At 72.2% G+C, this 56,995-nt stretch carries 52 protein-coding genes and 1 riboswitch; of the genes, 33 read left to right on the top strand and 19 right to left on the bottom strand.

Annotated features, from left to right (window positions below; translation table 11 throughout):
* Positions 1-274 precede the first annotated feature (274 nt).
* The 3 genes from ACFYOU_RS31095 to ACFYOU_RS31085 all read left to right on the top strand — a co-directional run bounded on the left by ACFYOU_RS31095 (position 275) and on the right by ACFYOU_RS31085 (position 2,658).
* Complete coding sequence (locus tag ACFYOU_RS31095; RefSeq protein WP_391310349.1) at positions 275-1,474, top strand: PQQ-binding-like beta-propeller repeat protein; 1,200 nt, start codon at positions 275-277, stop codon at positions 1,472-1,474.
* A 149-nt stretch (positions 1,475-1,623) separates the two neighbouring features.
* A complete protein-coding gene (locus tag ACFYOU_RS31090) occupies positions 1,624-1,836 on the top strand; it encodes an EF-hand domain-containing protein (protein WP_385496112.1) in 213 nt (70 codons plus the stop codon).
* Between the two features lie 147 nt (positions 1,837-1,983).
* Positions 1,984-2,658: an NADPH-dependent F420 reductase gene (locus ACFYOU_RS31085; protein ID WP_389773563.1), complete on the top strand. Its 675-nt coding sequence runs from the start codon at positions 1,984-1,986 to the stop codon at positions 2,656-2,658.
* Positions 2,659-2,791: 133 nt separating this feature from the next.
* Here the strand turns inward: ACFYOU_RS31085 and ACFYOU_RS31080 are convergent, their stop codons facing one another.
* The 3 genes from ACFYOU_RS31080 to ACFYOU_RS31070 form a co-directional block, all read right to left on the bottom strand.
* Positions 2,792-3,346 carry a GH25 family lysozyme gene (locus ACFYOU_RS31080; protein ID WP_389773513.1) on the bottom strand — a complete coding sequence of 185 codons (555 nt, stop codon included), beginning with the start codon at positions 3,344-3,346 and terminating at the stop codon, positions 2,792-2,794.
* Positions 3,347-3,524: 178 nt separating this feature from the next.
* Positions 3,525-4,247 (bottom strand): DUF998 domain-containing protein, encoded by a 723-nt coding sequence (locus ACFYOU_RS31075; RefSeq protein WP_391310346.1) that lies wholly within the window; start codon positions 4,245-4,247, stop codon positions 3,525-3,527.
* A gap of 156 nt (positions 4,248-4,403) precedes the next feature.
* The gene (locus ACFYOU_RS31070; protein ID WP_391310344.1) at positions 4,404-5,456 is read right to left on the bottom strand and encodes a nitroreductase; all 1,053 of its coding nucleotides are present in this window, start codon (positions 5,454-5,456) and stop codon (positions 4,404-4,406) included.
* A gap of 596 nt (positions 5,457-6,052) precedes the next feature.
* On the opposite strand from ACFYOU_RS31070, the gene ACFYOU_RS31065 reads away from it, so the two are divergent.
* Complete coding sequence (locus ACFYOU_RS31065) at positions 6,053-8,293, top strand: SpoIIE family protein phosphatase (RefSeq protein ID WP_391310342.1); 2,241 nt, start codon at positions 6,053-6,055, stop codon at positions 8,291-8,293.
* Here the strand turns inward: ACFYOU_RS31065 and ACFYOU_RS31060 are convergent.
* Both ACFYOU_RS31060 and ACFYOU_RS31055 read right to left on the bottom strand, forming a co-directional pair.
* The gene (locus ACFYOU_RS31060) at positions 8,271-9,314 is read right to left on the bottom strand and encodes an alpha/beta hydrolase-fold protein (protein ID WP_391310340.1); all 1,044 of its coding nucleotides are present in this window, start codon (positions 9,312-9,314) and stop codon (positions 8,271-8,273) included. The two genes, ACFYOU_RS31065 and ACFYOU_RS31060, sit on opposite strands and share 23 nt — an antisense overlap.
* 59 nt (positions 9,315-9,373) lie before the next feature.
* On the bottom strand, positions 9,374-10,786 hold the full coding sequence (locus ACFYOU_RS31055) for an FAD-dependent oxidoreductase (protein ID WP_391310338.1): 1,413 nt from the start codon (positions 10,784-10,786) through the stop codon (positions 9,374-9,376).
* A gap of 59 nt (positions 10,787-10,845) precedes the next feature.
* Between ACFYOU_RS31055 and ACFYOU_RS31050 the strand changes: the two genes are divergently transcribed.
* Positions 10,846-11,904, top strand: a complete 1,059-nt coding sequence (locus tag ACFYOU_RS31050) for an NAD(P)-binding domain-containing protein (RefSeq protein WP_391310376.1) — start codon at positions 10,846-10,848, stop codon at positions 11,902-11,904.
* 86 nt (positions 11,905-11,990) lie between these two features.
* The gene (locus tag ACFYOU_RS31045) at positions 11,991-12,368 is read left to right on the top strand and encodes an ArsR/SmtB family transcription factor (protein ID WP_389773531.1); all 378 of its coding nucleotides are present in this window, start codon (positions 11,991-11,993) and stop codon (positions 12,366-12,368) included.
* Between the two features lie 36 nt (positions 12,369-12,404).
* On the opposite strand, the gene arsB is transcribed toward ACFYOU_RS31045, so the two are convergent.
* On the bottom strand, positions 12,405-13,508 hold the full coding sequence (arsB, locus tag ACFYOU_RS31040) for an ACR3 family arsenite efflux transporter (protein WP_391310335.1): 1,104 nt from the start codon (positions 13,506-13,508) through the stop codon (positions 12,405-12,407).
* Complete coding sequence (locus ACFYOU_RS31035; RefSeq protein ID WP_391310332.1) at positions 13,505-13,813, bottom strand: metalloregulator ArsR/SmtB family transcription factor; 309 nt, start codon at positions 13,811-13,813, stop codon at positions 13,505-13,507. The genes arsB and ACFYOU_RS31035 overlap by 4 nt, the downstream gene beginning before the upstream one ends.
* A gap of 104 nt (positions 13,814-13,917) precedes the next feature.
* On the opposite strand from ACFYOU_RS31035, the gene ACFYOU_RS31030 reads away from it, so the two are divergent.
* Positions 13,918-14,337: an arsenate reductase ArsC gene (locus ACFYOU_RS31030; RefSeq protein ID WP_391310330.1), complete on the top strand. Its 420-nt coding sequence runs from the start codon at positions 13,918-13,920 to the stop codon at positions 14,335-14,337.
* A gap of 51 nt (positions 14,338-14,388) precedes the next feature.
* Here ACFYOU_RS31030 and ACFYOU_RS31025 read toward each other — a convergent pair whose 3' ends face one another.
* The 8 genes from ACFYOU_RS31025 to gcvT form a co-directional block, all read right to left on the bottom strand.
* Positions 14,389-14,715: a DUF1048 domain-containing protein gene (locus ACFYOU_RS31025; RefSeq protein WP_391310329.1), complete on the bottom strand. Its 327-nt coding sequence runs from the start codon at positions 14,713-14,715 to the stop codon at positions 14,389-14,391.
* 1 nt (position 14,716) lies between these two features.
* The gene (locus ACFYOU_RS31020; protein WP_391310327.1) at positions 14,717-15,073 is read right to left on the bottom strand and encodes a DUF1048 domain-containing protein; all 357 of its coding nucleotides are present in this window, start codon (positions 15,071-15,073) and stop codon (positions 14,717-14,719) included.
* Positions 15,070-15,396, bottom strand: coding sequence for a helix-turn-helix transcriptional regulator (locus tag ACFYOU_RS31015; RefSeq protein WP_391310325.1), 327 nt, complete (start codon positions 15,394-15,396; stop codon positions 15,070-15,072). The genes ACFYOU_RS31020 and ACFYOU_RS31015 overlap by 4 nt, the downstream gene beginning before the upstream one ends.
* A gap of 109 nt (positions 15,397-15,505) precedes the next feature.
* Positions 15,506-17,131 carry an MFS transporter gene (locus ACFYOU_RS31010; RefSeq protein ID WP_391310323.1) on the bottom strand — a complete coding sequence of 542 codons (1,626 nt, stop codon included), beginning with the start codon at positions 17,129-17,131 and terminating at the stop codon, positions 15,506-15,508.
* A 225-nt stretch (positions 17,132-17,356) separates the two neighbouring features.
* Complete coding sequence (locus tag ACFYOU_RS31005; RefSeq protein WP_391310321.1) at positions 17,357-18,724, bottom strand: L-serine ammonia-lyase; 1,368 nt, start codon at positions 18,722-18,724, stop codon at positions 17,357-17,359.
* A 288-nt stretch (positions 18,725-19,012) separates the two neighbouring features.
* Positions 19,013-20,281 (bottom strand): serine hydroxymethyltransferase, encoded by a 1,269-nt coding sequence (gene glyA / locus ACFYOU_RS31000; RefSeq protein ID WP_391310319.1) that lies wholly within the window; start codon positions 20,279-20,281, stop codon positions 19,013-19,015.
* Positions 20,282-20,302: 21 nt separating this feature from the next.
* On the bottom strand, positions 20,303-20,683 hold the full coding sequence (gcvH, locus tag ACFYOU_RS30995; RefSeq protein ID WP_389770082.1) for a glycine cleavage system protein GcvH: 381 nt from the start codon (positions 20,681-20,683) through the stop codon (positions 20,303-20,305).
* A 253-nt stretch (positions 20,684-20,936) separates the two neighbouring features.
* Positions 20,937-22,052 (bottom strand): glycine cleavage system aminomethyltransferase GcvT, encoded by a 1,116-nt coding sequence (gene gcvT / locus ACFYOU_RS30990; RefSeq protein ID WP_391310316.1) that lies wholly within the window; start codon positions 22,050-22,052, stop codon positions 20,937-20,939.
* Between the two features lie 156 nt (positions 22,053-22,208).
* A riboswitch (glycine riboswitch) is annotated at positions 22,209-22,302 on the bottom strand.
* Between the two features lie 266 nt (positions 22,303-22,568).
* Between gcvT and ACFYOU_RS30985 the strand changes: the two genes are divergently transcribed.
* The 11 genes from ACFYOU_RS30985 (at position 22,569) to ACFYOU_RS30935 (ending at position 34,888) form a co-directional block, all read left to right on the top strand.
* Positions 22,569-23,255, top strand: a complete 687-nt coding sequence (locus ACFYOU_RS30985) for an AAA family ATPase (protein ID WP_391310315.1) — start codon at positions 22,569-22,571, stop codon at positions 23,253-23,255.
* Positions 23,256-23,343: 88 nt separating this feature from the next.
* Complete coding sequence (locus tag ACFYOU_RS30980) at positions 23,344-24,165, top strand: enhanced serine sensitivity protein SseB C-terminal domain-containing protein (RefSeq protein ID WP_391310313.1); 822 nt, start codon at positions 23,344-23,346, stop codon at positions 24,163-24,165.
* Between the two features lie 188 nt (positions 24,166-24,353).
* Positions 24,354-25,136, top strand: a complete 783-nt coding sequence (locus ACFYOU_RS30975; protein ID WP_391310312.1) for an enhanced serine sensitivity protein SseB C-terminal domain-containing protein — start codon at positions 24,354-24,356, stop codon at positions 25,134-25,136.
* Positions 25,137-25,507: 371 nt separating this feature from the next.
* The gene (locus tag ACFYOU_RS30970) at positions 25,508-26,506 is read left to right on the top strand and encodes an ABC transporter permease (protein ID WP_387010367.1); all 999 of its coding nucleotides are present in this window, start codon (positions 25,508-25,510) and stop codon (positions 26,504-26,506) included.
* Between the two features lie 61 nt (positions 26,507-26,567).
* Positions 26,568-28,349 (top strand): ABC transporter substrate-binding protein, encoded by a 1,782-nt coding sequence (locus ACFYOU_RS30965; RefSeq protein ID WP_389770096.1) that lies wholly within the window; start codon positions 26,568-26,570, stop codon positions 28,347-28,349.
* Positions 28,350-28,469: 120 nt separating this feature from the next.
* Positions 28,470-29,468 (top strand): ABC transporter permease, encoded by a 999-nt coding sequence (locus ACFYOU_RS30960; RefSeq protein WP_385496230.1) that lies wholly within the window; start codon positions 28,470-28,472, stop codon positions 29,466-29,468.
* Entirely contained in the window at positions 29,465-30,562 is a 1,098-nt protein-coding gene (locus ACFYOU_RS30955) for an oligopeptide/dipeptide ABC transporter ATP-binding protein (RefSeq protein ID WP_391310310.1), read from the top strand. The genes ACFYOU_RS30960 and ACFYOU_RS30955 overlap by 4 nt, the downstream gene beginning before the upstream one ends.
* A gap of 104 nt (positions 30,563-30,666) precedes the next feature.
* Entirely contained in the window at positions 30,667-31,791 is a 1,125-nt protein-coding gene (locus ACFYOU_RS30950; protein WP_391310374.1) for a dipeptide ABC transporter ATP-binding protein, read from the top strand.
* Positions 31,792-31,950: 159 nt separating this feature from the next.
* Positions 31,951-32,613, top strand: a complete 663-nt coding sequence (locus ACFYOU_RS30945; protein WP_385496227.1) for a trimeric intracellular cation channel family protein — start codon at positions 31,951-31,953, stop codon at positions 32,611-32,613.
* A gap of 75 nt (positions 32,614-32,688) precedes the next feature.
* Positions 32,689-33,564 (top strand): acyl-CoA thioesterase domain-containing protein, encoded by an 876-nt coding sequence (locus ACFYOU_RS30940; protein ID WP_391310308.1) that lies wholly within the window; start codon positions 32,689-32,691, stop codon positions 33,562-33,564.
* Between the two features lie 160 nt (positions 33,565-33,724).
* Positions 33,725-34,888, top strand: coding sequence for an aminotransferase class V-fold PLP-dependent enzyme (locus ACFYOU_RS30935; protein ID WP_391310306.1), 1,164 nt, complete (start codon positions 33,725-33,727; stop codon positions 34,886-34,888).
* A 42-nt stretch (positions 34,889-34,930) separates the two neighbouring features.
* Here ACFYOU_RS30935 and ACFYOU_RS30930 read toward each other — a convergent pair whose 3' ends face one another.
* Complete coding sequence (locus ACFYOU_RS30930) at positions 34,931-35,653, bottom strand: N-acetylmuramoyl-L-alanine amidase (protein WP_391310304.1); 723 nt, start codon at positions 35,651-35,653, stop codon at positions 34,931-34,933.
* A gap of 60 nt (positions 35,654-35,713) precedes the next feature.
* Here ACFYOU_RS30930 and mnmA point away from each other — a divergent pair, with 60 nt between their 5' ends.
* The 8 genes from mnmA to ACFYOU_RS30890 all read left to right on the top strand — a co-directional run bounded on the left by mnmA (position 35,714) and on the right by ACFYOU_RS30890 (position 46,537).
* Complete coding sequence (gene mnmA, locus ACFYOU_RS30925) at positions 35,714-36,835, top strand: tRNA 2-thiouridine(34) synthase MnmA (RefSeq protein ID WP_391310303.1); 1,122 nt, start codon at positions 35,714-35,716, stop codon at positions 36,833-36,835.
* A 559-nt stretch (positions 36,836-37,394) separates the two neighbouring features.
* The gene (locus ACFYOU_RS30920) at positions 37,395-37,934 is read left to right on the top strand and encodes a TIGR00730 family Rossman fold protein (RefSeq protein ID WP_391310301.1); all 540 of its coding nucleotides are present in this window, start codon (positions 37,395-37,397) and stop codon (positions 37,932-37,934) included.
* Between the two features lie 55 nt (positions 37,935-37,989).
* Positions 37,990-38,682: an SDR family oxidoreductase gene (locus ACFYOU_RS30915; protein WP_385759429.1), complete on the top strand. Its 693-nt coding sequence runs from the start codon at positions 37,990-37,992 to the stop codon at positions 38,680-38,682.
* 81 nt (positions 38,683-38,763) lie between these two features.
* Entirely contained in the window at positions 38,764-39,783 is a 1,020-nt protein-coding gene (locus ACFYOU_RS30910; protein WP_391310299.1) for a methionine synthase, read from the top strand.
* A gap of 17 nt (positions 39,784-39,800) precedes the next feature.
* The gene (ligA, locus tag ACFYOU_RS30905; RefSeq protein WP_391310297.1) at positions 39,801-41,993 is read left to right on the top strand and encodes an NAD-dependent DNA ligase LigA; all 2,193 of its coding nucleotides are present in this window, start codon (positions 39,801-39,803) and stop codon (positions 41,991-41,993) included.
* A 248-nt stretch (positions 41,994-42,241) separates the two neighbouring features.
* Positions 42,242-44,425, top strand: a complete 2,184-nt coding sequence (locus ACFYOU_RS30900; protein ID WP_389770120.1) for a putative bifunctional diguanylate cyclase/phosphodiesterase — start codon at positions 42,242-42,244, stop codon at positions 44,423-44,425.
* Between the two features lie 305 nt (positions 44,426-44,730).
* On the top strand, positions 44,731-45,108 hold the full coding sequence (locus ACFYOU_RS30895) for a nuclear transport factor 2 family protein (protein ID WP_385496216.1): 378 nt from the start codon (positions 44,731-44,733) through the stop codon (positions 45,106-45,108).
* 178 nt (positions 45,109-45,286) lie between these two features.
* Positions 45,287-46,537 (top strand): cytochrome P450, encoded by a 1,251-nt coding sequence (locus ACFYOU_RS30890; RefSeq protein ID WP_391310294.1) that lies wholly within the window; start codon positions 45,287-45,289, stop codon positions 46,535-46,537.
* A gap of 184 nt (positions 46,538-46,721) precedes the next feature.
* Here the strand turns inward: ACFYOU_RS30890 and ACFYOU_RS30885 are convergent, their stop codons facing one another.
* Genes ACFYOU_RS30885 through ACFYOU_RS30875 form a run of 3 tightly spaced genes read right to left on the bottom strand, consistent with a single transcriptional unit; the run spans position 46,722 to position 48,870 of the window.
* A complete protein-coding gene (locus ACFYOU_RS30885; RefSeq protein WP_391310292.1) occupies positions 46,722-47,027 on the bottom strand; it encodes a hypothetical protein in 306 nt (101 codons plus the stop codon).
* Positions 47,024-48,409 carry a hypothetical protein gene (locus tag ACFYOU_RS30880; RefSeq protein WP_391310290.1) on the bottom strand — a complete coding sequence of 462 codons (1,386 nt, stop codon included), beginning with the start codon at positions 48,407-48,409 and terminating at the stop codon, positions 47,024-47,026. Before ACFYOU_RS30880 ends, ACFYOU_RS30885 begins: the two co-directional genes overlap by 4 nt.
* A 5-nt stretch (positions 48,410-48,414) precedes the next feature.
* Positions 48,415-48,870 carry a hypothetical protein gene (locus ACFYOU_RS30875; protein WP_391310289.1) on the bottom strand — a complete coding sequence of 152 codons (456 nt, stop codon included), beginning with the start codon at positions 48,868-48,870 and terminating at the stop codon, positions 48,415-48,417.
* 396 nt (positions 48,871-49,266) lie between these two features.
* Here ACFYOU_RS30875 and gatC point away from each other — a divergent pair, with 396 nt between their 5' ends.
* The 7 genes from gatC (at position 49,267) to ACFYOU_RS30840 (ending at position 56,816) form a co-directional block, all read left to right on the top strand.
* Positions 49,267-49,563 (top strand): Asp-tRNA(Asn)/Glu-tRNA(Gln) amidotransferase subunit GatC, encoded by a 297-nt coding sequence (gatC, locus tag ACFYOU_RS30870; protein ID WP_385496214.1) that lies wholly within the window; start codon positions 49,267-49,269, stop codon positions 49,561-49,563.
* Positions 49,564-49,568: 5 nt separating this feature from the next.
* Positions 49,569-51,071, top strand: coding sequence for an Asp-tRNA(Asn)/Glu-tRNA(Gln) amidotransferase subunit GatA (gene gatA, locus ACFYOU_RS30865; RefSeq protein ID WP_391310287.1), 1,503 nt, complete (start codon positions 49,569-49,571; stop codon positions 51,069-51,071).
* A gap of 56 nt (positions 51,072-51,127) precedes the next feature.
* On the top strand, positions 51,128-51,307 hold the full coding sequence (locus ACFYOU_RS30860; RefSeq protein ID WP_351239983.1) for a hypothetical protein: 180 nt from the start codon (positions 51,128-51,130) through the stop codon (positions 51,305-51,307).
* Positions 51,308-51,322: 15 nt separating this feature from the next.
* Positions 51,323-52,834, top strand: a complete 1,512-nt coding sequence (gene gatB / locus ACFYOU_RS30855; protein ID WP_391310284.1) for an Asp-tRNA(Asn)/Glu-tRNA(Gln) amidotransferase subunit GatB — start codon at positions 51,323-51,325, stop codon at positions 52,832-52,834.
* A 339-nt stretch (positions 52,835-53,173) separates the two neighbouring features.
* Complete coding sequence (locus ACFYOU_RS30850) at positions 53,174-55,474, top strand: MMPL family transporter (RefSeq protein WP_391310283.1); 2,301 nt, start codon at positions 53,174-53,176, stop codon at positions 55,472-55,474.
* A gap of 65 nt (positions 55,475-55,539) precedes the next feature.
* Positions 55,540-56,100: a GNAT family N-acetyltransferase gene (locus ACFYOU_RS30845; RefSeq protein WP_389770133.1), complete on the top strand. Its 561-nt coding sequence runs from the start codon at positions 55,540-55,542 to the stop codon at positions 56,098-56,100.
* 62 nt (positions 56,101-56,162) lie between these two features.
* Positions 56,163-56,816 carry a hypothetical protein gene (locus ACFYOU_RS30840; RefSeq protein ID WP_391310280.1) on the top strand — a complete coding sequence of 218 codons (654 nt, stop codon included), beginning with the start codon at positions 56,163-56,165 and terminating at the stop codon, positions 56,814-56,816.
* Positions 56,817-56,995: the final 179 nt, after the last annotated feature.

Below are 56,995 nucleotides of genomic sequence, written 5' to 3'. Positions count from 1 at the left end.
TCTGCAAATCCGGACAAGAGGGAAGTGAATCATTGGTGAGATGAGCCACTTGCCTGGTAAACGGTGGGTTGCGCGCCGATGAAGGGCTCATTCGGTAGGGGGGGTCCGGAGTGGCCTGAAGGGTGCCGAAGATCGCCGATGGGCTAATCGATGATCTTATCGGGTGAAGAGCGGCGCTCCGTCCCGGGCGGTCCTTGTGGTGCGGGCAGGAGTCAGGTAAGCCCGACCGCCGCGCACGGGTCGCGCGGCGCCGACCACGAAGGACGCTGCCCCGATGCCCGTACCCCTGAAGCTCACCCGCCGGGTGGCCACGGCCCTGCTCGGCCCGACCGCGCTGGTCGCCCTCGCGGGCTGCGGCGCCCAGGGCGACGGGCGCGCCGCCGAAGCCGAAGCCCGCAGAACCGAGCGCGGCGCCCCGCCCCCCGCGCCCACGCCCCGGGTCGAGGTGCTGCCCGGCATGCCGCCGGTCGTGGACCCGAACGACCTCTACTCCGAGGACCGCCCGAACCGGCTCTCCCCGGTGGTCAAGGACTTCCCGTCCCGGGTGTACGTGCCCAACACCGGCTCCGACACGGTCAGCGTGATCGACCCCGAGACCTACCGGGTCGTGGAGACCATCAAGGTCGGGGCCCAGCCCCAACACGTGGTGCCCTCCTGGGACCTGCGGACCCTGTGGGTCAACAACAACCGGGGGAACACCCTCACCCCCATCGACCCGAAGACCGGCAAGGCGGGCGAGCCGGTACCGGTCCACGACCCGTACAACCTCTACTTCACCCCCGACGGCAAGCACGCCGTCGTCATGGCCTCGCTCGACCGCCAGCTCGTCTTCCGCGATCCGCACTCCATGGAGATCAGGAAGACCGAACCGGTCAGCTGCTACGGCGTCAACCACGCCGACTTCTCCATCGACGGCCGCTACTTCATCGTGTCCTGCGAGTTCTCCGGCGAACTCCTCAAGGTCGACACCCTGCGCAAGAAGGTCGTCGCCCAGCGGAAACTGCCGCTGAAGGGTGCGATGCCCCAGGACGTGAAGGTCTCCCCGGACGGCAAGACCTTCTACATCGCGGACATGATGGCCCACGGCATGTGGGTCCTGGACGGGGACTCCTTCGCCGAGCCGACGTTGCTGCCCACCGGCAAGGGGTGCCACGGCCTGTACGTGGGCCGCGACTCGAAGGAGATGTACGTCTCCAACCGCGGGGAGGGCACCGTCTCCGTCTTCGACTTCGCCCGGGGCGAGGTCAGCAAGAAGTGGCGGCTGCCCGACGGCGGCAGCCCCGACATGGGCGGGGTCTCCGCCGACGGCAAGGTGCTGTGGCTCTCGGGACGGTACGACTCCGAGGTGTACGCCATCGACACCCGCACCGGCGCCCAACTCGCCCGCGTCAAGGTCGGCTCCGGTCCCCACGGGCTCGCCGTCTACCCCCAGCCGGGCCGCTACTCCCTCGGGCACACGGGCGTCTTCCGCTGAGGCGCACCCCGCACGCCCGCCCCCGCCCGCCCTCCGCCCCGGGCGAACCGCTGGTCTCGGGCCCGGCCCCGGGGTGCGGCGTACGGAGGGACGCGCACGGGCCGATAATCTGACCCCGTCAAGCAGGACGAAACTAAGGGGTGGACCCGGTGGCGGACATCGAGGCAGCGCGCAAGGCGTTCGAGCGGTTCGACGCGGACGGCGACGGCTTCATCACGGCGGCCGAGTACAAGACCGCCATGGCCCAGCTCGGTGACTGGAACGTCACGGAGTCCGTGGCCGAGGCGATCATCGGCGCGCAGGACACGAACAGCGACAAGCTGCTCTCCTTCGACGAGTTCTGGGCCCACCTCAGCAAGTAGGCCCGGCCGACGGCTTCCGGGGCCCATCGCGCGGTCCCGGAACCCGTCCCGCAGTCCGTCCTGAATTCTTCGGTGACCACGGAATACCCAACGGCCAAACGGAGGTTGCCTCCGTTGACTGCTCGCCACACCCGTTGGGGGTACCTCATGCAGATCGGCATCATCGGCGCCGGACAGATCGGCGGCGCCCTCGCCCGTCGGCTGGCCGCCGTGGGGCACAGCGTCTCCATCGTCAACTCCCGTGGGCCGCACACCCTGGGCGAACTCGTCGCCGAGACCGGGGTCACCGCCGCCGCCTCCGCCGCGGACGTGGTCCGCGGGGCCCGGGTGGTCGTGGTCACGGTCCCCCTGAAGGCGGTGCCGGACCTGCCGTCCGACCTGTTCGCCGGGGCCGATGACGACCTGGTCGTCATCGAGACCCACAACTACTACCCGCGGGAGCGCGACGGCCTGATATCCGAGATCGAGGACGGGCTGCCGGAGAGCCGTTGGGTCGAGCGCCACCTCGGCCGCCCGGTCGTCAAGGTCTTCAACGGCACGTACGCCGAGGACATCACGGCTCGTGCCCGACCCGCGGGCGCCCCCGACCGGCTCGCCGTGCCGGTGGCTGGCGACGACGAAGCTGCCAAGCGGGTGGTGCGGGACCTGGTCGACGAGATCGGCTTCGACACCGTTGACGCGGGCGGCCTCGACGACTCCTGGCGGCAGCAGCCCGACACTCCCGTGTACGGGCTGCGCGGCGGGGTGGACGCGGTGGTGAAGGCGCTGGCCGAGGCGGACCGGGAACGCCCGGCCGCCTTCCGTGCGCACCCCGCCGGCTAGGGCGGCCCGCTCCCTTTGGTCCCACGGCGGTTCAAGGCGTCACCCTGAGCGGCGCCTTGAACCGCGGCGACCAGCGAGCGCGGCGACCCGTCGGTCGCCCCGTCGGTTCAGCCGGTCACCGGGGCCGGTGTCCTCAGGCCTTTCTCGCCCAGCTCCGCAGGGCCGCCTCGGAGGAGAAGTCGCCGAGGTTCTTGTCGATCGGGTCGTCCGTGTACTGGTGGATCTTCCAGTCGGCCTTGATGCGGGGCCTGCCGGCGGAGGTGTAGTCGGCGATCCAGAGCCCGTCACCGGCGTACGACGTGTCGTCGTGGTTGAGCCAGAAGTCCCGGTTGCAGTAGAGCAGCACCCGGTGCGTCGGGCGCAGTCTCTTCACCTCCTTGATGAAGGCGTCCTTCTCGGCGTTGCTGGCCCGGGTGTTGTCGCCGGTCCACTCCCAGTCGGCGGCGAGCAGGTCGGAGCCCTGGGAAGCGCACTTCTCCACGAAGTACGCGGCTTGCGCCTTGATGTTGCCCGGCCACAGGAAGTGGTAGAAGCCCACCACGCAGCCCGCGTCCCGTGCCTGTTTGGCCTGGGCGGTCTGTCGGGGGTTGATGTAGGAACGGCCCTCGGTCGCCTTCACGATGACGAAGGACAGCCCGTCGGTGTCGAACGACGACTGATAGGCACTCACATCGATGCCGCGAATCATGTTCGTCCTTCCCGGGCCGGGGTCGATCGTGCCGGCCCGGCCCCCAGCGTGCCGTGCCCGCGGGGCGGGTGCGGGCGGTATCCGGGGTGCGCCACCCGAAGCGGTGAACCCGTGGGATCTGGCCACATTCGGGGCCTTCGTCGTACCCCCTCAGGGGTGCGGGAGGGGCCCGGTTCCGTCACGGGGTGCACCGGGGACGGCCGGAGCGGCGCAACACGTCACCCTCGTACGTGAGGTGACGGAGCATCAGGGCGGTCTGCCAAGTCAGGGCCGAGGTGAGCGCCAGCCGCTGGTACAGGCCCGCGTGGCGGGCGAGCGGCGAACCGGGCCGTTCGTGGCCCGTGATCGCGGCGCCCATCGCCACGGTGAACGTCACGGCCGTGGCCGCAGAGTACCCGGCCCGGCGGGGCTCCCAGCCCCGTCGCGGTCGGCTGGGCCGGGTCAGTGCCGCGCCGGTCACCGCGGCGAACGCGGCCAGTGAGGACGCGTCGTGCAGGGCCCCGCGCACGGTCCGCGGTGGTGCGGCCGGGGTCCGGGTCGGGGCGGGGTCGGTGGTGAACAGTCCCGCGCCGATCAGCCCGGCGCCCCAGAGCCCGAGCAGTCGCGGCCCCCAGGTGCCCGCCCCGGGTGCCGGGGTCCGGTGCCAGCCGTACGCGCCCGCCGCGGTGAGCGCGCCCGTGGCGAGGAAGCTCGCGGTCTGGACGGCTCCCCGGGGGCCGAGCGCCAAGGAGCTGACCGGGTCGCGGACCGGGTCGTGGTCCGGGCGCCGCACCCCCTCGACCAGGTGCACGGCGGTGAACAGCGGTCCGCCCAGGGCGCCCATCAGTAGCAGGGTCCGGGTGCGGCCCGGGCCGCACCCGGCGGTGCCGCGGGCTCGGGCGGTGCGTGATCGTCCTGGCATGCCGTCAATCATGGTTGACGGCATGACGTCTGTCAATCAAAGTTGACGTGTGGGGCTTCCTGGGGCTTCCCGGGGCTTCCCGGGGCTTCCCGGGACCTCCAGGGGCCGCCGCGCCCGCCGGGGGCTGTCGCGCCGCTCGGATGGCAGCCGTCCCGCTCACGCCGCGGGCGGCTCCCCGGCCGTTCCGGCGTACGTCAGCACCTCCGAGACGGTGCGCCGCGGGGCCGCCGGTCCTGGCTCCCCGTAGCCGAACCTGACGACCATCTGGGCGTGTCCCATCGGGGTCAGCGGGTCCCGGATCGCCCAGCGCAGTTCGTCCCACTCCAGGGCCTCGGACGCGAGCGAGGTGACGAGACCGTCGAGGGTCGCCTCCAGCAGCACCCGTTCCAGCGCCTGGCCCGCCCGGAGCCAGTCGACCGGCGTGTCACCGTGCGTGCCGAGCACGGCCAGCCGGGGCCCCTGCTCGAAGTCGGCCGTCGGCCGCGGCGCGGTGCCGTCCACGTCGAAGTCCCGCACCGGTCCGTTCCCCGCGCGGGAGCGGGGGCCGAAGGCCGCCGTCGGGACGCCGTCGCTGCGCGGCCCGCCGTCCGGGGCCTCGCCCGTCCAAGAGGCCAGCTCCGCGCGCAGCGCCTCGTCGGACAGCGTGCGCTGCTCGGCCTCCCGGCCCAACTGCAACACGGTCTCCCGATGGAACTCGTCGGCGAACGCGAGCCGTGCGCCCTCGATCAGTGCGGCCCGCCGCAGGGTGTCCAGCAACTGTTCGTCGATCGGCTCGTCGCTGAAGGGCGCCCGGGTGGTCCGGCGGCGGCGCAACGCGGGGTACAGGTCCGTCAGCTCGTCGTACGCGTCGGCGGTGCCGTCGTAGGGCTCGCCCGACTTCTGGTAGGTCTCCGTGGTCTTGCGGTACGGCTCCCGGGTCGCGTCGTACAGGGCCCGGCCGTCGTCCAGCCCGACCTCGGCCAGGGCGTAGGGGTCCGCCGGGTCGGGCAGCAGGGTGGTGACCGGTTTCCAGCCCGCGCGGGCGGCGGCCACCCGCAGGTTGAACAGCGCGGCGGCGCACCCCAGATGGGTGGCCCGGCCTTCGGGGTCGGACAGGGCGATCCGGCGCTCCGGGTCCGCCCGCACCTGGAAGACCCGGCGCTGCGGATCGAAGCGGAACAGCCACGGTTGCGCGTTGTGCATGGACGGTGCCGTGATCGCGTCGGCCACCAGGGCCTCGACGGCTTCCGGCGTGAGGGTGGTGTCCCACCCGTGCGGTGCTGGAGCAGCGTCTGTGTGTGGAGCGGCAGGAGTCTTCACCGGTACCGCGGCCTCCTCGGGGAACACCCGGTCCTGCGGGCTGGTCGGTCTGGAGCTTCGGTCGTCGGGGCGGTGCCGAGCGGCGGGCCGGCCCCGGGGCGTCCGGGACGGGCGGCACCGTCGTGCGGCACCAGGTCCTCACCTCCAGGGTCGACGCCCCCGCAACGGAGCGCGAGGGGCGAAGGTCCCGCACCGGATCCAACCCTTCCGGAAGGCAAAGAAAGGTAAAGGATTCGTCCCCGACAGGCCCCGACGGCCCCGGCGCCCCGGGTCGCTCCGGACGTCCCGGGTCCCGTCCGCCGCGCGACGTTTGGCGGCCCGTCCCGACTGTTCCTAGAGTGAGCAGCACGACGCAACCACCCGAACGGACACCACGTACAGCGGGACACCACGAGACCGTCACCGCACGACCGCGGTGCCGCCGGCGGGAACCGCCCCCTCCGGGGAGCGGCCTGACCGCACGCACGGCACGCACCGCGAGCGGGCCCTCGCGAGGAGCGGCGACCGTGATTCCAGAGCGCACCGACGAACGGCCGCACGGCGAAGCGGAGCCCCGCGTCCCGGCGGGCCCGCGAGCCGACGGTCCCGGACTGCGCGGTGCCGTCCTCGCCCTGCTGGCCGCCCGGGACACCGGGACCCTCCTGGTCACCGCCCTCGACGCGCTGCGCACAGGCAGCGGGAGCCACACGGGAGCGTTCTACCTCGCCGGCGACGACGGCTGGCTCCGGCTCACCGCCGAACACGGACTCGCCGGCGACCTCGTCGAGCGCTTCCCGGTCCTCGCCCCGGACGCGACCTTCGCCGTGTCCGTCGCCGCCCGGGAACGACGGCTCTTCCACGGGCTCGTCGACGACCCGGGCGACGGCGTCGCGCCCGGCACCGACGGGTCCCCGGAGCCGGGCGGCCGGCCGGTCGCGTTCGTCACGGCGCCGCTGCTGGTGGACGACCGGTGCCTCGGTGCGCTGCTCGTCATGCTCGACCCGCCCCGGCCGCTGAGCGCCGCCGACGACCGGCACCTGGCGATGGTCGCCACCCTGTGCGCCCACCGCATCGACCACCTGGTGGCCCTGGAACGGGCCGGGGTGCCGGCCGGAAGCCCGAAGCTCGACCCCGCCGAGCGCGCGGCGTTCCGGCGCAGTCGCCAGACCCGGCTGGAACTCGCGATGTCCAGCGGCTCCATCGGCTCCTGGGAGTGGCACGTCCCCTCCGGCGAGGTGGTCTGGGACGAGCGGCAGATGCGGCTGTTCGGCTTCGACCCGGCGGACTTCGACTCCCGGGTGGAGACGTTCCGCGCGGCCGTCCACCCCGACGACCGCGCGGCCCTCGACCGGGCGCTCGACGAGAGCCTGCGGACGGGCGCCTACTACGCCGCGTACCGGGTGGTGCTGCCCGACGGCACCCTGCGCTGGATCGAGGTCAAGGGCGCCCTCGAACGCGCCCCGGACGGCACGCCCGACCGCGTCATCGGCGTCTCCTGGGACGAGACCGAACAACACGAACGGATGCGCCGCAGGGAGGCCCGCCGCGACTTCGTCCTCCGGGTGACCAGGGCGTTCGCCGCCGCCCGCGCCACCCGCGACATCATCGACGTGATGGGCCGGATCGTGCTCCCGCAGGTCGGTGGACGCGCCCTGGCACTGCACATCGAACACGACGGGAGGCTGCTGCTCGAGGGCGCCATCGGCTACGAGGAACCGGCCCGGGAACGCCTGCGGCTGATGGGCACGGTCCGTGACAACCCCCTGGCGGTGGCCCTCGCGGAAGGGCACCCGCTGTTCCTGCCGTCGCGCGCCGCCTACCTCGAACGCTTCCCCGACCCCCGCTTCCGGCCGCCGCGGGAGCACCACGCGTTCGTCCTGCTCCCGCTCGCCTCGGCGGACGGCACCGTGGGCAGCTGTCTGATCTCGTACGCGCAGCCCCGGGAGTTCACCTCCGACGACCAGACCGTCGCCACCGCGATCTCCGGCATCCTCACCCAGTCCCTGGCCCGGACCCGGCTCGCGGACGTGTCCCGGCGCCGGATGACCGACCTCCAGCGGCTGATGATGCCCCGCTCGCTGCCCCGGCTGCCGGGCTACGCCATCGCCGCCCGCTACCGGCCGGCGGCCGGGGGGATGCAGGTGGGCGGCGACTGGTTCGACGTGCTGCCCCGCGACGACGGCGGCGCCTCGCTGGTGATCGGGGACGTCCAGGGACACAGTGCGCAGGCCGCCGGGGTGATGGGCCAACTCCGCACGGCCCTACGGGCGCACGCCTCCGACGGCTTCCGTGCGAGCGGGCTGATGTGCCGCGGCAACCAGACGCTGTGGGGGCTGGACACCGAACGGTTCGCCACCTGCTGCATCGTGGACATCGCCGTGGGCACCGGCGCGTACCGCATGGTCCGGGCCGGGCATCCGCACCCCCTCCAGACGGAGCCCGACGGGTCGGTCCACGAGGTCGTCGCGGAGGGCGGCCTCCCGCTGGGCTGTCTGCCCGACGACATCTACCCCGTGCACCAGGGCGTACTGGCCCCCGGAGCCACCCTGTTGCTGTACACGGACGGCCTGGTGGACACCCCGGACGGTCCCTACGACGCGGCCGTGGAACGGGTGCGGGACGCTCTCGCCCGGTGGGCGGTCGGCACCCGGGACGGTGATGCGCAGTCCCGGTTGGAGTTCCTGGCCGACACGCTGGTCTCCCGCGACTTCACCGACCCGGGCCACGACGACATCGCCCTGCTGCTCATCCGGCACCTCCCCGGCTGACGCCCCCGGCCGCGCCCCGGGGACCCAGGGCGTTCAACAGCATCGGCAGCGCGCGGCGCAGTTCGCGGTGCCCGTAGGTCCCGCCGTGGGTGCCGGGGTAGAGGTGGGTGGTGACGGGAGCCCCCAGGGACGCGAGGCGTGCCGCCAACAGCCGTGCCTCTTCGGCGCAGACGGCTTCGGTGAGGGAGACCACCCCGGGGTCGGCGAGGGCGGCCCACTTCTCGGTGCCGGGGATGTGCGGGTCGGGCTCCTCGCCGTCGAGGGGGCCGGGGGTCCCGTCCCCGCAGGCGAGGTGGACGGGCGTGCGCCGCAGCCCCTCGGCCCGGTGGTACGGGTCCCAGTCCAGCCAGACCTTCCACTGTTCCCACGGATCGCCGAAGACCGCGTACCCGTCCACGCCGAGGTACTTCGCGCCGGACAGCCACACCTCCGGGTGCCGGACCGGGTGCACCGGGGCCCCGAACGCGGCGACGGCGCCGAACAGTCCGGGGACCCGGGCGGCCATCCCCAGGGCGCCGAAGCCCCCCTGGGACTCCCCGGCCGCGGCCCGCTGCTGATCCGCCCCGTACTCGCCTTCCACCAGGCGGAGCACCTCACGGAGGAAGTAGGTCCGCACCCGGGGTGCGCCCCGTTCGCCGTGGTTCCACCAGTCCGTCCAGAACCCGAACAACGGCATGCCGGGCATCACCACCAGCACGTCCTGCAACTCGTCCAGGTCCTGTACCCGGAAGAGCGTCGTCCAGGTGGTGTGGTCGCCGTCGCCGCCCGCCAGCAGGTAGAGGGTCGGCCAGCGGTCCTCGGGTCGGCGCCGGTCCCAGCCGCGCGGGGTGAGCAGGGCCACGGTGCTGCGGTCGCCCAGCGCGGGGGAGTCGACGGTCAACTCCACCAGCCGTTCGTCCACCCTGCGTTCCCCGACGATCCGGGCGCTGCCGGCCGGGGCCGGCCGGGGCCGGGACGATCCGGTCGTACCGAGCGCCGCCGCACCGGCGAGCACCGCACGGCGTGTGTGTGCGTATGACATGTCGGCTACTTCGGCACACCGGCGTCACCTCTGTAGTGGTTGCGGGGTGGGGAAGGGGGTTACGTGTCGCAGCCGCCGGCCGGGGTGCCGCAGCAGCCGCCCCCGTCCTGCCGGACCGTGGGCCCGGCCGGGTCGAAGAGCCCGGGGCCGCCGCAGACACCGGTCCCGGGGAGGGTGAGTTCGACCCGGTCGGCCGCGGCGGGGTCGCCCGCGAGGGCGGCGGCCACCGAGCGGACCTGCTCGTACCCCGTCAGGGCGAGGAACGTGGGGGCGCGGCCGTAGGACTTCATGCCCACGAGGTGGAAGTCCCGCTCTGGGTGGGCCAGTTCGCGGTGGCCGTGGGGGCGGACGGTGCCGCAGGAGTGCTGGTTGGGGTCGATCAGCGGCGCCAGTCGGGCCGGTGCCTGCAAGCGTTCGTCCAGGTCGAGGCGGACCTCGGAGAGGAAGGACAGATCGGGCCGGAGACCGGTCAGGACGACGACCTCGTCCACCGGGTCGAGGCGGCGCCCGTCCTCGGCCACCAGGACGATCCGGTCGCCGTCCCGCTCGACCGATTCCGTGCGGAAACCGGTGACCGCGTCCGCGTGGCCCTGCTCGACGGCGGCCTTCGCCGCGAGGCCCAACGCGCCCCGGGCGGGCAGCTGGTCGGCGGTGCCGCCGCCGTAGGTGGAGCCGGTGAGGCCCCGGCGCAGGACCCACACGACCCGCGTCCCGCCGCCGTCCGTGGCATCCGTGGCATCCGCGGCGTCCATGGCTCGGGCGAGGTCGGCGAGGGCGGCGAGCGCCGTGAAGGCGGAGGCGCCGGTCCCGATGACGGCGGTGCGCTTCCCGGCGTACCGGGCGCGGACGGCGGGGTCGGTCAGGTCCGGCACCCGGTACGCGATGCGGTCGGCGGCCGCCTCCTCGCCGAGGGCGGGCAGGCCGCTGGCACCCGCCGGGGAAGGCGTGGACCAGGTGCCGGAGGCGTCGAGCACCGCGCGGGCGGACAGCCGCTCCTCCCGCCCGTCCGCGTGCGCGACCTGGACGACGAAGGGCTGGGCCTCGCGGTCGGCGTCCACGATCCGGTCCCGCCCGGCGCGCGAGACCCCGGTGACGCGCGCCCCGTAGCGGACCCGCTCGCCGAGGACGTCGGCCAGCGGCTGGAGGTACCGCTCCGCCCAGTCGCCGCCGGTGGGGTGGGCGCTCGGGTCGGGGGCGGTCCAGCCGGTGGGGGCGAGGAGCTTCTCGGCGGCGGGGTCGATCACCTCGCCCCAGGGGGAGAACAGCCGGACGTGCGCCCACGCGCGCACCGCGCTGCCGGCGGCCGGGCCCGCTTCGAGGACGAGCGGGGTGAGGCCCCGGGCGGTGAGGTGGGCGGCGGCGGCCAGCCCGACGGGGCCGGCCCCGATCACGATGACGGGCAGTGCGGCGGTGGACGACGCGGGCACGGTGACTCCCTGCTTGTTTCGATATCCATCGATGTCTTGTGTCATCACCCTCCCACCTGCTTCGATGAGCGTCAACATAGACATCTATCGAATTGAGGGTGCTCGTGGAACGCGTCGACGTCGTGGTGATCGGGGGCGGCCAGTCCGGACTGGCGTCCGCCGGCGCCCTGGTGCGACAGGGGCTGACGCCGGTGGTGCTGGAAGCCTCCGACCGGCCGGCGGGATCGTGGCCGCACTACTACGACAGCCTCACCCTGTTCTCCCCCGCCCGGTACAGCGCCCTGCCCGGCCGGCCGTTCCCCGGCGACCCGGACCGCTACCCGCACCGTGACGAGGTCGTCGCCTACCTCACCGACTGCGCCGCCCGTCTCGACGCCGACGTCCGCACCGGACGGCAGGTCGGTGCGGTGCGCCGGGCCGGTGACGGCTTCGAAGTGGAGGTGGCGGGAGGGGAACTGCTGACGGCGCGGGCCGTCGTCGCCGCCTCCGGCTCCTTCGGCCGCCCCCACCGCCCGGACCTGCCCGGACTCGACGCCTTCACCGGCACCGTGCTCCATGCCGCCGACTACCGCGACCCGGCCGCCCTCGCCGGACGGCGCGTGATCGTGGTCGGCGCGGGCAACTCCGCCGTCCAGATCGCCGCCGAACTCCACGACGTCGCCCGCACCACCCTGGCCAGCCGGAACCCGATCCGGTACGCCCCGCAGCGCGTCCTCGGCCGGGACCTCCACTTCTGGCTCACCCTCACCGGCATCGACCGCGCTCCGATCGGGCGCTTCCTGCGCACCCCGCCCTCGCCGCCGATCATCGACGACGGTCGCTACCGCGCCGCCCTCACCCGCGGCGCACCGGACCACCGGCCGCTGTTCACCGGGATCGACGGGGCGAAGGTCACCTGGTCGGACGGGATGCGGGAGGAAGTGGACGCGATCCTGCTCGCCACCGGGTACCGCCCCGACCTGCCCTACCTCGCCGGGATCGACGGCGCCCTCGATCCGGCCGGGCTGCCCCGCCACCGCGAAGGCCGCTCCCTCGTCCACCCCGGCCTCGTGTTCGCCGGTCTGGAGTGGCAGCGCAGCCTCACCTCGAACTCCCTGCGGGGCGCGGGCCGTGACGCCGCCCGCACCGCCCGCGAGCTGGCCGCCCTGCTCGGGCGGCGCTGACCTGCGCGGATCGCCCACTGCCGGGGAGCGGACCCGGGGGCGGCGAGACCCTCGCTCCTTGATTCGACATGTGTGAACATAGACGTATGTCGAACGTGAAGGCGCTCCCGCCGAGCGACACCGCCGAGCCGGGCGGTGTCGCGCCGTGCTGCCCGCCGCTGGCGGAACGCCCCATGACCGCCGGTGAGGCCGAGGTCGCCGCCCGGATGTTCAAGGCGCTCGGCGACCCGGTCCGGCTCCGACTGTTCTCCGCCGTGGCCTCCCACGCGGGCGGCGAGGCGTGCGTGTGCGACATCTCCGACGTCGGCGTCTCCCAGCCCACCGTCTCCCACCACCTGAAGAAGCTCAGGGAAGCCGGCTTGTTGTCCTCCGAGCGGCGCGGCACCTGGGTCTACTACCGGGTCGAGCCGTCCGTCCTCGCCGCCATGGGCAAGCTCCTGGTCGGCGCCCCGGCCGCCGCCTGACCCCGGAGCCCGCACAACGGCCGGGCCCCACCGCGTTCAGGCCCGGGTGAACCGGCGACGCCAGGCGAGGGCGACGTAGACGAGTCCGATCAGGACCGGAACCTCGATGAGGGGGCCGACCACGCCGGCGAGGGCCTGGCCGGAGGTGACCCCGAAGGTGGCGATGGCGACCGCGATGGCCAGTTCGAAGTTGTTGCCCGCCGCGGTGAACGCGAGCGTGGTCGTGCGTGCGTACGTCATCCCGAGCGCCTTGCCCAGGGCGAAGGTGCCGAAGAACATCACCGCGAAGTAGACGAGCAGCGGCAGCGCGATCCGGACGACGTCCAGCGGCCGGGAAGTGATCGTCTTCCCCTGGAGCGCGAAGAGGACCACGATCGTGAACAGCAGCCCGTACAGCGCCCACGGCCCGATCCGCGGCAGGAACCGCGACTCGTACGCCGCACGGCCCGCCTTCCTCTCGCCGAACCGGCGGGTCAGGAACCCGGCGAGGAGCGGGACGCCGAGGAAGATCACCACGTTCAGTGCGATCTCCCCCATGGAGACGTCGAGCCGCTCGCCGTCGCCGAGGCCGAGCCAGCCGGGCAGCAGATCCAGGTAGAACCAGCCCAGCAGCCCGAACGCGAGCACCTGGAACACCGAGTTCAGCGCGACGAGAACGGCGGCGGCCTCCCGGTCGCCGCACGCGAGGTCGTTCCAAATGATCACCATGGCGATGCAGCGCGCGAGGCCGACGACGATCAGCCCGGTCCGGTACTCGGGCAGGTCGGGGAGGAAGGTCCACGCCAGCGCGAACATGACGGCCGGGCCGACGATCCAGTTGACCACCAGCGAGGAGACCAGCAGCTTGCGGTCGCCGGTGACCGCGTCGAGCCGGTCGTAACGGACCTTCGCCAGCACCGGGTACATCATCACCAGCAGGCCGAGCGCGATCGGCAGCGAGATGCCACCGACCTCGATCCTCGCCAGTGCGTCGTTCAGCCCCGGGACCGCACGCCCCAGTCCCAGGCCGACGCCCATGGCGAGCAGGATCCACACCGCGAGGTAGCGGTCCAGGGTGGAGAGCGCGGCGACGACCGACGCGTTCCCCTCCGTGCCGGGACGGGCGGCGGGGGTCCCCGTGGCGGGTCCGGTCGCGGTCACGGGCAGGCCCGCTTGTTCCCGGCGGTGGTGCGGGCGGACTCGGCGAGCGCGGCGAACTGCCCGGACAGCCCGGCCAGGACCTCGGGGCGCAGCTTGTAGTACGTGAAGCGTCCGCAGGGTTCGGTGTCCACCAGACCGGCGTCCCGCAGGACCTTCAGATGGTTGGAGAGGTTGGTCTGCTTGGCTCCGGTCTCCTCGACCAGGTGCGTCGTGCACAGCGTCTCGCGGGCGAGCAGGGTCACGATCCTCAGGCGGAGCGGATCGCCCAGCGCCCGGATCACATCAGCATCGACTGGAGTCAGCATGGGCTGATACTTTCACATCACTACTTGCTGATGTCACTACTTGCTGATGTCAGTAGGTGCTGATGTCATCGGTGGCGGAGTCACCGCGAGACGAGAAGGCGCTCATGTCCCAGCCCCCCGGCCGCAAGCCGTCCGTCCTGTTCGTCTGCGTCCACAACGCCGGCCGCTCCCAGATGGCCGCCGCCTGGCTCGGTCACCTCGCGGGCGACCGCGTCGAGGTGCGCTCGGCCGGCTCGGCCCCGGGCGCCGCCGTCAACCCGGCCGCCGTCGCCGCGATGGCCGAGGTCGGCATCGACATCTCCGCCGAGGTCCCGAAGGTCCTCACCGCGGACGCCGTCCGGGAGTCGGACGTCTGCATCACCATGGGCTGCGGCGACACCTGCCCCGTCTTCCCCGGCAAGCGCTACCTCGACTGGACCCTCGAAGACCCCGCCGGCCAGGGCCTCGACGCCGTTCGCCCCATCCGCGACGAGATCGAGCACCGCGTACGGGGACTCCTGGCCGAACTGGAGGTCGCCCGCTGACCGGCACCCGACGAGTGCCCGAATCCGGGCCCGTCGGGCGGGCGGTCCGTCCTACGTCTCGGTCGTGCCGGACGTCCCGCGGGCGGACTCCTGGTAGAGGTCCGCGTAGGTGCGCGAGTCCTTGATCAGGTCGTCGCAGAACGCGGCGACGTCCTGGCCGATGAGTTGCAGGACGCCCTTGCCACTCGCTGCGCCCTCCTCGAAGAAGTCGACGATCCCCGAGAGCAGGTTCCCGTCGGGCAGGTCGACCGGCCCGACCTTGAAGAAGTACTTCTGCATCTCCTCGTAGACGATCCGGTAGTCCGGCGGTAGCGCCTTGACCCGCGCCGTGTGCGCCCGCCACTGCTTCTTGCCCTCGATGATGTCCTGGATGCCCACGTCAGCCTCCCAGCCGGCTCAGTTTCCTCGCGACGTTCCGGTTCAACTGCTCGCGCCACCGGTCACGATGACCGCGCGCTCCCTCTCCGCCGACCAGTGCCGCGCAGAAGCCCTCGACGTCGTCGCCCAACACCTCGTGGACGCCCTGCCCGTCCGCCGCCGTCTCTTCCAGCAGCCCCAGGGCGCTGTCGAGGATCGGCATCAGGTTGCGGCCGCTGAAGTCCCCGTGGGGGAAGAGGTGGCCCTTGATCTGTTCCCATGCCGCCCGGTGGTCGGCCGGCAGTGCGCCGGCCCGGGCTTCGAACCCCTTCCACTCCCTGGTGAGGTCGCTGCCGGTCATGGTCTCCCAGAAGCTCATCTCCCGCCCTCCTTCAGTTCGTTGATCCGTGACGCCAGGTACTCCCACTTCGCCCAGAACGTCCCGAGCCGTTCGCGCCCCGCGTCGTTGAGCGAGTAGAACTTGCGCGGTGGCCCCACCCCGGACGGCCTCTTCGTCACCTGGACGAGTCCGTTCCTCTCCAGGCGCAGCAGGATGGTGTAGACCGTGCCCTCGACCACGTCGGTGAAGCCGAGTTCGTTGAGCCGACGGGTGATGGCGTACCCGTAGGTCTCCTCGCTGCCGATGATTTCGAGCACGCAGCCCTCCAGCGTGCCCTTCAACATCTCCGTCAGGTCGTCCATCGCGGGTCTCCTCTTCCGTCCTCCCGATACGGTACTACGTAGCGCCGAGTACTGCTACACGGTATCACGTAGTAGTCGGGTGGTCGGCGAGCGCGGTGCGGCGGAGCCCTCAATCCGTGCGCGCCGCCGCCGACTTCGACTCCCGTTCCGGGTCCAGGTCCGGCTCCGGTCCCGGCTTCGACTCCGGAGAACCGGGCCCGTCCCCACCGTGGTCCACGAGCGAAACGCCGCGCAGCATCAGCGCGGCCAGCGCCGCGGTGGCGAGCAACAGCACCGCGGTGACGCCCGCCGCGGTGGCGAGCCCGTCGGTGAAGGCGGCGCGGGCCGCGTCGACCAGACCCGACCGGGCCGGCTCCGGCAGGTCCTCCGCGGCGCTGACGGCGCCGCCGATGGTGTGCTGGGCGTCGCTCAGCGCGGCGTCGTCCACGCCGGCGGGCGCGTGGTCGGCGAGTTGCTGCCGGTAGACGGCGAGGCCGAGGCTGCCGAGCAGCGCCATGCCCAGGGAGAGCCCCAGTTCGGCGCCGCTCTCCGAGAGGGCCGACGCCGCGCCGGCGCGCTCCGGCGGGGCGGAGCCGACGATGAGGTCGGTGGTCAGGGCGAGGATCGGCGTGGTGCCGACGTACAGCAGGGTGAAGCCGCCGACCGCCCAGGCCAGCCCGGACTGCGGCCCCGCGGGCACGATCAGGGCCGCACCGGCCGCGGCCAGCACCAGACAGACGCTGACCACGGTGGCCGGCCGGACCCGGGCGACCACGCGGGGGGCGAGCAGGGTGCCGCCGATGCCGATGACGACGGCGGGCAGCGTCCACAGGCCGGCCTGGAGCGGGGCGAGGCCGTGGACGGACTGGAGGTACTGCATCAACAGGAGTTGGGTGCCGGCGAGCCCGCAGTTCGCGAGCGTCTGGGTGCTCAGCGCGGCGCTGAATGCCGGGACGCGGAACAGGCCGAGGTCCACCAGCGGTTCGTCCAGTCGGTGCTGCCGCCGGACGAACGCCGCGCCCACGGCCAGGCCGACGAGGGCGAAGCCCAGCGGCGCCGGACCCGCGCCCGACTCGGAGAGCAGCTTGACGGCGTAGACCAGCGGGAGCACCGCCAGCAGGGACAGCGCGGCGCTGACGAAGTCGAAACGTCCGGTCGGCCGGGTCGCGCGGTGCTCCGGCAGCAGTTTGGGCCCGACGACCAGGAGCAGCAGCATCACGGGGACGGCGATGAGGAAGACCGAGCCCCACCAGAAGAACTCCAGCAGTGCACCGCCCACCAGGGGGCCGAGGGCCTCACCGCTGATGAAGGCGGTCATCCAGACGGCGACGGCGAAGGTGCGCTGGGCGGGGACCGTGAACATGGTGGCGATCAGGGCCAGCGTGGAGGGCATCAGCGTGGCCCCGGCGACACCCAGCAACGCCCGGGCCAGGATGAGCATTTCGGCGCTCTGGGCGTACGCCGCGAAGACCGAGGCGGCGCTGAAGGCGGTGGCGCCGATCAACAGCAGCCGTCGCCGTCCGACGCGGTCGCCGAGGGTGCCCATGGAGATCAGGAACCCGGAGATCAGGAACCCGTAGACGTCCAGGATCCACAGCAGTTCACTGCCACTGGGGGAGAGGTCCTCGCTGATGGTGGGCGCGGCGAGGTGCAGGACGGTCATGTCCATCGCCAGCATCGAGGTGGGGAGGGCCAGTACGGCCAGCCCCCACCACTCCCGTCGTCCCGCACGCAGCGGCGCGCTCTCGCTGGTCACCGGTGGTGCCTCCTCCGTCCGAGCGTCCCTCCGCTGCGGTCACCCGGCGAAGCGCCGGGCACAGCGAAGGTCCGGACCCGGCGAAGGTCCGGCCGGACGAACGGTAGACCTTCACATCCATGTCAAAGTCAAGCCCTGACCCGGCAGTTGAGGGGGTCCCGTGCGGGTGCCTCCCGCCGTGCAGGGGCGAGCGCACCGCGCAGGCGCACGGTCGGGGTCGGACGCTCAGCACTCGATGATGTTCACCGCGAGCCCGCCCCGCGCGGTCTCCTTGTACTTGACCGACATGTCGGCGCCGGTCTCCTTCATGGTCTTGATGACCTTGTCCAGCGAGACCAGATGGCTCCCGTCGCCCCGCATGGCCATCTTCGCCGCGGTCACCGCCTTCACGCCGGCCATGCCGTTGCGCTCGATGCAGGGGATCTGGACCAGCCCGCCCACGGGGTCGCAGGTCAGCCCGAGGTTGTGTTCCATGCCGATCTCGGCCGCGTTCTCGACCTGCTCCGGCGAGCCGCCCAGCACCTCGGCGAGGGCGCCCGCCGCCATCGAGCAGGCGGAGCCCACCTCGCCCTGGCAGCCGACCTCGGCCCCGGAGATGGAGGCGTTCTCCTTGAACAGCAGCCCGACCGCCCCGGCGGCCAACAGGAAGCGGACGACCCCCTCGTCGTCGGCCCCGGGCACGAAGTTCACGTAGTAGTGCAGGACCGCCGGGATGATGCCGGCGGCGCCGTTCGTCGGGGCGGTGACGACCCGCCCGCCCGCGGCGTTCTCCTCGTTCACCGCCATCGCGTAGAGGGTCACCCACTCCATCGCGTGGGCCAACGGGTCGCCCTCGGCCCGCAGCTGCCGTGCCGAACCGGGTGCGCGGCGGCGGACCTTCAGCCCGCCGGGCAGGATGCCCTCCCGGCTCATGCCCCGCGATACGCAGCTCTGCATGACCCGCCAGATCTCCAGCAGGCCCTCGCGGATCTCCTGCTCGCTGCGCCACGCCTTCTCGTTCTCCAGCATCATCGAGGAGATCGACAGCCCCGATGCGCGGGCCATCCGCAGCAGCTCGTCGCCGGTGCGGAAGGGGTACTTCAAGGGGGTGTCGTCGAGCTTGATGCGGTCGGCTCCGACGGCGTCCTCGTCGACGACGAACCCGCCGCCGACCGAGTAGTACGTCTTCTCCAGGACGGTGCCGCCCTCGGAGTCGTAGGCGAAGAGCGTCATGCCGTTGGCGTGGTAGGGCAGCGCCTTGCGGCGGTGCAGCACCAGGTCGTCGTCGAACGAGAAGGGGATCTCGTGCGCACCCAGCAGGCTGATCCGGCCCTCCGCCTTGATCCGCTCCACCCGCTCGTCGGCGTGTTCGACGTCCACCGTGCGCGGTGACTCGCCCTCCAGGCCCAGCAGCACCGCCTTGGGGGTGCCGTGCCCGTGGCCGGTGGCGCCCAGCGAGCCGTACAGCTCCGCGCGCAGGTGCGCGGTGTGGGCGAGCAGACCGTCGTTCTTGAGGCGGCGGGCGAACATCCGCGCCGCGCGCATGGGGCCGACCGTGTGGGAGCTGGACGGGCCGATGCCGATCGAGAACAGGTCGAAGACCGAGATGGCCACGGGAGAACTCCTAGCTGGTGTCTGGTAGACGCCGTTGTCTGCCAGGTGGTGCGGACCCTCCGCGCCCGGTGGGGAGCGGCACGGACCCGGTGGCTACCGGGGAGACCGGAGGCGGCCGGGGTGGCCGGCGCGTCCGGGACGGGTCGAGGGGTCGATCGTTCGATGGATCGTTTCTGCAAGTGTCCTGCGGTGCCGGGAAGGGTGTCCGGTACGCACGGAACAGGGTAGAACGTGCCCGAACGGGGCCGCGGGGTGCCGCGCACCGGTGTGCGCGGCACCCCGTCGGGACTACAGCCCCGGGTACAGCGGGTGCTTGTCGGCGAGGGCCGAGACCCGGGCCTTCAGGTCCGCCGCCACCGTCGCGTCGAACGACGGCTTCAGCGCCTCGGCGATCACGTCGGCGACCTCGCGGAAGTCCTCGGCGGTGAAGCCGCGGGTGGCGAGCGCCGGGGTGCCGATGCGCAGGCCCGAGGTGACCATCGGGGGCCGCGGGTCGTTCGGGACCGCGTTGCGGTTCACGGTGATGCCGACCTCGTGCAGCCGGTCCTCGGCCTGCTGGCCGTCCAGCTCGGACTCGCGCAGGTCGACCAGGACCAGGTGCACGTCGGTGCCGCCGGACAGGACGTTGACCCCGACCGCACGGGCGTCGTCCTGCACCAGGCGCTCGGCCAGGATGCGGGCGCCGTCCAGGGTGCGCTGCTGGCGCTCCTTGAACTCCTCGGAGGCGGCGACCTTGAAGGAGACCGCCTTGGCGGCGATCACGTGCTCCAGGGGACCGCCCTGCTGACCGGGGAAGACCGCCGAGTTGATCTTCTTCGCCAGTTCCTGCGTGGACAGGATGACGCCGCCGCGCGGGCCGCCGAGCGTCTTGTGCGTGGTGGTGGTGACGACATGGGCGTGCGGCACCGGGTTGGGGTGCAGCCCGGCCGCCACGAGGCCCGCGAAGTGGGCCATGTCCACCATCAGGTAGGCGCCGACCTCGTCCGCGATCCGGCGGAAGGCGGCGAAGTCGAGCTGACGCGGGTACGCGGACCAGCCCGCGACGATCAGCTTCGGCTTGGACTCCTTGGCGAGGCGCTCCACCTCGGCCATGTCGACCTGGCCGGTCGTCTCGTCCACGTGGTAGGCGACGACGTTGTAGAGCTTGCCGGAGAAGTTGATCTTCATGCCGTGGGTCAGGTGCCCGCCGTGCGCGAGGTTCAGACCCATGATGGTGTCGCCCGGCTTGAGCAGCGCGAACATCGCCGCCGCATTGGCCTGGGCCCCGGAGTGCGGCTGTACGTTGGCGTGCTCGGCGCCGAACAGTTCCTTGATCCGGTCGATGGCGATCTGCTCGACCACGTCGACGTGCTCACAGCCGCCGTAGTAGCGGCGGCCCGGGTAGCCCTCCGCGTACTTGTTGGTGAGCACCGAACCCTGGGCCTCCATGACGGCGACCGGGGCGAAGTTCTCCGACGCGATCATTTCCAGGGTCGACTGCTGGCGGCGCAGCTCGGCGTCGACGGCGGCGGCGACGTCCGGGTCCAGCTCGTGCAGGGGGGTGTTCAGAAGCGACATCAGATGATCCCTAGTCTCGGGTCAGCCCGCGGAGAAGGTGGTGTATTCATCGGCGGTGAGCAGGTCGTCCGGTTCGGCCGAGACGCGCACCTTGAACAACCAGCCGCCCTCGAAGGGCGCGGAGTTCACCAGGGAAGGGTCGTCCACGACGTCCTGGTTGGACTCCGTGACCTCGCCGCTCACGGGGGAGTACAGGTCGCTGACCGACTTCGTCGACTCCAGCTCACCGCAGGACTCGCCCGCGGTCACCTGCTGGCCCACCTCGGGCAACTGGGCGAAGACCACGTCACCGAGCGCGCCTGCCGCGAACTCGGTGATGCCGATCGTCGCCACGCCGTCGCCGTCGGGGGCCGACAGCCACTCGTGCTCCTTGCTGTAGCGAAGCTGCTGGGGGTTGCTCATGGTGGGAATTCTCCTGTACGCGGGGGAGTGCTGGGGAACGGGATGTCTTGGTATGCGAGACGGGCGCTGGACGAGCCCGCGGGAGGCCCGACCGGGCGGCGCCCGGCGGTGGCCCCGCCGGACGGGTCCGGCGACGGCGGAGCCCCTGTTTCTGGCGCCTCGTGGACGGTGCCACTACCGGCTGGCGTCCGATGCCGCTTGCGTCCGGTACCGCTGGCGCCCGGTACCGCTGGCGCGCGGCAGACGGCGCCGGCTACTTCTGGCGCTTGTAGAACGGCAGCGCCACGACCCGGTACGGCTCGTGGGTGCCCCGGATGTCGACGGCCACCCCCGCCGTGCCCGGCTCGGCGTGCGCGGCGTCGACGTACGCCATGGCGATCGGCCGGCCCAGGGTGGGGGAGGGGGCTCCCGAGGTGACCTCGCCGATCACCGCGCCGTCCGCGACCACCGCGAACCCGGCGCGCGGCACCCGCCGCCCCTCGGCGACCAGCCCGACCAGCTTGCGCGGCGGGTTCGCCGCGGCCTTCTCGGCGGCGGCCTCCAGAGCGGCGCGGCCGACGAAGTCGCCCTCCTTCTCGAACTTCACCACCCGGCCGAGCCCGGCGTCGAAGGGGGTCAGCGCCTCGGTCAGCTCGTGCCCGTACAGCGGCATGCCCGCCTCCAGGCGCAGCGTGTCCCGGCAGGACAGCCCGCAGGGCACCAGTCCGGCCGCCGCCCCCGCCTCGGTCAGCGCCCGCCAGATCCGCTCGGCGTGCTCCGGCGCCACGAACAGTTCGAAGCCGTCCTCGCCGGTGTATCCGGTACGGGCGATCAGTGCGGGAACGTCCGCGACGGTGCCCGGGAGGCCGGCGTAGTACTTCAGGCCGTCCAGGTCCGCATCGGTCACCGCCGCCAGGATGCCGGGCGACTCGGGGCCCTGCACGGCGATCAGCGCGTAGGCGTCCCGGTCGTCGCGGACCTCGGCGTCGAAGCCGGCGGCCCGCTCGCGCAGCGCGTCGAGGACGGTCTGCGCATTGCCCGCATTGGCGACGACCAGGTACTCGGTGGCCCCGGTGCGGTAGACGATCAGGTCGTCCAGGATGCCGCCGTCGGCGCGACAGATCATCGTGTAGCGGGCGCGGCCGGTGCCGACGGTGGCGATGTTGCCGACCAGCGCGTGGTTCAGCAGCTGGGCGGCCTGCGGCCCGGTGACGGTGATCTCGCCCATGTGGGAGAGGTCGAACAGGCCGGCCCGGGTGCGTACGGCCTGGTGCTCGTCGCGCTCGCTGCCGTAGCGCAGGGGCATGTCCCAGCCGGCGAAGTCGGTCATGGTCGCGCCTAGCGAACGGTGCAGCGCGTCGAGCGCGGTACGACGGGGGGCGGTGCTCATGGATAGTGCTCCCAGGGCATGACGGCGAGGTGATCCTCCCCATCTGTCATCGGACCTGAGAGGTTCGCCGGGAGCCACGCCGCGGACGGCGGCCCGGTTTGCACCTTGGGTGGGACCGCGCGCTCCACGGCGCTGCGATCCGCTTTTCAGATGTGCCTCGCCCGCGCGGTAACTGGGCCTGAGAGATTCAAGGGAGGGACTTGCTCCTTCGGCGCCCCGGTCGGACCGAGGGCTCTCCCGCGCGGATTCAAGCGGCCGGTATGCAGTTGGCGGCCACATCATTGCACGCATTCGCCGCCCTGGGCAGGGCGGCGGCCCCCTTTCGCCCCGGCACCGGCCACCCGCGGTGACCGTCGGGGCGCAGTCGCGCCCCCGCGGGGCGGAGGGTGTTCGCGCGGCCACGGGCCGTCATGCCGTCGTGACCGTATCCGGACGAAAATCACGAGCATCCGAAATTACCCGCTCTTTACACTCTACGGGGAAGGCTCACGTGACCGACTGGAGGGGACGATCACGGTGAACAGGACCAGGGGGTACGTGAGCGCTTCGGGCGTCGCGCTGCCCGAACAGTCGGGAGCACCTGCCGCCCAGGTGTGCGGGGGGCGGGCCACGGGGGTCGTCCGTGATCTGCGGGAGCGGGCGGGCCGGGGGCCGCACGCGCTGCGCTTCGCCCCCGGTGACCTCGTCGTGGTGTCCGGGCTCCCGGGCAGCGGCAAGTCCACCCTGATGTCCCGGACGGTCCGCGCGGACGACGTCCCCGCCGCCGTCCGCATCGACTCCCAGGACACCCGCGACCGCTGGACCCGTCGGATGCCCGGGGTGCTGCCCTACGGCCTGTACCGGCCGCTGGTGCGGCTCGCGCACTTCACGGCGCTGCGGCGGGCGCTGCGGTCCGGGGCGAGCGTGGTGGTCCACGACTGCGGGACCCAGGCGTGGGTGCGCCGGTGGCTCGCCCGCGAGGCCCGGGTCCGGGGGACGACGCTGCACCTGCTGCTGCTCGACGTCGCGCCGGACACCGCGCTCAGCGGGCAGCGCGAACGGGGCCGCGGAGTGTCGCGGTACGCCTTCGCGCGGCACCGGCGGGCGGTCGGGCGCCTGGTGCGGGACGCGGAGCGCGGGAGCCTGCCGTCCGGCTGCACCTCCGCGGTGCTGCTGGACCGTCCCGCGGGCGGCGCGCTGCGGTCCATCCGCTTCGACGGGTAGCGCGCCCCCGCCTCCGCGCCCCGGGCCCGCGGCTTCGCGTTAGGGTGCCTGGCGCAGACGCAGCGCGGTACCGATCAGGTGGTTGACGATGGAGATTCCGGCCCAGGCCCCCCACCCCTCGCCCTCCGGGGCGTACGACCCCCCGGCCCCCCTCACGACCGACGGCCCGTCCGGGGACGGATGGCCGGCCAACGAGTTGGAGGCGGTGCTCGCCGCGTCCGTCGGGGTGCCGTCCGCCGCCGCACGGATCGTGGAGGTGCTGGGCCGCAGCCCGATATGGGTGCCGCTGCCCAACGGCGGCGGGCCCGCCAGCGCCACCCTGGACCTGCCGACCCTGGAGATCGACGGCCAGGCGTACGTCCCGGTGTTCACCTCCGCCGCACAGTTCCGGCAGGTCGTCGGGGACCGGATGGACGGCACGGTCGCTCCGGCCGTCGAGTTCGCCCGGGGGCTGCCCCCGCAACTCGGCATCGTCCTCAACCCCGGCGGAGCGGTCGGCGTCCCGCTGCCGCCCCCGGCCGTCGCGGAGCTCTGCCGCGCCGGTCGCACCCCCCTGGACGGTCCCGGCAGCGGCGGACGGGTGCGGCTGCGCCAGCCCGACTGGAAGGAGGACCCGGTGGACTTCCTCACCGCCGCGGCCGCCGAGTTCGCATCGGTGGGCGTGGTCACCACCGCCCGCCGGGCGCTGGCCAACGTGGAGGACGGCGACCCCGCCCTGTTCATCGGCGTCGAACTCGACCAGGGGGAGGCGGCCGTGGCCGGCGAACTGCCGCTGGACGCCCTCGGTCGGGCCCTCGGCCGGGTCCCCGTCGTCTGGGGGGTCAACCTGATCCTCCTCGACGTCGCCCAGGACCCGGTGGCCGACTGGATGCGCGAGCAGGTGCGGCCGTTCTACGTCCGGGGCCAGTGATCCGCGGGCCGCACAGCGGTCGCCACCGGTGACGGACCCGGGACCGTCGGGTCAAATCGGTCCCGGCGACGGCGCTTAAGCTGGTTCCATGGTCCGGCCGGGCCGAAGCACCCGCCGGGCCGTGGCGGACGTGTCGGGTTCGGAACCGCGCTGCGCTGTTCCGATGTGTCGTGAAGGGGCGGTCAAGGGTGAGTGCGTCGGGCACGGCTGCGGCCGGGCAGATCGAGCACATGCTGCGCCAGGTGACCCCCGGGCGCTACGACGCGTACGAGGCGCTGCTGCGCGCCCTCGCCGACCCCGCCTCCGGCCGGGTCTGGATGCTGTTGTGGCACGGCAGACCGGGCTCGCCCGACGCCCAGTACGGCAACATGGAGTTGGACGGCCTCGGCTACGCGCCCTGTGTGACCTCCGCCCAGGAACTGTCCGCGAGCGGCTGGAACCGTTCGTACGAGGTGGTGCCGGTGGCCGAGGTGGCGCGCGCGCTCTACCCCGACCGGTACGGCCTCTGGCTCAATCCGCACACCCCGGGCGGCGGCGTCGGCATCCCCTGGCTCGACCTGCGACGGATCGCCACCGGTCTGGACCGCCAGCCCGCCGGGCCGCTCAGGATCTCCGAGCCGACCATCGAAATCCCCCAGTTCTACGCCGTGTTGGGGCAGAACGCGCACCGCACCCCGGTGGTGCGCACCCTGCGTCGCGCCTGGGTGCAGCCGGCTCTGGGCGCCCCGTACCTGGCGATCGGGCTGGACGTGTACGACAGCGGTCCGCAGTCCGTCGACGCGGTGCGGACGATGATGCAGCAGTCGATCGGCGCGGTGCCCGAGGGGCTCGCGGTGTCCACGGTCGCCCTCGCCGACGGGTACGACCCCGTCGCGATGTGGCTGAGGGCGAACGCCCGGCCGTTCTACGATCGCGAATCACACGTCGCTCCGGTCACTCCTACCACCGGGTACGGCTACCCGCCCCGCTGACGCACCCTCCCTCCCGGTCTGGCGCCTCCCGGGCGCTGTGGGCTGCTTGTTCCCTTTCGGTCTCCGTGGGGCATCTGTGGTCACCCGTCGCACACATCTACGCGCGTGCGCTCTTCAGCCCCAACGGTCTCCCGTCCGGGCTGCGTTATTGACCGTTCGGATAACGGAACCCCTCAACCCGGATCACGGTTGCGCATCCATTCAGGGCGAGGTCTGGCTACGGATCGCAACCGCGATGAAGACTCCCGCACCAGAGGTCACGCACCCCGTCGCACGGGGTGCCCAGCCCTCACGTACGACGTACCGCCGCACGTCGCCACCGGCAACCGTGGGTCGGTCGCCGCCGGTTGAGAAGAGGGGTCTCTGTCACGATGACGGCACCATTGCACGAGCCGACCGCCGAGGCGGCCGGGTCGGTCGCCACGGAGGTCGCGGCCCAGGGGGAGGCGGTGCAGGGGCGCTCGCTCGGGCGCATCGCCTGGGAGCGTCTGAAACGCGACAAACTCGCCCTGTTCGGGGGCGCCGTGGTGGTGATGCTGATCCTGGTCGCGGTGTTCGCCCCGCTGATCACCAAGCTCTACGGCGAGGACCCGAACGCCTACCACGAGGACCTGATCGACCCGCTGATGTCGACCCCGGTGGGTTCGTTCGGCGGCATGAGCGGTGACCACTGGTTCGGGGTCGAGCCCGTCAACGGTCGCGACATCTTCGCCCGGATCGTGCACGGGGCGCGGATCTCGCTGCTGGTCGGCTTCGCGTCCGCGCTGGTCGCAGTGGCGATCGGCACCGTCCTCGGGGTGCTCGCCGGGTACTTCGGCGGCTGGTTGGACGCACTGATCAGCCGGGCGATGGACCTGCTGCTGTCCTTCCCGCAACTGCTGTTCATCATCGCCCTGGTCTCCGTGATGCCGAACGAGATGCTGGGACTGACCGGCACCGGCGTCCGGGTGCTGGTGATGATCCTGGTGATCGGGTTCTTCGGCTGGCCCTACGTGGGCCGGGTGGTCCGCGGGCAGACCCTCTCGCTGCGCGAGCGCGAGTACGTGGAGGCCGCCCGCAGCCTCGGGGCCGGACGGTTCTACATCCTCTTCAAGGAGCTGCTGCCCAATCTGGTGGCTCCGATTATCGTGTACATGACGATGATGATCCCCACCAACATCCTCACGGAGGCGGCCCTCAGCTTCCTGGGTGTCGGCGTCAAGCCACCCACCTCCTCCTGGGGCGACATGCTCTCCCTGGCCGTGAACTACTACGAGTCCGACCCGATGTACATGGTCATTCCGGGCCTGGCGATCTTCATCACGGTCCTCGCGTTCAACCTCTTCGGCGACGGCGTGCGCGACGCGCTCGACCCCAAGGGTTCCCGCTGAACTGCCGTACCCCCAAGGGCCCGTCACCGGCGGGCCACGATCACACGGAGGAACCGACATCGTGACTACCCACAGCAGAGGACGGCGCAAGCAGGTCGCGGCGGCGACGGCCGTGGTCGCGGCACTGCTGGCCACGGCGGCGTGCGGCGGCGGCGGCAGCGACGACAACGATGGCAAGGGCGGCAAGGCCGCGGGCTTCGACGCGGCCAACAACAAGGTCGCCAGCGCCGCCACCAAGAAGGGCGGCACGCTCAAGTTCGCGGGCGCCCAGGACGCCGACTCGTGGGACACCACCCGGGCGTACTACGGCTTCGCGTGGAACTTCATGCGCTACTACAGCCGTCAGCTCGTCACCAGCAAGACCGAGCCCGGCAAGAACGGCTCCGACCTGACCCCGGACCTCGCGACCGCGCGCGCCGAGATCAGCGACGACGGCAAGACGTACAAGTACACGCTGCGGGACGGGATCACCTGGGAGGACGGCAAGCCGATCACCTCCAAGGACGTCAAGTACGGCATCGAGCGCGTGTGGGCGCAGGACGTGCTGGCCGGCGGTCCGATCTACCTGAAGGACGTCCTCGACCCCAAGGGCGAGTACCCGGGCCCGTACAAGGACAAGTCCGCGGACAAGCTCGGCCTGAAGGCGATCGAGACGCCCGACGACAAGACCATCATCTTCAAACTCCCCACGGCCAACAGTGACTTCGAGGAGATGCTCGCGCTCACCTCGGCCTCGCCGGTCCGCCAGGACAAGGACACCAAGTCCAAGTACGGCCTCAAGCCGTTCTCCTCCGGCCCGTACAAGTTCGCCTCGTACACGCCGAAGAAGGAGGTCACCCTCGTCCGCAACACCGAGTGGAAGCAGTCCTCCGACCCGGTGCGCAAGGCACTGCCGGACAAGATCACGGTGAACTTCTTCTCGAACGCCAACGAGATGGACAACCGCATCCTCGCCGGTGACTACCACCTGGACATCAACCAGACCGGTCTGTCCCCGCAGGGCCGCATCAAGGCGCTCAAGAGCCACAAGGGCAACCTCGACAACCCGGTCTCCGGATTCATCCGGTACGCGGCGTTCCCGCAGTCGGTCGCCCCGTTCGACAACATCGAGTGCCGCAAGGCCGTCATCTACGGCGCCGACCACAAGTCGCTCCAGACCGCGCGCGGCGGCCCGATGGCCGGTGGCGACATCGGCACCAACATGCTCCCGCCGTCCGTCCCCGGCTCCGAGGGCCAGAAGTACGACCCCTACGGCCTCGCCCAGAACGACGGCAAGCCGGACGTGGCGAAGGCCAAGGAAGCACTCAAGAAGTGCGGCAAGCCGAACGGCTTCGACACCACCATCGCGGTCCGCAACAACAAGCCGGTCGAGGTGGCCACCGCCGAGTCGCTCCAGACCTCGCTGAAGGCGATCGGCGTCAACGTCGAGATCGACAAGTACGACGGTTCGCAGACCTCCGGCATCATCGGCAACCCGAAGCTCGTCAAGGACAAGAACTACGGGATCATCATCATGGGCTGGGGCCCCGACTTCCCGTCGGTGCAGGGCTACGGCCAGCCGCTGTGGGACAGCAAGTACATCCTGGACAGCGGCAACAACAACTTCGCCCTGATCAAGGACAAGGCGATCGACGCCAACTTCGACAAGTTCGTCACCGAACTGGACGACACGAAGAAGGAGCAGATCGCGACCGAGATCAACCACCAGGTGATGGAGGGCGCGTACTACCTGCCCTTCGTCTTCGAGAAGTTCATCAACTTCCGCTCCTCCGAGCTGACCAACGTCTACACCACGGACGCGTACAGCGGTCAGTACGACTTCATCAGCCTGGGCCTGAAGTAACGACCACCCCGGCGCACCCGCCGTACGGCACGAAAGGCAGGTGAAGGCCCCAGCGGTGGTGCCGCGGGCCACCGGACGCGACGTCCGGTGGCCCGCGGCCCCCCGCCGGGCCGAAGAGCTGTGCTCACATACCTCATCAGGCGGCTGATGGCCGCCGCAGTGATGCTGGTGGTCATCATCGTGGTGGTCTTCTGCATCTTCTTCCTCATCCCCAAGTGGGCGGGCGTCGACCCGGCCACGATGTACGTGGGCAAGCAGTCCGACGCGGCGGCCGTGGAGGCCGTCCGGCAGAAGCTCCAGCTCGGCGACCCGATCTACGCGCAGGTCCTGGAGTTCTTCAAGGGACTGTTCGTCGGGCGCACCTACGCGGCGGGTGGCGAGGTCACCAACTGCTCCGCCCCGTGCTTCGGCTACTCCTTCCGCAGCGAGCAGGCCATCTGGCCGGTCCTCACCGACCGCCTCCCGGTGACCCTCTCGCTGGCCCTCGGCGCGGCCGTCCTGTGGCTGCTGTTCGGCGTCGCGGCCGGCGTGCTGTCCGCCCTCAAGCGCGGCACCCTCTGGGACCGCTCCGCGATGGTCGTCGCCCTCTCCGGCGTCTCCCTGCCGATCTACTTCACCGCGCTGCTCTCGCTCGCCGTCTTCGACTACGGCCTCGGTCTCGTCGACGGCCAGTACCAGGAGTTCGGGGACGGGTTCGGCGGCTGGTTCCAGGGCCTGCTGCTGCCCTGGGTGACGCTGTCCTTCCTGTACGCCGCGATGTACGCCCGCATCACCCGGGCGACCATGCTCGAAGTGCTCGGCGAGGACTACATCCGCACCGCCCGGGCCAAGGGCCTCACCGAACCGGTCGTCATCGGCAAGCACGCCATGCGCTCCACGATGACCCCGATCCTCACCATGCTCGGGATGGACCTCGGGGCCCTGATCGGCGGCGCGATCCTCACGGAGACCGCCTTCAACCTGCCCGGACTCGGCCAGGCCGTGCTCTCGGCGATCAGCGAACGCGACCTGCCGATCATCCTCGGCGTCACCCTGGTCACCTCGCTCGCGGTGATCATCGCCAACCTCGCCGTGGACGTCCTGTACGCCGTGATCGACCCCCGAGTGAGGCTCGCATGACCGGACCCCGCACCACCGGGGCGGCCCTCGGCGAACCCGTCGCCGGGGCCCCGGCCCCCACCGCGTTCCTCGACGTGCGCGACCTGAAGGTGCACTTCCCCACCGACGACGGCCTGGTCAAGTCCGTCGACGGGCTCAGCTTCACCCTGGAGAAGGGCAAGACCCTCGGGATCGTCGGCGAGTCCGGCTCCGGCAAGTCCGTGACCTCGCTCGGCATCATGGGCCTGCACACGGCCGGACAGTACGGCAAGCGCAAGGCCCGGCTCTCCGGGGAGATCTGGCTCGACGGACAAGAGCTGCTGTCCGCCGACCCGGACACCGTGCGCAGGCTGCGCGGCCGCGAGATGGCGATGATCTTCCAGGACCCGCTGTCCGCACTGCACCCCTACTACACGATCGGCCAACAGATCGTGGAGGCGTACCGCGTCCACCACGACGTCAACAAGAAGACCGCCCGCAAACGGGCGGTCGAGATGCTCGACCGGGTGGGCATCCCCCAGCCCGACAAGCGGGTGGACGGCTACCCGCACGAGTTCTCCGGCGGCATGCGCCAGCGCGCCATGATCGCCATGGCGCTGGTCAACAACCCGGAACTCCTGATCGCGGACGAGCCGACGACCGCCCTCGACGTCACCGTGCAGGCGCAGATCCTCGACCTGATCCGGGACCTCCAGAAGGAGTTCGGCTCCGCGGTCATCGTCATCACCCACGACCTGGGCGTCGTCGCCGAACTCGCCGACGACCTGCTGGTGATGTACGGCGGCCGGTGCGTGGAGCGGGGCCCCGCCGAGCAGGTGTTCTACGAGCCGCGCCACCCCTACACCTGGGGACTGCTCGGCTCGATGCCCCGTCTGGACCGCGAGGAGACCGAGCGCCTCATCCCGGTCAAGGGCTCCCCGCCGTCGCTGATCAACATCCCGGACGGCTGCGCCTTCAACCCCCGCTGTCCCTACGCGGACCTGCCGGGGGACAACGTCACCCGCACGGTCCGTCCCGAACTCTCCGAGGTCGGCCGTGCGCACTGGGCCGCCTGCCACCTGCCGCAGGAGCAGCGGGAGCGTATCTGGACCGAAGAGATTGCGCCCAAGCTGTGAGCGAGGACAACATCGTGACGAGCGACGACAAGGGCTCCGCACCGGTCCCCGGCCCCCGGTCCGGCGCCGCCGCCCCGACCGGGGACGCGAGCGCCGGCGAGGTCCTGCTGAAGGTCAGCGGTCTGCGCAAGCACTTCCCCATCCGCAAGGGGCTGCTCCAGCGTCAGGTGGGGGCCGTCAAAGCGGTCGACGGCATCGACTTCGAGGTGCGCGCGGGGGAGACCCTGGGCGTCGTCGGCGAGTCGGGCTGCGGCAAGTCCACGATGGGCCGGCTGATCACCCGACTGCTCGAACCCAGCGCCGGCACGGTCGAGTTCCAGGGGCGGGACATCACGCACCTCGGGGTCGCCGGGATGCGGCCGTTGCGGCGCGACGTCCAGATGATCTTCCAGGACCCGTACTCCTCGCTGAATCCGCGGCACACCATCGGCACCATCGTCGGCGCCCCGTTCCGGCTCCAGGGGGTGACCCCCGAGGGCGGCGTCAAGAAGGAGGTCCAGCGGCTGCTGGAGGTGGTCGGACTCAACCCCGAGCACTACAACCGCTATCCGCACGAGTTCTCCGGCGGTCAGCGCCAGCGCATCGGCATCGCCCGCGCGCTGGCGCTGAAACCGAAGCTGGTCGTCGCGGACGAACCGGTCTCGGCGCTCGACGTGTCGATCCAGGCGCAGGTGGTCAACCTGCTGGACGACCTCCAGACCGAGCTGGGCCTCACCTATGTGATCATCGCCCACGACCTGTCCGTGGTGCGGCACGTGTCGGACCGGATCGCCGTGATGTACCTGGGCAAGATCGTCGAACTGGCGGACCGCACGTCGCTCTACTCGGCGCCGCTGCACCCGTACACCAAGGCGCTGATGTCGGCGGTGCCGATCCCGGACCCGCGGCGGCGCACGGCCAAGAGCGAACGCATCCTGCTCAAGGGCGACGTCCCCTCGCCGATCTCCCCGCCCAGCGGGTGCCGCTTCCACACCCGGTGCTGGAAGGCGACGGAGGTGTGCGCGGTCGAGGAACCGGCGTTCGTGGAGCTGAAGCCGAACCAGTCCGTGGCCTGTCACCACCCCGAGAACGCGCCCGACCAGGCCCCGCGGGACACCGTCCGGCTCGCCGCCGCGGCCGATGCGGTGGCGGTGGTGGCGGTCGGCAAGGACGCCCCGCCGCCGCCCGCCGCCGCCGACCCCTCCCGGGTCCAGACCCCCACGGCAGCGGCCGACCCCGACGAGGGCTGAGCCCCGGCCCGTCCGGAGGCGTCCACCCCGGACGCCTCCGGCCGCGGTGGCGCACGGGGGTGCGGGCGCGGGCGGTTCGGCGGGGGTGCGGGGCAGCCGCTCGGTGGACGTCGGAACGCCGTGGACGTCGTGCTGTCCGGACCGGGGGAAAATGACCCGGTGTTCCACGATCTGTTCAGTCCCTCCGTCCAGCACGCGCTGGACCTCGTCGGGATCTTCGTCTTCGCCATCTCCGGCGCCCTGCTGGCCGTCCGCAAGAACTTCGACGTCTTCGGCATCGCCGTGCTCGCCGAGGTCACCGCCCTCGGCGGCGGTCTGTTCCGGGACCTCGTCATCGGCGCGGTGCCGCCGGCCGCCTTCACCGACCTCGGCTATCTGCTCACCCCCCTGCTGGCGGCGGCCCTGGTGTTCTTCCTCCACCCCGAGGTGGAGCGCATCCAGACGGGCGTGAACGTCTTCGACGCGATGGGCCTCGGCCTGTTCTGCGTCACGGGCACCGCCAAGGCGTACGAGTACGGGCTCGGCCTCACCGCCTCCGCCGTCCTGGGACTGGCGACCGCGGTCGGCGGGGGAGTCCTGCGGGACATGATCGCGAACGAGGTCCCGTCCCTGGTCCGCTGGGACCGCGACCTGTACGCCGTCCCCGCGATGGTCGGCGCGGCCATCGTGGCGCTCTGCCTCAAGTACGACGCGTTGAACGGCCTGACCGGCGGGATCGCCGCGGTCACCGCGTTCGCGCTGCGGCTGCTGGCGTTGCGCTACCACTGGCGGGCGCCGCGCGCCTGGAACCGCCGCTCGACGGCCGTGGAGGCGCCGGAGTAGCGGCCCGCGACGTTCCGCCGTTCCGGACGATACGCAAAGCTACCGCTTAGTAGGTGAATGTTGTACGGTGCCGCCATGTCTGAAGCACCGACGTCCGAAGCACCGACGAAGGCGACGATCGGCACCAGCGAGTTCGACCGGGACACCGCCGTCACCGAGCGCCCCGGCCACCCCGGCGTGTACGACGCCGAACTCTCCGCGGGGTGGACGATCATCTCCGCGATCAACGGCGGCTACCTCCTCGCCCTCGTCGGCCGCGCACTGGCCCACGCCCTGCCGCACCCGGACCCCTTCTCCCTCTCGGCCCACTACCTCACCCCCTCCCGGCCGGGCCCCGCGGTCGTCCGCACCACCCCCGTCCGCACCGGCCGCACCCTCTCCACCGGCCAGGCGTCCCTCTTCCAGTACGACGACCGGGGCCACGAGGTCGAACGGCTGCGGGTCCTCGCCTCCTACGGCGACCTGGACGCCCTCCCCGACGACGTCCGCACCACCGCGCAGCCGCCCGCCCTGCCGCCCTACGACCGGTGCTTCGGCCCGCAGGACATGCCCGGCGAGAGCCCCGTGCCCGGCAGCAACGCCATCACCGAACGACTCACCCTGCGGCTCGACCCCGCCACCCTCGGCTGGGCCCTCGGCGCGCCCTCCGGCAAGGGCGAGATGCGCTCCTGGTTCGGACTCGCGGACGGCCGCGACCCCGACCCGCTGTCCCTGCTGCTCGCCGTGGACGCCCTGCCGCCCACCGCCTTCGAGCTGGGGCTGAAGGGCTGGGTGCCCACCGTCGAGCTCACCGCGCACATCCGCTGCCGTCCCGCCCCCGGGCCGCTGCGCGTCTCCGTCACCACCCGCAACCTCGCCGGGGGCTTCCTGGAGGAGGACGCCGAGGTCTGGGACGACGCGGGTCGCCTCGTCGCCCAGTCCCGTCAGCTCGCCCGCGCCCCGCTCGGCTGACCGCTCGGTCGACGGGACGACGGGGCGGACGGATCGTCGGTCGGGTGGCCGGTCGGGTGGCCGGTCGGCCCGGGCGCGCGGGGCGCACGGGGCGCACGCCGGGGCACGGGGGCCGGCCCGGGCGGATGTGCCCGACCTCGGCTCGTAGAATCGACGCACCATGGCCTACCTCGACCACGCCGCGACCACTCCGATGCTCCCGGAGGCGATCGAGGCGATGACCGCCCAGCTGACCGTCACCGGCAACGCGTCCTCCTTGCACGCCGCCGGACGGCGGGCCCGCCGCGCCGTGGAGGAGGCCCGGGAAACGCTCGCCGCCTCCCTCGGCGCGCGCCCCAGCGAAGTCGTCTTCACCTCCGGCGGCACCGAGGCCGACAACCTCGCCGTCAAGGGCCTGTACTGGGCCCGCAGGGACGCCGACCCGGCCCGCACCCGGGTCCTCGCCAGCCCCGTCGAACACCACGCCGTGCTGGACGCCGTGCACTGGCTCGGCGAACACGAGGGCGCCACCGTCGAGTACCTGCCCGTCGACGCCTACGGCAGGGTCCACCCCCACGCGCTGCGCGAGGCGATAGCCAGGAACCCGGCGGACGTGGCGCTGGTGACCGTGATGTGGGCCAACAACGAGATCGGCACCGTCCTGCCCGTGCAGGAACTCGCCGCGGTGGCGGCCGAGTTCGGGGTGCCGATGCACGCCGACGCGGTGCAGGCCGTCGGACAGCTCCCGGTCGACTTCGCGGCCTCGGGGCTCGCCGCGATGACCGTCTCCGGCCACAAGATCGGCGGCCCGTACGGGATCGGGGCGCTCCTGCTCGGCCGCTCCTGGACGCCCGTGCCGGTGCTCCACGGCGGCGGACAGGAACGGCACGTGCGCTCCGGGACGCTCGACGCCCCCGCGATCGTGGCCTTCTCCGTCGCCGGACGCGTCGCGACCGAACAACAGCCCTGGTTCGCCCGCGAGATCGGCGCGCTCCGCGACGAGCTGGTGCGGGCGGTGCGGCAGACCGTGCCGGACGCCGTCCTCGGCGGCGACCCGGCCGACCGGCTCCCCGCGAACGCCCACTTCTCCTTCCCCGGCTGCGAGGGCGACTCGCTGCTGCTGCTGCTCGACGCCCAGGGCATCGAGTGCTCGACCGGCTCCGCCTGCACGGCGGGCGTCGCCCAGCCCAGCCACGTCCTGCTCGCCACCGGCACCGACCCCGACCTGGCCCGCGGCACCCTCCGCTTCTCGCTGGGCCACACCTCCACCCGGCAGGACGTGGCCGCCGTCGCCGGGGCGATCGGCGCCGCGGTCACCCGCGCCCGCGACGCCGGCCTGACCTGAGCACCCGTACGCCCCCGTGGCGCGCGGGCGCCCGCCCCTCGCTCACCCCGAGGCGCGGGTCGCCTCCGACGAGGGCGCACCGCTCGGACGTTCCTCCAGCCGCTTCAGCTCGGCCCGCACCAGCGGTATGTACCGCTTCCAGTCCCAGTGCGGCCCCGGGTCCGTGTGCGTGGCGCCGGGCACCTCCACGTGCCCCACGACGTGCTTCCGGTCCGGCTCGATGTCGTACCGCTGACAGATCCGCGCGGTCAGCCGCGCCGAGGCCGCGTACATCGCGTCGGTGAACGACGAGGCCCGGTCCACCCACCCCTCGTGCTCGATGCCGACGCTGCGCTGGTTGTAGTCCCGGTTCCCCGCGTGGTACGCGACGTCCAGCTCCCGGATCATCTGGGTGACGTGCCCGTCCTTGCGGACGATGTAGTGCGTCGCCGCCCCGTGCCCCGGGTCCTGGAACACCCGTACCGCACTGTCGAAGCCGCCCTGCGTGACATGGATGACCACCCGGTCGACCCGGTAGTCGTCGGGGCGGTCGGCCCGCCGCAGGTTCGCCGGGGACGCGGCCACCCACCGGGCGCCGGTGAAGTCCACCGCCCCGTCGACCCGGGGCTTCGTCACCCCCGGGGCGCGGTACCACAGCTCGGACACCTCGTCCCGCAGCCCGATCCCCGCGCCGACCACGGCCACCCCGCCCCCGATGAGCAGCGCGCGCCGCCCGACCCGCGGCCCCTGGTCACCGGTCTGCCGCCGCTTCTTCTGCTCCGCCATGCGAATCACAACGGATACTCGCGGGATTCGGTTCCCCGGGCCCTTTACCCTGGAGTGGTTATGACTGAGACCCCGCAGCGTCCCCTCCGTGTCCTGGCCGCCATGTCCGGCGGCGTGGACTCCGCCGTAGCCGCCGCCCGTGCCGTGGAAGCCGGGCACGACGTGACCGGCGTGCACCTCGCGCTGTCCGCGAACCCGCAATCGTTCCGCACGGGCGCGCGGGGCTGCTGCACCATCGAGGACTCCCGCGACGCACGGCGCGCGGCCGACGTCATCGGCATCCCGTTCTACGTGTGGGACCTCGCCGACCGCTTCCGCGAGGACGTGGTGGAGGACTTCGTCGCGGAGTACGAGGCGGGCCGCACCCCGAACCCGTGCCTGCGCTGCAACGAGAAGATCAAGTTCGCGGCGCTGCTGGACAAGGCGCTCGCGCTCGGCTTCGACGCGGTGTGCACCGGCCACTACGCCCGCGTGGTCACCCTGGCCGACGGCAGCCGGGAACTGCACCGCGCCTCCGACATGGCCAAGGACCAGTCGTACGTCCTCGGGGTGCTGGACGAGCGGCAGCTCGCCCACGCGCTGTTCCCGCTCGGCGACACGGTCACCACCAAGGAGGAGATCCGCGCGGAGGCCGAGCGGCGGGACCTCGCGGTGGCGAAGAAGCCCGACAGCCACGACATCTGCTTCATCGCCGACGGCGACACCCAGGGCTTCCTGGCCGCCCGTCTCGGCAAGGCCGAGGGTGACATCCTCGACGAGTCCGGTACGAAGATCGGCACCCACGACGGTGCCTACGGCTACACGATCGGCCAGCGCAAGGGCCTGCGCATCGGGCACCCCGCGGCGGACGGCAAGCCCCGCTACGTGCTCGACATCTCCCCGGTCAGCAACACCGTCACGGTCGGTCCGGCCGCGGCGCTGGACGTCACCGCGCTGACCGCGGTGCGGCCCCGCTGGTGCGGCACCGCTCCCACCGGTGCCGCCTCGTACACGGCTCAGCTGCGCGCCCACGGCGGGGAGTCGGAGGTCACCGCGGAGTTCGACGGCGGGGAGCTGCGGGTCCGGTTCGTCGATCCGGTGCGGGGGGTTGCTCCCGGGCAGGCGATCGTGCTCTACGACGGCACGCGGGTCGTCGGGTCGGCGACGATCGCGACGACGCGGCGGGCCGCGGTCAGCGCGTAAACGCTTCCCGCTGTGGGGTGGCGTCGTCCGGCGCGGGTCCGCTGCGCTTGCCCGCGCCGTTCCCCGCGCCCCTTCGGTGCGTCCCTGCGGGGCTGCGTTGTTCCGCACAGGTGCGTTGTGCTTCCTGCGGTGCTTGCTTGGCTGCGGGTGCGTCGTTGGTTGCTCGCGCAGTTCCCCGCGCCCCTATGGGGCTCGCCCCGCGGCACTTGTCCCGCGGCGCTCGTCCTGCGGGGCTCCGCCGGCCTGGAGTGCCCCGATCAGGGGCGCGGGGAACGGCGCAACACGGGGGTGCACCCGCACAGGACAGCGCAGCCTGACCGGGACGCACCCCTCCAGGGGCGCGGGGAACTGCGCGAAACTGGGACGCACCCGCACAGGACAGCGCACGCCCGCAGGGACGCACCCAAGGGGCGCGGGGAACTGCGCGGGCGACCACGACGGACCCGCACGGGACAGCGCACCCGCGCACAAACGCACCGAAGGGGCGCGGGGAACTGCGCGGGCAAACCACTGCGCACCCGGGTCCGCAGAGCAACGTTCATCCCCGTACCGTGACGGGATGAACATCTGTGTCTTCCTGTCCGCCGCCGACCTCGACGAGCGCTACACCCGCCCCGCGCGGCAGTTCGCCGAACTCCTCGGCAGGGGAGGCCACACCCTGGTGTGGGGCGGCTCCGACTCGGGCCTGATGAAGGTCGTCGCGGACGGCGTACAGCACAGCGGCGGCCGACTGCTCGGCGTCTCCGTGGAGTTCCTGTCGCAGTTCGCCCGACCCGGCACCGACGAGATGCTCGTCGCCCGGGACCTCGCCGAACGCAAGGCGCTGCTCCTGGAGAAGGCCGACGCGGTCGTGGTGCTGGTCGGCGGCATGGGCACCCTGGACGAGGCCACCGACATCCTGGAGCTGCGCAAGCACGGCAAGCACACCAAGCCCGTCGTCGTCCTCAACACGGCCGGCTTCTACGACGGGCTCCGCGCACAGTTCCGGCGCATGGACGAGGAGGGCTTCCTCCCGATGCCGCTGACCGAGCTGGTGTTCTTCGCCGAGGAGCCGGTGGGCGCCCTCGCGTACCTGGAGGAGTCCTTCGGCACCGTCTGACCGGGCGGACGGCACCGGTCCCGGCGCCCGGTGCGCCCGGTGCGACGATGGGGCCATGGCAACTCATGTGATCACCGGGGCCGGCTCCGGCATCGGCGCGGCCCTCGCGCAGCGCCTGCACGCCCGCGGCGACGACCTCGTGCTCCTCGCGCGCGACGCGGGCCGGGCCAAGGAGCTGGCGGCCCGGTTCCCCGGCGCCCGCACCCTCGTCGGTGACCTCTCCGACCCGGACAAGCTGTCCTGGGCCTTCTCCCACCAGACCCTGCCCGACCGGGTCGACTCGCTGATCCACAGTGCCGGGGTCATCGACCTCGGACCGGTCGGCGAGCTCACCCCCAAGACCTGGCGCCACCAGCTCAACGTCAACCTGATCGCACCCGCCGAGCTGACCCGCCACTTCCTGCCGCAACTCCGCGTCACCCAGGGCCAGCTGATCTTCATCAACTCCGGTTCCGGACTGCGCGCCCGCGGCGACTGGTCCGCGTACGCCGCGTCCAAGCACGGACTGCGGGCCCTCGCCGACGCGCTGCGCGAGGAGGAGCAGGGCAGCGGCGTCCGCGTGACGTCCGTCTACCCCGGTCGCACCGCCAGCGCCATGCAGGCCAAGGTCCACCAGCAGGAGGGCAAGGAGTACGAGCCCGGCCGCTGGATCGACCCGGACACCGTCGCCACCACCGTCCTCACCGCGCTCGACCTCCCTCGGGACGCCGAGATCAACGACCTGTCGGTGCGCCCCTCGGCCCACTGACCCGCCGCCGGCCGTCGCCGCCCCCGACCGTCGTCACGGGCGGCCGGCGGGGACGCCCCGGGGGTCTCGTAGTCTTCCCGGGTGAGCAACCACGACAACACGGCGTTCCGGCCCGGCCCCGCCACCGGCGTCGGCTCCATGCCCGGCCAGGACCCCCAGGAAGCCGTCAAGACCGTCGTCGGGACCTTCGCGGACGGCCAGGGCACCCCGTACCTGCCCGAGCTCCCCGCGCGCGGTCCCGGCGCCGACATGATCGGCCGCACCGCCGGACTCCTCGTCGACCTCTACGCCCGGGTGGAGCCCAGCGGCTGGCGGATCGGCGACCGGCCCGGCCGGGACACCCGCCGCGCCCACGCCTGGCTGCGCCAGGACCTCGACGCCCTGGAGGAGCACACCCAGGGCTACCGGGGACCGCTGAAGGTGCAGGCGGTCGGGCCGTGGACGCTCGCCGCCGCCCTGGAACTGCGGGGCGGCGAGGTCGCCCTGTCCGACCCCGGCGCCTGCCGGGACCTCGCCGGTTCGCTCGCCGAGGGCGTCCGCACGCACCTCGCCGAGGTCGCCCGCCGGGTCCCCGGCGCCCAACTGGTGCTCCAGTACGACGAACCCTCGCTCACCGCCGTGCTGCGCGGCCAGATCAAGACGGCCAGCGGCTACCGCACCCACCGCGCCCCGGACCGGCAGACCGTGGAGGCGGTGCTCCGCGACCTGTTCGACGTCCACGACGGTCCCGTCGTCGTCCACTCGTGCGCCCCCGACGTGCCCTTCGCCCTGCTGCGCCGCTCCGGCGTCGACGCCGTCTCCTTCGACCTCTCCCTCCTCACCGAACGTGACGACGAGATCATCGGTGAAGCCGTCGAGGCCGGCACGAAGCTCTTCGCCGGTGTCGTGCCCGGCACCGACACCGCGTTGTCAGACCCTGCCGGTAGCGTCGGGGGTGTCAGGACGCTGTGGCGCAGGTTGGGGCTACGGCCGGGACTGCTGAGTGACTCGGTCACGCTCACCCCGGCGTGTGGTCTCGCCGGCGCGTCCCCCGGGTACGCCCGGGAGGCGCTCGCCCACTGCGCCCGGGCGGCGAGATCCCTCGCGGACGACCCAGAGTGACCAACGGGAGGACAGACGTGGCCGGCGAAGAGCACGCAGGGACCGCACCGGTGCCCGCCGAGGCGCGCGAACGGCACGCGCGGCTCGCCGAGGAGGTCGAGGAGCACCGCTTCCGGTACTACGTCAAGGACCAGCCCGTCGTCAGCGACGCCGAGTTCGACCGGCTGATGCGGGACCTGGAGCGCCTGGAGGACGAGCACCCCGAGCTGCGCACCCCCGATTCGCCCACCCAGCAGGTATCCGTCGCCTACGAGACCGAGCTCACCGAGGTCCAGCACCGGGAGCGGATGCTCTCCCTCGACAACGCGTTCGACGACGAGGGCCTGACCACCTGGGCCGATCGCATCGCCCGCGACGTCGGCACCCCGGACTACCACTTCCTGTGCGAACTGAAGGTCGACGGGCTCGCCGTCAACCTCACCTACGAGGACGGCCGGCTCACCCGCGCCGCCACCCGCGGCGACGGCCGCACCGGCGAGGACATCACCCCCAACGTCCGGACCATCGCCGAGATCCCGCACCGCCTCCAGGGCGACCGCGTCCCCGCCCTGGTGGAGATCCGCGGTGAGGTGTACTTCCCGATGGACGCCTTCGAAGCGCTCAACGAACGCCGGGTCAAGGCGGGCGAGAAGCCGTACGCCAACCCCCGCAACTCCGCCTCCGGCTCGCTGCGCCAGAAGGACCCCAAGGTCACCGCCACGCTCCCGCTGCACATGGTGGTGCACGGCATCGGCGCCCGCGAGGGCCTGGAGATCGACCGGCTGTCCGAGGCGTACGCCCTGCTCCACGAGTGGGGCCTGCCCACCGCCCGGCACAACGAGGTGGTGGACTCGATCGAGGGCGTGCGCGCCTTCATCGCGCACTACGGCGCCCACCGCCACTCGATGGAGCACGAGATCGACGGCGTGGTCGTCAAGCTCGACGAGATCCCCCTCCAGGGCCGCTTGGGCTCCACCTCCCGCGCGCCCCGCTGGGCCATCGCCTGGAAGTACCCGCCGGAGGAGGTCAACACCAAGCTCATCAACATCCGCGTCGGCGTCGGCCGCACCGGGCGCGTCACCCCCTACGCCCAGGTCGAACCGGTCGTCGTCGCCGGCTCGGAGGTCGAGTTCGCGACCCTCCACAACCAGGAGGTCGTCAAGGCGAAGGACGTCCGCGTCGGGGACACCGTCGTCATCCGCAAGGCCGGGGAGGTGATCCCCGAGATCCTCAGCCACGTCCCCGAACTCCGCGACCCGGACGCGCCCGCGTTCGAGATGCCCACCGAGTGCCCCGAGTGCGGCACCCCGCTGAAGGCCATGAAGGAGGGCGACATCGACCTCCGCTGTCCGAACGCCCGCACCTGCCCGGCCCAGCTGCGGGAGCGGCTCTTCTACCTCGCGGGCCGCAAGTCCCTCGACATCGACCACTTCGGCTACGTGTCCGCCGCCGCGCTCACCAAGCCCCTGGAGCCCGCGGAGCCACCGCTCAAGGACGAGGGCGACCTGTTCGACCTGACGATCGAACAGCTGCTCCCCATCAAGGCGTACGTCCTCGACCCCGACAGCGGACTGCCCAAGCGGGACCCGGAGACCGGCCTGGAGAAGGTCGCCACCGTCTTCGCCAACCAGGAGGGCGAACCCAAGAAGAACGCCCTGGCCATGCTGGAGGCCATCGCCGCCGCCAAGGAACGCCCGCTGGCGCGTTTCCTGACCGGCTTGTCGATCCGTCACGTCGGCCCGGTCGCCGCCGAAGCGCTCGCCCGCGAGTTCCGCTCCATCGACCGGCTCGCCGAGGCCACCGAGGAGCAGCTCATCGCCACCGACGGGGTCGCGGACACCACCGCCGCCGCCGTCCGCCAGTGGTTCGAAGAGCCCTGGCACCAGGAGATCGTCCGCAAGTGGAAGGCCGCGGGCGCCCGGATGGAGGACGCGTCCGCGGGGGAGGACGAGGGCCCCCGCCCCCTGGCGGGACTCACCGTGGTCGTCACCGGCACCCTGGCCCACCACACCCGTGACGGCGCGAAGGAGGCCCTCCAGTCGCTCGGCGCCAAAGTGACCGGATCGGTGTCCAAGAAGACCTCGTTCGTCGTGGTCGGTGACAACCCGGGATCGAAATCCGACAAGGCGATGCAGCTGAAGGTGCCGGTCCTGAACGAAGAAGGCTTCGCCGTCCTGCTGGAACAGGGCCCGGACGCGGCCCGGGAGGCGGCCCTCCCCGTCGAGGAATAGCCGTCTTCCGGTCCCCCCGCACAGCCCCATCAGCTCACCCGTTCGGCGCATATCAGATGGTTAGGGGTGGCCCGGTCGCATTCGGGCAACCGTCGCCGACCGCTGCCCCTGGACGGCCTCCGCAGCCTACTGTGGGAATAAGCGCCCGCCGTGGCCCGCTGCGTGGCGGGTCATCAGACGCGCGTTCGATGGCGGTGCACGGCGGAACGACGCGTGGTGCGGGCACCGCCGGCTGTGAGAGGGACGGAATGGAATCGAGCGAGAGGGCCGCCCCGGACGCGGGCGTGCGCGCCCGCCGCATCCCGCGCGCCTGGCTCACCGGCCGCAGGCGGGCGGGCGACCCCGCACAGCCCGTCACCCACGGCGCCCGCCCCTACCCGGACACCGACCCGGCGACGCGCGGCGCCTGGCCCGCCCTCGCCCTCGCGGTCGGCTCCCTCGCCGCGGTCGTCCTGGGCCTCGGCGCCTGGAGCGCCGTCAGCGGCGACCGCGCGCTGTTCCCGTCCGGCACCGTGGGCTGGTCCCTGGCCCTGCTCACCGGACTGACCGTGGGTCACCTGGTGGCCCTCGGCCGGGGCCGCTGGTGGGGCGCCACCGGCTCCGGCTCCGCCCTCACCCTCGCCGTGCTCCTGCTGTACGGATGGATCCCCGCCGGCATGGTCAGCCTGACCGTCGTCGTCCTGGTGGGGGTCGCCCGCCGGGGACGCTGGCGGCAGGGCTTACTGCACGGCGCCGTCGACGTGCTCGGCATCGGCTCGGGTGCACTGCTGCTCGCAGCCTGCGGAGTCGTCCCCACCGTCGAACGGCCCTGGCAGCCCGAGACCTGGGACCTGTACACCGTCCCTCAGGTCTCCCTGGCGGCGGCGGCCTATCTGACCGTCACCCGTCTGCTCCTGTGGTACCTCCACGCCCCGAACCCGGCGGGCCTGCCCACGATCGCCCGCACCGCCCTGCTGCGACAGGGCCTGGTCGGGGTCGCGCTGCTGGGCATAGCCCCGCTGATCTGCGTCGTGGCCACGGCGACGCCGGTACTGCTGCCGCTGTTCGTCGTCCCGCTGGTCACCCTCGACTCCACCCTGTGGATCGCCCGGGCCCGGGCCGAGGAGCAGTTGCGCGATCCCCTCACCAAGCTCCCGAACCGTCAGTGGCTCCTCGAACGCACCTGGGCGGCCCTCGATGACGCCGACCGGATCGGCGCCAGGTCCGCACTGATGCTGATCGACCTGGACCGGTTCCGGTCCGTCAATGACACCCTCGGCCATCTCGCGGGCGACCGGCTCCTCCTCCAGATCGCCGATCGACTCCGCGTCGCGCTGCCCCGCGGGGCCGAGGCCGCACGCCTCGGCGGCGACGAGTTCGCGGTGCTCCTGCCCATCGCCGACTCCACCACCTCCGCCACCCGCGTCGCCCGCTCCGTGGTCACCGCCCTCGGCTCGCCCCTCGACCTCGACGGGCTCACCCTCGTCCTGGAGGCCAGCGCCGGACTCGCCGTCTTCCCCGACCACGCCCTCGACGCCGAGGGACTGCTGCGGCGCGCCGACATCGCCATGTACCAGGCCAAGCGGGACCGCACCGGCGTGGAGGTCTACGAGTCGAAGCGGGACTCCAACACCCCCGACCGGCTCGGACTCCTCGGCGACCTCCGACGCGCCCTCGACACCGGCGACGTCCAACTCCACTACCAGCCCAAGGTCCGCTTCGACGGACAGGTCGCCGGCCTCGAAGCCCTGGTGCGCTGGGTGCACCCGGAGCGCGGACGGGTCCCCCCGGACGAGTTCATCGCCATCGCCGAGTCCTCCGGGCTGATGCCGCACCTCACCGAGTACGTGCTGGAGACCGCACTCGCCCAGGTCGCCCGCTGGCGCGCCCAGGGCCTACGGGTCCCCGTCGCCGTGAACGTCTCGCCCCGCGACGTCCACACCCCCGGCTTCGCCGGCTCGGTCGCCGCCCGGCTCGCCCGGCACGCGGTGCCCGCCGCCGCGCTCCAACTGGAGATCACCGAACACGTCCTGCTCGAAGACCCGCAGCGGGCCGCGGACACCCTCGCCGGACTGGCCGGCCACGGCGTGAAGATGTCCCTCGACGACTTCGGCACCGGGTACTCGTCCCTGGTCCACCTCCGGCGCCTGCCCGTCAGCGAACTGAAGATCGACCGGTCCTTCGTGGCCCGGCTCGCCATCGACAACGAGGACGCCGAGATCGTGCGCTGCACGGTCGACCTCGCCCACTCGCTGGGACTCCTCGTCGTCGCGGAGGGCGTCGAGGACGACGAGACCTGGGAGCGGCTGCGCGACCTCGGCTGCGATGCCGTGCAGGGCTGGTTGGTCGCCGCGGCGATGCCTCCGGAGGAGGCCACGGCATGGCTGCTCGCCCGGGGTTCCCGCGGCTGGCAGCGCCCCCGCGCCACCCTCCCGGCCGTCGAAACGGAATGAACCGAGACGCGATCCTCCGGGACCGCTGGGCCGCAGCAGCGCAGCGCTGAGTCGGGCGTCTCCGTTCTCCCCGGCGCAAGTGGTGGCTCTCGGAGCGGCGGTACGTGGAGGTGTCCCAGCGGCTCGTGGTGGAAGCGGATCCTCCGGGTTCGGTGGTCGGCCTCGTGCTCGTGGGGCACACCGGGTGGAACCGGTGGCGTGCTCGACCCGGTCCGACGACGCCCCCGGCACGCGGTGCCCGCCGCCGCTCCCGCCGTGCCCGGGCGACGGCCCGCTCCTCACAACCACCTGGTATGACTGGGTACATGCAGGAAGAGACCGCGCAATCCGCGATCGACACGTTCGTCTCGGCGTTCAACGCCTCGGACGACACCTACGTCACCGCGCTGCTGTCCCAGGCCCTGACCCCGGACGTCATCCTCTGGGGGCCGCTGGGGCGCAGCGAGGGCATCGAGTCGGTCGAACGTTTCGTACTGGACATCCGACGCCACCCGGCGGGCACCGGCACGATGGTCCGCCGGTCGCGCGTGGACATGCCCGACGAGTGGGCCCGCTACCAGTGGGTGTTCACCACGCCGAACGACGGTCCCCGCCTCTCCGGCACGGACGTCGTCCACCTGCGCCGCAATCTGATCGACCAGATCATCGTCTTCACCGGCGACGTCCAGCCCGCTCCCGGATAGCCCACGGGCGCTTCGGCGCACCGTGGGGACGGGCGTTGGTCACACGACCGACGGGCAAGTGCCGGACCGCATGGGGACGTGACCGCGAGGCGGGCCCCGTCCGTCGGGACCACTCCTTCCCCCGCTGCTGCGCGGGACGCCCGCGGCGGCCGTGCGCCCCTGGTGCTAGCGTGCGGCGATGCGCACTCACGCGACGCCTGCGTCACTGTTATCCGTCCTGAGGACCCAGAACCAGGAACGTCTCTACGACTTCTACCGGGACCTCCGGAACACCGACGACCTCTTCTGGGACCGTCGTGTGGGTGCCTGGGTCGCCACCAGCCATGCCGTGGTCAGCAGCACGGCGAGCGACCCGCGCTTCTCCTCGATCCGCTACCCGGACATCGGGGCGGTCTCCGAGGAACTACGTCCGCTGGCCCGGGTCCTGAGTCAGCAGATGCTCTACAGCGACGCCCCCGACCACGCCCGGTTGCGCGCCCTGCTCAGCAGGGCCTTCACGCCCCGGGCCGTGGCGGCGCTGCGCGGCCGGATCTTCGACGCGGTCGATCAGATCATCACCCGCGCGGCGCCGACCGGCCGGTTGGACGTCGTCGCGGACCTCGCCCGCCCGCTGCCCCTGGCCGTCATCTGCGACCTCCTGGGCGTCCCGGAGGAGGACCGGTCGACCGTGTCCTCGTGGTCGGACCCGGTCGCCGCGGCCATCGGCAACTCCCGGCTCGACGCCGACGAGAGCAGAGCGGCCTCGCAGAGCATGGCGCAGATGCTCGACTACCTCCGCGGGCTCCTGCTCCACGAGGACGGTCCGCCCGCGCCGCACAGCCTGCGCGCGCTCCTGGCCACCGGGATCGACAACCCCGATCAGGACTTCGAGGAACTCCTCGCCAACTGCGCCCTGCTCCTGATCGCCGGCCACGAGACCACCACCCACTTCATCGGCAACGCCGCCCTCGCCCTCCTGGAGCATCCGCAGGCCGCCGAGCAACTCCGCGACCAGCCGGACCTGATCCCCGCCGCGGTCGAGGAACTCCTGCGCTACGACAGCCCGGTGCAGTTGATGCTGCGCAGGGCCCGGCACGACCTGGACCTGGCGGGTCGCTCCCTCGCGGCCGGTCAGCCCGTGCTCCTGGTGTGCGGCGCCGCCAACCGGGACCCGGAGGCCTTCCCCGACCCCGACGTGCTGGACTTCCGGCGTCCCGGTGGGCGGCACGTCGCCTTCGGGTACGGGCCGCACTTCTGCCTCGGTGCAGCGCTGGCCCGACTGGAGGGCGTCATCGTGCTGGAGGCGTTGCTCACCCGGCTGCCGGACTGGAAGCGCGTGGGTGCCGCGCCGAGCTGGCAGCGCAGTCTCAACTTCCGCGGACTGACCAGCCTGGAGATCGCCTTCACGCCCTCGCCGGACGGTCACCCGGGCCAGCCCGTGCCGGGGTGAGCAGGATGCCCCGCCGGCTGCCCCTACCCGCGGACTCCACCCGCACGGGAAGGCCGGCCCCGGCCCGGCATCCGACCGGGTGTGGGGTGCGCACCGCACACCCGGATAGACGGAGGGCGGCCACCGCGCTCGTACAAGGAGGTCCGGTGGTTTCCACCGCCCTGGGGTCTGTGCGGACCGCCGGTCATCCGCCCTGCGGGTAGGTGTGGACGACGTAGGCCCAGCGTGCTGCGCCCATCGCCAGGAACGCCAGTGACGGCGCCAGCCACCAGTGGCTCAGGGTCCGACGCCGCACCGGGAACAGGGCGAGCAGCGTGGTCGTGACGCCGAGCACGATCAGGAGGGCGGACGCGAACTCGATACCGGTCAGCGTCTGTTCGTCCCAAGCCCCCTGCGGCTGTGTCGCGAGGGCGCCGTAGGCGACGTAGGCGTTCAAGAGGTTCGCGAGGACGAGGACCGGTCCCCACGGCCCTCGCAGCAGGCCGGTCACTTCAGGGCACTCCTCGCATCGTCCAGGTTCTCGTCGAAGCCACGACCGTATGCCTGTGCCTTGTCGTCCTGCCAGTAGGGTCCGCCGTTGTAGCGGGCAGCGAGTTCCTGGCGCTGTTCGCGCGTCAACTCGTCCGCCGGTACGTCGGCGAACCCGCTCTCCTCCTTGAGCATGGCCAGGTACTCGGAGGCGATGAAGATGTTCTGCCCGGGCTCTTGGAGCGCTGCCTCGATGGTGTCCCGTTGCCCCTCCGTGAGGTTGGCCGGGTCGTAGCCGAGCACCTCGGCGGCTCTTCGCACCTGGATGGCGATGGGGCCGAAGGACGTCTCGTCCGGTGCGCCGCCGAGCCGCGAAGGCAGGTTCTCCGGAGTGACCGACAACCAGCCGTTCTCGGCCAGCTCGCGGACGGTGTCGACCCCGTCGTCCATCCAACCCCACTGGCCGCCCACCTCCTGCCAGGCGATCCCGGCCACCATGTCGGGAGGCAGGCCGGAGCGTTGGGCCGCCGCGGAGATGACGTCCTTGTTCGCCGCGATCCACTCACGACGTTCTTCCGCGTTCCTCGGCACGGCCCAGTACGCGTCGGTGGCTTCGGGCAGTTCCGTGAGGCGCATCCGGATGTCCATGAGGGACGGCGATACGTCGGCCCCTCCCACCGGTGTGGTGAACTCCGCCTTGGTGCTCCTCCCCGGCAGGTGGGTGAGGGTGTCGTTCCCGGCTTCGGCGGCCTCGGACCGGAGCGCGGGTATGGACCCCAGCAGGCTCTTCGCGTCAACGAAGTCGCCACCGCGGAAGTCGGGCAGGGCCTCGTACGCCTTGTCCAAGGCCGCGGTGCACGTGCTTCGCGCCTCGCTCTCCGTCTCCAGAGCGCGGTGGTACGCCGCACTGGCCTGGCCGTGGGCGCGGTTCGCCTCGTCCTTGATGTCGTCGATGTCCACGGTGAGCTCGGCGGCCCAGTCGAGGAATCCGGTCGTACCCCGTAGGTCCTCCCACTGGCGCATGGTCCCGGCCTCCTGCGCCTCGCGGGTCATGGCGTCCGCGACCCGGGACACTAGGCCGGCCAACCGCTGTTCCGCTGATCTGCCGTCCGTGTAGTGGGACTTCGCCGTCTCCAGCGCCGCCGCGTAATGCAGGAGTGCGCTCTGCGCCTTGTCGTAGCCCTCGGCCAGGTGGGTGATCAGGTCGCGTGCCTCACGGAGCCTGTTGTCGTAGGGCGTGCGGTTCTCGCTCACCCACTGCGTGTGGGTCGCGGCTCGCTTCGCCCCGGGCTCGACATCGAGCAGCAGGTCACGCAGCCGCTTGAACTCCAACGCGTTGCGCTCCACGAGCGCGGGGTTGCATTCCTCGAGGAACCTGACGTCCTCCCGATAGGTGTAGGCCAAGGGGCTCACCTGTCTTCCGGGGCCGTGTACCGGCCCAGCTCGAGGACGGCGTTCATCATGCCCTCGGCCACCGCGCCGTCGTAGTCCACGAAGGTGCCGTTCGCTTCCCTGAGCCGGGTGGACAACGCGGCGAGGAGCGATGTCACGTCTTGGTACTGGTCGTCGGCGAAACGCGCGAACCGATCGACCTGGGCCGCGACGTCCGGGTGCGAGCGCGGCGCACGTGCCATCGTGCAGAGATCGCCGTCCGGCCGTCCCTGGTAGAGAAGTCCTGACAACTCGATGAGGTAGTTCGCATTGCCGTTGAGCGAGCTGTGAGTGACGCGGAGCCCGTCGCCCGCGGCTCCTTGTCCACCGCCCTCGTTGGTCCCGCTCTCGGCGGGATACTGGTTGAGCTGCATCTGTGTCGAATGCCGCTGTGCCGCTTGTGTCTTGAGCTCTTCCCACTCGTCCCAGGCCATGGTGCCCCCCGTCTCCTGACGCTCTACGGACTCCGTGGCCCACCCGGGGGCGGGTCGACCACCCCCGGTCGTGGTCTCGGTTGCCGCGTCTGCCCCTCGGTTGCCCGTTCGAGGCGTTCCCGAACCGTGACCGTCCCGCACCGGAGGGAGTAGCACCCTGCGGCCCCCGGAATCGCCACCACCCGCACGGGAAGGCCGGCCCCGGCCCGGCATCCGACCGGGTGTGGGGTGCGCACCGCACACCCGGGGAGACGGAGGGCGGCCACCGCGCTCGTACACAAGAGGAGGGCCTGGAGCGGGGGTGCTGGTGGGTCCCGTCCGAGGGGTTGCGCGGAGAGTGGGCCGGGCCCCATAGGATTGGGGCCAAAACCCACCACTCACCTTGAGGATCGCTGCATGCCTGGCATCACGCGCGAGGAGGTCGCTCACCTCGCTCGGCTGGCACGCCTGGACCTGAAGAGCGAAGAACTCGATCACTTCGCCGGTCAGCTCGACGACATCATCGGCGCGGTAGCCCGCGTCGCCGAGGTCGCCGACCAGGACGTTCCACCGACCTCCCACCCGCTGCCCCTGACGAACGTCATGCGCGCGGACGAGGTCCGACCGTCGCTCACCTCCGCGCAGGCGCTCTCCGGCGCCCCCGCCCAGGAACAGCAGCGCTTCAAGGTCCCGCAGATCCTGGGGGAGGACTGATCGCCATGGCCGACACGAACAGCATCATCAGGCTGACCGCCGCCGAGACCGCGGCGCGCATCGCCTCCGGCGAGCTCACCGCCGTCGAGGTCACCGAGGCCCACCTGGCCCGGATCGAGGCCGTCGACGAGAAGGTCCACGCGTTCCTGCACGTGGACCGCGAGGGCGCCCTCGCCCAGGCCCGCGCGGTGGACGCCAAGCGCGCCGCCGGCGAGGAGCTGGGACCGCTCGCGGGCGTTCCGCTCGCCCTGAAGGACATCTTCACCACCGAGGGCATCCCGACCACCGTCGGTTCCAAGATCCTCGAAGGCTGGATCCCCCCGTACGACGCGACCCTCACCAAGAAGCTGAAGGCCGCCGACGTCGTCATCCTCGGCAAGACCAACATGGACGAGTTCGCCATGGGGTCCTCGACGGAGAACAGCGCGTACGGTCCGACCGGCAACCCGTGGGACCTGACCCGCATCCCGGGCGGCTCCGGCGGCGGCTCCTCGGCGGCCCTCGCCTCCTACCAGGCGCCGCTGGCGATCGGCACGGACACCGGCGGTTCGATCCGCCAGCCCGCCGCGGTCACCGGCACCGTCGGCGTGAAGCCGACGTACGGCGGGGTCTCCCGCTACGGCATGGTCGCCTTCTCCAGCTCGCTGGACCAGGGCGGCCCCTGCGCGCGCACCGTCCTCGACGCGGCCCTGCTGCACGAGGTCATCGGCGGTCACGACCCCCTGGACTCCACGTCCATCGACGCCCCGGTGCCCCCGGTCGTGGAGGCCGCCCGCAACGGTTCCGTGACGGGCATGCGGGTCGGCGTCGTCAAGCAGTTCCGCGGCGAGGGCTACCAGGCCGGCGTGGTGCAGCGCTTCGACGAGTCGGTGGAGCTGCTGAGGGAGCTCGGCGCCGAGATCGTCGAGCTGGACTGTCCGTCCTTCGACCTGGCGCTGTCGGCGTACTACCTGATCGCGCCCTCCGAGTGCTCCAGCAACCTCGCCCGGTTCGACGCCATGCGCTACGGCCTGCGGGTCGGCGACGACGGCACCCGGTCGGCGGAGGAGGTCACGGCGGTCACCCGTGACGCGGGCTTCGGCGACGAGGTCAAGCGCCGCATCATGCTCGGCACGTACGCGCTCAGCTCCGGCTACTACGACGCGTACTACGGCAGCGCCCAGAAGGTCCGCACCCTGATCACCCGGGACTTCGAGAAGGCGTTCGAGCAGGTCGACGTGATCGTGTCGCCCACGACCCCGACGACCGCGTTCCCGATCGGTGAGCGGGCCGACGACCCGATGGCGATGTACCTCGCCGACCTGTGCACCATCCCGACCAACCTGGCGGGCAACGCGGCCATGTCGCTGCCCTGCGGTCTCGCCCCGGAGGACGGCCTGCCGGTGGGCCTCCAGATCATCGCCCCGGCGATGCAGGACGACCGGCTCTACAAGGTCGGTGCCGCCGTCGAGGCCGCGTTCGTGGAACGCTGGGGTCATCCGCTGCTTGAGGAGGCACCGTCGCTGTGAGCGCACTGACCAAGGCCAAGGGCTTCAAGAAGTCGAAGTCGGGCACGTACCTGTCCATGGCCACGACGGCCTTCGGCGCCGTCAGCATCGTCAAGCAGGCCCGCAAGGCCCGCTCCGAGCACGACACGCTGCGGCTGGTCGACGCCGCCGTGTCCGCCGCCGCCATCGTCACCGGACTCGCGATCCTCTACCGGGAGCTCAAGCGCCTCGGTGACGACGACGTCCTGCTGGGCTGAGAGGGAAGTTTCACCGTGACTGTCACGACCGACCTGGTGTCGTACGAGGACGCGCTCGCGTCGTACGACCCCGTCATGGGCCTGGAGGTCCATGTCGAGCTGGGCACCAGGACCAAGATGTTCTGCGGCTGCTCCACGGAGTTGGGCGCGGACCCCAACACGCAGACCTGTCCGACCTGCCTCGGCATGCCGGGCTCGCTCCCGGTCGTCAACGCGATCGGCGTCGAGTCCGCCATCAAGATCGGTCTCGCGCTGCACTGCGAGATCGCCGAGTGGTGCCGCTTCGCCCGGAAGAACTACTTCTATCCGGACATGCCGAAGAACTTCCAGACCTCCCAGTACGACGAGCCGATCGCCTTCAACGGCTACCTGGACGTCCAGCTGGAGGACGGCGAGGTCTTCCGCGTGGAGATCGAGCGCGCCCACATGGAGGAGGACACCGGCAAGTCGACCCACGTCGGCGGTGCCACCGGCCGCATCCACGGCGCCTCCCACTCGCTGCTCGACTACAACCGGGCCGGCATCCCCCTCATCGAGATCGTCACCAAGCCGATTGTCGGTGCCGGTGAGCGGGCCCCCGAGGTCGCCAAGGCGTACGTCGCCGAGCTGCGCGAGCTGATCCGGGCGCTCGGCGTGTCGGAGGCCCGGATGGAGATGGGCCAGATGCGCTGCGACGTCAACCTGTCGCTGCGTCCGCACGGCCGGGAGAAGTTCGGCACCCGCAGCGAGACCAAGAACGTCAACTCGCTGCGGTCCGTCGAGCGGGCCGCCCGCTTCGAGATCCAGCGGCACGCGGCCGTCCTGAACGAGGGCGGCACCATCATCCAGGAGACCCGCCACTTCCACGAGGACACCGGTTCCACCACCTCGGGCCGGGTCAAGGAGGAGGCCGAGGACTACCGGTACTTCCCCGAGCCCGACCTGGTGCCGGTGGCCCCGTCCCGGGAGTGGGTCGAGGAGCTGCGCGCCGGACTGCCGGAGCTGCCGCGGGCGCGCCGCAACCGGCTGCGCGAGGAGTGGGGCGTCACCGAGCACGACATGCAGTCGATCCTCAACGCCGGTGCCGTCGACCTGATCGCCGCCACCATCGAGGAGGGGGCCGACTCGACCGCCGCCCGCAAGTGGTGGATGGGCGAGCTGGCGCGCAACGCCAACGAGTCCGGCGCCGCCCTGGACACCCTGCCGATCACTGCGGCGCAGGTCGCCCGGGTCGCCGCGCTCGTCGCGTCCGGCGACCTCAACGACAAGCTCGCCCGGCAGGTCATCGAGGGCGTCCTCGCGGGCGAGGGCACCCCCGACGAGGTCGTGGAGAAGCGGGGCCTCAAGGTCGTCTCCGACGAGGGTGCGCTGACCACCGCCGTCGACGAGGCCATCGCCCAGAACCCGGGCGTCGCGGACAAGATCCGTGGCGGCAAGGTCGCCGCGGCGGGTGCCCTGGTGGGCGCGGTCATGAAGGCCACCCGGGGCCAGGCCGACGCGGCCCGGGTCAAGGAGCTGATCCTCGCCCGGCTCGGGGTCGAGGGCTGACGTCCCCGTAGTACGCGCGGGGGGCGGTGACCGGGGTCCGGTCACCGCCCCCTTCGTCGTGCCCGGAGCCCGGAGACCGGAGCCCGGTGCACGGCGCACGCAGGGGCGCCCGGGCCGCTGCGGTCTCCGGGGGCCGCGAACCGGTGTGAGGAGAACCACGAACCGGTCAAACGATCTCTTAAGCCTGCAAGAGTGGCATCAGCTTGTTCATGCGTTCTTTGCGGGCGGTTCCGAGGCATTCTCCGAGATTCTTCGTGATTCTCCTTCGGGCCGTGCGGCCCCACCGGGGTACCGGCTGTTCCCGATGAAGACCCGACGAAGCACCCTGGGAGTTCAGCGGTGGCAGCACTCGCGCGCTGGTGCGTCAGGCACCGCCTGGTCGCCGTCCTCATCTGGCTGGCCACCCTCGGCGGCACCGCCACTGCCGCGGCGCTGACGGGTTCCGCGTACTCCAACGACTACGAGGTGCCCGGCACCGAGTCCGGTCGGGCCACCGAACTCCTCGCCCGCGGCTTCCCGGGCTCGGGCGGCGACAGCAACACCATCGTCTGGCACACCGAACACGGCACCGTGCGGGCCGCCGAGGTCGAACGGACCATGAGCCGGGTGCTCGGGGAGGTCGCCGAGCTGCCGGCCGTGGCCGCGGTCGCCGGGCCGTACGCCCCTCCCCGTACCGGTGCCGAGGGCGACGCGGGCACCCCGGCCGCCGACCGGATCAGCGCCGACGGCCGCACCGCCTACGCCACCGTCACCTTCGACCGGCCCGTGGGCGAGCTGACCGCCGCCGACGCCCGGGCCGTCGTGGACCTCGCGACGCCCGCCGCCACCGACGAGCTCACCGTCGCCCTCGGCGGCAGCGCCATCGCCCTCACCGAACCGCTCGGCGGCCACCTCGCGGAAGCCGTGGGCGTCGCCGTCGCCGCCGTGGTGCTCTTCCTCGTCTTCGGCTCCCTGGCCGCTTCCCTGCTCCCGATAGCGACCGCCCTGGTCAGTGTCGGCACCGCCTACGCCGGGACCGTGCTGCTCGGGCACGCCATGACCGTCGCCGACTTCGCCCCGATGCTCGGCATGCTCATCGGCCTCGGCGTCGGCATCGACTACGCCCTGTTCATCGTCACCCGCCACCGCCAGGGCCTGCGGCGCGGACTGTCGGTCGCCCGGGCCGCCGAGCAGGCCGTCGCCACCACCGGTCGCGCCGTGGTGTTCGCGGGCGCCACCGTCTGCATCGCCCTCCTCGGCATGCTCGTCCTGCGCCTCGGGTTCCTCAACGGAGTCGCCATCGCGGCGTCCCTGACCGTGGTCCTCACCGTCGCCGCCTCGGTCACCCTGCTGCCCGCGCTGCTGTCCTGGATCGGTCCGCGCGCCCTCAGCCGCCGGGAACGCCGCCGCCTCGCCGAACAGGGGCCCGAACTGGCGACGGGCACCCCGCCCAGCGGACCGGCCGCCCGGTGGTCCGCCTTCGTGGAACGGCACCCCAAGCTGCTCGGCGCCCTCGCCCTGGTCGCCGTCACCGTGCTGGCGCTGCCCGCCCTCTCCCTCCACCTCGGCACCTCCGACCAGGGCAACAACCCGAAGGGCTCCACCACCCGGCAGGCGTACGACCTGCTGGCCGGCGGTTTCGGGCCCGGTGTCAACGGCCCCCTCACCCTGGTCACCGAGGTCCGCGGAGCCGACGGCCCGGACGGGGCGGGCGCAGCGGACCGGGCCGCCCTCGACGCACTCGCGGCCACCCTGCGCGGCACCGAGAACGTCGCCTCGGTCGGCCCGGTCACCCACAACGCGGCCGGGGACACCGCCGTGCTCACCCTCGTCCCCGGCTCCGCCCCGCAGTCCGAGCGGACCAGCGCACTCGTCGACCGGCTGCGCACCGAGGTGCTGCCCGCCGCCGAGCGGGGCACCGCACTGGACGTGCAGGTCGGCGGGGTCACCGCCGGGTACGACGACTTCGCCGAACTCATCGTCGGCAAACTCCCGCTCTTCGTCGGCGTCGTCATCGCCCTCGGCTGCGTCCTGCTGCTGTTGGCCTTCCGCTCGATCGGCATCCCGGTGAAGGCCGCCGTCATGAACGTGCTCGCCGTCGCGGGCGCCTTCGGCGTGGTCGTCGCCGTCTTCCAGTGGGGGTGGGGCAGCGAACTGCTGGGCCTCGGCCGGGCCGGGCCCATCGAACCGTTCCTGCCGGTCATCATGGTCTCGGTGCTCTTCGGCCTGTCCATGGACTACCAGGTCTTCCTGGTGAGCCGGATGTACGAGGAGTGGTTGGCGACCGGGGACAACCGCCGGGCCGTGCGCGTCGGCCTCGCCGAGACCAGCCGCGTGATCAACTCGGCTGCCGTGATCATGATCGCGGTGTTCCTGGCCTTCGTGCTCAGCGGGGACCGGGTCATCGCCATGTTCGGCATCGCGCTCGCCGCGGCGGTCGCCCTCGACGCCTTCGTGCTGCGCACCCTGCTGGTCCCCGCCCTGATGCACCTGCTCGGCGGCGCCAACTGGTGGCTGCCCCGCTCCCTGGACCGCGTCCTGCCCCGCATCAGCATCGAGCCGCCGGAGTGCCGCCCCGACCACCCGCACGGACGTGCGAGGATTCCCGGGCGGCGCGTGGACCACGCACCGCAGGAGACCCACGCGGGCGCGGACCTGTGACCGTGGCCGCCCCGCCGCACGCCGTCCCGCACCAGGGACGAGCCGGAACCCCGGAGGAAGCAGCCATGTACGCGAGGACGCTCGGTGACGACGGGGCCGAACTGCGCCCCCTGGAGCCCTGGCACGCCGAGGAGTTCCTGGCCCACCTCGACCGCGGACGCGACTTCATCAGCCGGTACGTCGCCTTCGGCACCAACGCCCACGACGTCGCCGGGGCCCGGGCCGTGCTCCAGGCGTACGCGGACAAGCGCGCCGTGGACAACGGCAGCCTGCACGGCATCTGGCTGGACGGCACCCTCGTCGGCGGACTCCTCTTCCGGATCTTCGACGCCGACAGCGGCAACTGCGAGATCGGTTGCTGGCTCGAACCCGCCGCCGCCGGCCGCGGCCTGGTCACCCGGGGCGCCCGCGTCCTGCTGGACTGGGCGTTCGGGGAGCGCGGCATGCACCGCGCCGAGTGGGTCACCTCCACCGCCAACGAGCCCAGCCGCCGGGTCGCCGAACGGCTCGGCATGCGGGTCGACGGGGTGCTGCGGGAGAGCTACCCGTACCGGGGCGTGCGCCACGACATGGAGGTGTGGTCCGTGCTGGCGCCCGAGTGGCGCGGCCCGGAGCAGGGCGGCTGACCTGGGGGGCCGGGTGGCGTGTCGTTAAGGAACCTCTCAGACGGCGTCCGTACGGTGCCCCCATGGCAACACAGACCGACAAGACCGCCGCCGCGGGCACCGACGCGGACACCGTCACCGGAGCGGACCCGGCCGCCGCGAAGGGAGCCGGCGCGCAGGAATCCGGCGCCGACCGCCCCGCCGAGGGGTCCACCGGCACACCGGGGGACACCGCCGCCAAGGGTGACGGGGCCGAGGACGCCCTCACCGACGCGGACCCGGCCGGCGCGGACGGCGCGGATCTGGACGACCTCGACGCCCCGGTGGCCAAGGTCTCCTCGGGCGTCGGCGCGGGGGCCGCGGCGGTCCTCTCGGCGACCCTCGGCGTGGTCGGCCTCAGCGGCGGTTGGCTCGGTTCCGTGGCCTCCGCCCGGCAGTCGCTCATCGGTCAGCTGGAGGCGTCCTCCTCCGGCGGCGGTGACGTCGCCGCCCAGATCCAGGGCGTGTACGGGGACGCCTGGCAGGCCGCCGCCCTGGTCGGCGGCGCCTTCGCCCTCGCCGCCCTGCTGATCGGTGCGTTCACCCTGGCCCGCCCCGCCTTCAGCGCCCCCGGCTCGGAGCCGGCGCCGTGGATCAAGTCCGTGGCCTGGGCGGGAGTCGCTCTGGGCCTCGTGGGCCTGCTGCTCGCCGTCGCCAAGTACACCGACGTCCTCCTCGGGTTGCCCTCGGCCACCTGACCCTCACCCCCAACGCACGCACGGTCGAAGACACCCGTCGGGGGGGGGCCGCCCCGGGGCCCCCCCCCCCGGGGGGGTGGGGGGGGGGGGCCCCCCCCGGGGGGGGGGGGGGGGCCCGCGGGCCCCCCCCCCCCCCCCGGGGGCCCCCCCCCCCCCGGGGGGCGCCCCCCCGGGGGCCG

It is taken from the genome of Streptomyces sp. NPDC005955, assembly GCF_042871255.1.
Classification (GTDB): Bacteria; Actinomycetota; Actinomycetes; order Streptomycetales; family Streptomycetaceae; genus Streptomyces.
The sequence above is the reverse complement of the archived record's forward strand: the minus strand, read 5'-3'. Positions and strand labels throughout refer to the sequence as shown.

Excerpts from the sequence above, each read along its gene's own strand:
- ACFYOU_RS31035 (WP_391310332.1), bottom strand. The coding sequence starts at position 13,813 with ATGCTGACTCCAGTCGATGCTGATGTGATCCGGGCGCTGGGCGATCCG.
- ACFYOU_RS31015 (WP_391310325.1), bottom strand. The coding sequence starts at position 15,396 with ATGGACGACCTGACGGAGATGTTGAAGGGCACGCTGGAGGGCTGCGTG.
- ACFYOU_RS31060 (WP_391310340.1), bottom strand. The coding sequence starts at position 9,314 with ATGTCATACGCACACACACGCCGTGCGGTGCTCGCCGGTGCGGCGGCG.
- mnmA (WP_391310303.1), top strand. The coding sequence starts at position 35,714 with ATGACTGAGACCCCGCAGCGTCCCCTCCGTGTCCTGGCCGCCATGTCC.
- gatA (WP_391310287.1), top strand. The coding sequence starts at position 49,569 with ATGGCCGACACGAACAGCATCATCAGGCTGACCGCCGCCGAGACCGCG.
- glyA (WP_391310319.1), bottom strand. The coding sequence starts at position 20,281 with ATGTCGCTTCTGAACACCCCCCTGCACGAGCTGGACCCGGACGTCGCC.
- ACFYOU_RS31085 (WP_389773563.1), top strand. The coding sequence starts at position 1,984 with ATGCAGATCGGCATCATCGGCGCCGGACAGATCGGCGGCGCCCTCGCC.
- ACFYOU_RS30875 (WP_391310289.1), bottom strand. The coding sequence starts at position 48,870 with ATGGCCTGGGACGAGTGGGAAGAGCTCAAGACACAAGCGGCACAGCGG.
- ACFYOU_RS31075 (WP_391310346.1), bottom strand. The coding sequence starts at position 4,247 with ATGCCAGGACGATCACGCACCGCCCGAGCCCGCGGCACCGCCGGGTGC.
- ACFYOU_RS30900 (WP_389770120.1), top strand. The coding sequence starts at position 42,242 with ATGGAATCGAGCGAGAGGGCCGCCCCGGACGCGGGCGTGCGCGCCCGC.
- ACFYOU_RS31080 (WP_389773513.1), bottom strand. The coding sequence starts at position 3,346 with ATGATTCGCGGCATCGATGTGAGTGCCTATCAGTCGTCGTTCGACACC.
- ACFYOU_RS30970 (WP_387010367.1), top strand. The coding sequence starts at position 25,508 with ATGACGGCACCATTGCACGAGCCGACCGCCGAGGCGGCCGGGTCGGTC.
- ACFYOU_RS31030 (WP_391310330.1), top strand. The coding sequence starts at position 13,918 with ATGTCCCAGCCCCCCGGCCGCAAGCCGTCCGTCCTGTTCGTCTGCGTC.
- ACFYOU_RS30920 (WP_391310301.1), top strand. The coding sequence starts at position 37,395 with ATGAACATCTGTGTCTTCCTGTCCGCCGCCGACCTCGACGAGCGCTAC.
- gatC (WP_385496214.1), top strand. The coding sequence starts at position 49,267 with ATGCCTGGCATCACGCGCGAGGAGGTCGCTCACCTCGCTCGGCTGGCA.
- ACFYOU_RS30845 (WP_389770133.1), top strand. The coding sequence starts at position 55,540 with ATGTACGCGAGGACGCTCGGTGACGACGGGGCCGAACTGCGCCCCCTG.
- ACFYOU_RS31020 (WP_391310327.1), bottom strand. The coding sequence starts at position 15,073 with ATGAGCTTCTGGGAGACCATGACCGGCAGCGACCTCACCAGGGAGTGG.
- gcvT (WP_391310316.1), bottom strand. The coding sequence starts at position 22,052 with ATGAGCACCGCCCCCCGTCGTACCGCGCTCGACGCGCTGCACCGTTCG.
- ACFYOU_RS30930 (WP_391310304.1), bottom strand. The coding sequence starts at position 35,653 with ATGGCGGAGCAGAAGAAGCGGCGGCAGACCGGTGACCAGGGGCCGCGG.
- ACFYOU_RS30890 (WP_391310294.1), top strand. The coding sequence starts at position 45,287 with ATGCGCACTCACGCGACGCCTGCGTCACTGTTATCCGTCCTGAGGACC.
- ACFYOU_RS30955 (WP_391310310.1), top strand. The coding sequence starts at position 29,465 with ATGACCGGACCCCGCACCACCGGGGCGGCCCTCGGCGAACCCGTCGCC.
- ACFYOU_RS30860 (WP_351239983.1), top strand. The coding sequence starts at position 51,128 with ATGGCCACGACGGCCTTCGGCGCCGTCAGCATCGTCAAGCAGGCCCGC.
- ACFYOU_RS30895 (WP_385496216.1), top strand. The coding sequence starts at position 44,731 with ATGCAGGAAGAGACCGCGCAATCCGCGATCGACACGTTCGTCTCGGCG.
- ACFYOU_RS30840 (WP_391310280.1), top strand. The coding sequence starts at position 56,163 with ATGGCAACACAGACCGACAAGACCGCCGCCGCGGGCACCGACGCGGAC.
- ACFYOU_RS30935 (WP_391310306.1), top strand. The coding sequence starts at position 33,725 with ATGGCCTACCTCGACCACGCCGCGACCACTCCGATGCTCCCGGAGGCG.
- ACFYOU_RS31045 (WP_389773531.1), top strand. The coding sequence starts at position 11,991 with ATGTCGAACGTGAAGGCGCTCCCGCCGAGCGACACCGCCGAGCCGGGC.
- ACFYOU_RS30915 (WP_385759429.1), top strand. The coding sequence starts at position 37,990 with ATGGCAACTCATGTGATCACCGGGGCCGGCTCCGGCATCGGCGCGGCC.
- ACFYOU_RS30980 (WP_391310313.1), top strand. The coding sequence starts at position 23,344 with ATGGAGATTCCGGCCCAGGCCCCCCACCCCTCGCCCTCCGGGGCGTAC.
- ACFYOU_RS31095 (WP_391310349.1), top strand. The coding sequence starts at position 275 with ATGCCCGTACCCCTGAAGCTCACCCGCCGGGTGGCCACGGCCCTGCTC.
- gcvH (WP_389770082.1), bottom strand. The coding sequence starts at position 20,683 with ATGAGCAACCCCCAGCAGCTTCGCTACAGCAAGGAGCACGAGTGGCTG.
- ACFYOU_RS30940 (WP_391310308.1), top strand. The coding sequence starts at position 32,689 with ATGTCTGAAGCACCGACGTCCGAAGCACCGACGAAGGCGACGATCGGC.
- ACFYOU_RS31055 (WP_391310338.1), bottom strand. The coding sequence starts at position 10,786 with ATGACACAAGACATCGATGGATATCGAAACAAGCAGGGAGTCACCGTG.